We start from the raw sequence: 57671 nt of genomic DNA, 5'->3' as shown, positions 1-57671 counted from the left end.
GAACCAGAAGCCGGTTTCCGAGGCTGTTTAGGGCAATACCTAAAAAAATGATAAGCGGGATAAACAGGCGTGTCACTGGTTTGATTCTTTCACGTTTCATGTGCAGCTTTACAGAAAGTATTTTGGTCAAAAAGTCATCAGATCCTCTCATTTTGCACCAATTGCTCGGTTTCTTTCAGAAGATCGGAAATTGTAATTTTATTAAATATATCAACAATTCAGCACGATCCGAAATTTAAGACAGGGCGCCAACTATTTTATAATAGGGATACCGTCCCAGTTTAACGTAATAAAAGCCATTATGGTGCACAATCAATATTCATCATGAACATACGCGAAAATGTAGATGAAGGACTTCGCTCCATCCAGTCTAATCTGCTGAGGACTGTGCTCACAGCCATGATCATCGCCATTGGCATTACTTCTCTGGTCGGCATTCTTACAGCCATTGAAGGCATACAGAATTCGGTGAACAGCAGCTTTGCGGATCTGGGGGCCAATACTTTTACAGTACGGAACCGCTCCAATGATAATTTCCGGCGCGGAGGCCGCAGAAGCAAACAGTACCCTCCGGTCTCTTATCGCCAGGCTGTAAATTTTGCAGGCCAGTTTCGGGAAAAATATAACGCCACCGCGTCGCTTTCCGCCGATATCGGAGGTGCTGTGCAGGTTAATTATCAATCAAAAAAAACGAATCCGAACAGCAATGTTGTCGGTTCCGACGAGCAGTACCTCGGCATTAACGGGTACAAAGTTGGCTTGGGACGCAATCTGGATAAAAATGATACCGAGAATTCGCTGAATGTTGCAGTGCTCGGCCAGGAAATTGCCCGCAAGCTCTTCGAAAGGGTTGATCCGATCAACAGGGAAATCACTTTCATGGGGAGCAGATACAAGGTTGTAGGTGTTTTGGAAAAGAAAGGTTCTCTCGGCGGAAACAATGATGCCGATCGCCTCATCCTTATCCCGCTTGCAAATGGTCGCGGGCTCGCTGCCAACCGGACATTGACTTACAATATTACCGCCGCCGCTCCCAATGTTACCGACGGCGACTATATTGTGGAAGAGGCCCGCGGCATCATGCGCAGGATCAGGAACGACGAACTCGGGAAAGAAGATTCATTCGAGATAGACCGTGCCGATGCCATGGCCAAGGATTTTGAAAATATCACGGGCTATCTGCGGTTGGGAGGTTTTGGCATCGGGATCATTACGCTTCTTGGGGCATCTATTGCATTGATGAACATTATGCTTGTATCGGTGACCGAACGGACGAGGGAAATTGGCATACGTAAATCGCTGGGTGCAACTCCACAGGTCATACGTTTCCAGTTTCTGATAGAAGCGATCGTCGTCTGCATTATCGGTGGGGTCGGCGGGCTTTTTCTGGGGATTATTATCGGAAATGTGATTTCAAATTCCATCAGTTCTGAAAGTTCTTTTGTCGTTCCGTGGCTCTGGATGGCGCTGGGTATTGCAGTTTGTATTGTTGTTGGCGTACTTTCGGGCATTTACCCTGCGATCAAAGCTTCCCGGCTCGATCCTATCGAAGCGTTACGATATGAATGACAGCCAAAAACACACCCGAATGCCGCAATAACTATTTTGCTATATTTTTTCAGTCTTAGGCTTGCTTAATATATTTTTCTGTCTACTTTTGCACTCCCAACAAGAGAGATCAATGCCCAGATGGCGGAATTGGTAGACGCGTTGGTCTCAAACACCAATGAGGTTACACTCGTGCCGGTTCGACTCCGGCTCTGGGTACAAAAGCCCCTCGGCGCAAGCTGAGGGGCTTTTTTTGTGTTTAGGAGTAAAAAAATACAATTTCAACTCGATTTCGCATTATTCTATCGACATTTTGGTTCGACTCCGGTGGTGGGGACTAAATTGAACTTTTTATGCGACCCTTAAAACAATAAGTCGTGGTCGTCGATGTAGTCGTCGATAAGTTACAAGTAGTGATTTTTCCCATGAAGCACTTTTTAAAAAAGCATTTCGGAAGCATCAATGGAACCCATCAATTCATTGGCGCCGTCTGTCGGCCTTCTTATAAAATGCTCGAATGTGAAACACTCATTTCGTGACTTTGGGGTAGCCCTGCAACTAACCGGTGAGTAATTAGCAGGATATGAGGCGTAAAGGTTGGTTTCAGAAGTACCGCACCGGATATTTTTGCTTCTGAACCAATACCAGCAGTATAATCCCAAAGATTAACGCTTGACTTTAATACCATCCCATCACAAGGATGTATTAACTTCATTTCATTTAAACTAATCAAACAGTTATGGTAAAATTGGCAATTCTGGCAAGGCTTGAAGCTAAGCCAGGTAAAGAACAAGACGTCGCGGACTTTCTCAAAGGTGCCTTGCCTTTGGCGATGGAGGAAGCAGGTACCATCAACTGGTTTGCCCTGCAAATAGGCCCTTCCACATTCGGAATTTTCGATACATTCGAAACTCAGGAAGGCAGGGCGGCACATTTGGGAGGCGAGATCGCCAAAGCATTGATGGCAAATGCGCCGGACCTGCTTGCAGTTGATCCGGTCCTTGAAATGGTCGACTTACTGGCAGTCAAGTAAACATTGAGTACTACTACCCTTCATAATAATTGTGTTTAGCCTCTTCATAGAAAATTCAGATGCGGCAGTGATCCTATTTTCAAAAAAATAATTTATAAGCATGGCCACTTTCAAGAATCTGTTAATCCTTGCTACACTCCTCTCTGGCGGTCTCGTTCACGCACAATCCAATTTTACAAGTAAATCCATCGGAGTCGGCGTAGTGGTAGCAGACATGCAACGCTCGTTGGATTTCTATATAAAAGGGGAGCTGATTGGGCCCATGTAATCGTGAAGTTTTTTTGCCTCCAAATTGTGCATTGATTAGCCCGAAGACCGTCATTAAGAAGCTATATACTAAACCACTTTCAAATCAAGATTTAAAGGAAATTCTTATTTCTAATGAAATGCCTTAATTTATGACATCGTTAACATGATTGGAAAATAACGTGTCGTCGACCACCTACCTTTAATACGTCGATCGAAAAATTCCTTATCTGAAAACGTGCCTTCGGCTCTCAAACATCACTAGCAATGGGAAAGTAGCTATAGTTCGTTTCAACGACTGTCTTAGCTTGCTCTCATCAATTGCCGTCACAAGTATATTATTCTCATTTTCAAATAGTTAGTTTCGATATTGATTTTAAATCATCAAGCAACCGGTTGGACATTTGTTCGGTTGCGGGTACAAAAGCCCTTCAACGCAAGTTGATGGGCTTTTTTCGTTAAAATTCCTAGAAAAACTAAAATGCAGTCGTATTTTGGGATAATCAGCGACACATTTGGTTGTTCTACTCCTGTTGCGTTCGACAGAACGGAACTTATGAAAAAATATGCAGAAGCTTAAATATTTTAGAGCACTGGCCGAAATTTCCAACCAGCTGAAATCATCTTCTATTGTCGCCGAATTTGACCGTTTGTCTTCTCTTCCCCTCACCGGTTCGTCTACCAGCAAATCGATTGCCGTCACACGTTTCGATTATAAGTCCACTTACGTGGCAGTTGCACAAATGTAAGCTGAGGCACACAAAAGATAACGTAGTAGGCTATTTCCCAAAAGACAATATCATGTCTGGAGATTGCCTAATAAAATACTTGGATGCAGGAAAGTGATATTTGGGAGATGCTAATATTACAGAATGGTCGCCGACAGTTGAAAAAGTCAAAAAATGGTAACCTAATGTAAAATCGTGGTTCCAGGTCACGGCGACCTGGGCAATAGCAAATTGCTTGATTATACAATCAAATTATTCGGCACTCATTGAAAAGGCCAGCGCTTATATGTATGTTGCCCTATTTCAACGTTACTTCTCCGTCTTTGGTAATTGCAGAATCTGAATTGATCCTCCCGCGCTGTATCCTGAGAGTTGAATAAATAGATGATCACCTTCTTTTCTACGAACGGCATAAACTTTCACCACATTGTTGGTATAATCGATCGAACCTTCTTCACCGAAATAGGTAGCTTCGTCTTTGATACGGTCGAGTTCCTTCTGCGGTACTTTTGCCTGATATAACAGAATGCCTCCCGCCGCTGTGATCACGTCTTTGTAGCTCTTTTCAAAATACGGCAAAGACCACTCTTTACCGGTGACACTCGTTAAAAACGCTTTGTAAACCTTTCCTTCCAAAGGAATCATCCCCTCTCGCGTTGGGAAAAACAACCGGTCGAAATCGCGGGTAAGGGGCTTATTCAGAGGGACTATATCAGACGGAGGGCTAAAAACGGGAAATGCGGCCAGCTCCTTTTCGCTGAACGGAAGTTTGCTCAGATCAATAGAGTCTGGAACGAGATTTCTGACTGTTTCCTGTGCAGTTGAAGCAGTATCAGCTTGAAAAATAGGCTTTTCATGAATGGTATCTGCTTTACCGGACTTATTAAATGCAAAAAACAAACTGGTCAGAATTATGGAAATTAAAACTGTTTTACTTTTCATTTAGATTAGCTGTTTTGTAGTGGGCAAGTTGGTAAATTACACCCGCCTGTGCAAAGAATTCCTGTTAAAATAGTGCAAAACAAGTCTAAAATTCAAATGTTTCGGAAGGTCTATGCTGTAAATTAATAACACGACCGTTCTCTGCCACCAACGTCTGAACACCATTTCATCTGCCATCAGTATAGTGGCTATTGCGGTAATTACCAGCAGCCCGGAATTTGTGCAGAATGACGGTTACTGATGTATAGTATAAAATGGGAAGCAAGTAAAAAAGAACATTTTAAAGCTCTAACTTCTGTTTATCTTTAAAAGCTGCTCTCTCAACTTCTCATAATCCAAATCCTGCTTTGACAAAATCTTCAAAAACCTGCTCCGCCGCGTGCGGTTCAAATATCCACATCGTACGTTCAGTCCCATCCATTGCAGGTGTCCCCTGACCTTTGTTGCCATACTCCTCCTTTTTCTGCCATTTCCATGCTCCGGGTTTGTCGTAATGCAGGTATAAGCGGTGGTAAAGCTCCCTGGCCAGACCGCCGATCACTGATTTGTCACCTGTATCCGTAAAACCCAGCCCACTTGCGGACAACCCGCCCAGGTGCTTGTCAGGGGAAACGACGAGCACGGTTTTTCCAGACTTGCTAACCTGGACCGCAGCAGTTATCGCCGCAGAAGTTCCTCCGTAAATAATCACGTCCGCGGATTGTGTTTTTTGTTTTTGGGAAAAGCTTGCATTGCTGCACATCAAAATCAGCGCAGCTATATACATTAACTGTTTTTTCATTTCTATCAATAATGGGTTCAATCTCTACTCCTGGATTTTCCTGAAAATAATCGCATCAACCAGCACCTGCCCTTCCGAACCTTCGCTGACAATATCCACATACCCGTCCATTCCTTCCAGGAACTCAAATTTCCCAATGGAGAGGGACGCAGTTGGCTTTACCCAGATTTCCTGTTCGCCTCTTTTGGAATAAACCTTCACTTTAAACCTCGGTACCGCATTCAGTTTACCATCAACCGGGTATTTTTTCCCATTTGCAGTTGCGCGGAGTTGCGGGTCAAAAGGGGTTTGCTCTGAGAACAAAAGCTCGTAAGTACCTGCCGCCAGATCCGGCCTGAACCTCACAAATTCGCCTTCCGCAGCCCTGCCGCCATTGGTCAGGTATAGATCACCGACCCCTTTTTCCTTCCATCTTTTAAACTGCGGCGCAACCCAAAAGTAAGGCGTACTGTAAAACCGGTTTTCACGCACATCCGCATTGTCGACGATCTCGCGTTTGAGGTTTCCGGTTTCATTGTGCGCTGGAGGATAAGTCGGGATCGTCAGGTTTACCATAATATATTGCACTGCATTCACGCTGCCCGGAACCTCCACGCGTATACGAGCGCTGTAAACGCCGGCACCCAGACCAGTCGCATTGACGAAAACCTTCAATTTCTGCTCATTCCCCTGCCCTTCCGCTTCCAGATTTAGCCAGCCTTTTCCGCTCAGGTACTCAATCTTTGGCGCATTGACTTTCTCAAATACACCTTTGCCAATATTCACCAGCGCGACCGTTTTTGCATTAGGCTGCGGCCTCGTTGGCCGGGCTAGAAAGTGAAGTGAATTTGGGATAAATTTTCTATCCAATGCATACACATCCATGACATGCGCCGGGCGGATTCTGAACGAAGGCTCTTCCCCGCAGGCCCATGCCAATGCAGGGGTTACTTTTGACGCAGAATTTCCATTCGGGCCATCAATCGTGATATGCTGCGTAAAGCTGCTGCGGGCAACGCCGTCGTCTACCAAAAGCGTCACCGGATAAATGCCAGGATTTACGAAAACGTGCTTTGGATTCTTTTCGATTGCCGTGCCGCCATCGCCGAATGTCCAGTAGTACAACAGCTCCCGGCCAGCAGTTTTGTATTCATTGCGCGATTTTTCACCAATAAACGAAACCCCTGCCCCTGTCTTCCCCGGACGTAGCGGACCGATGATCGCTTTGGTTTCACCGGCCCGCTCGCGGTTATCTTCAAAAGTCTGCCAGAACAAAATCCACGGATCGAGCAAAATCTCCGACTCATTTTCTGTTGTTTTGACCCGAAATACAAAGTGCGAATGGTTGTTATTACCTACATGCACCCCCGCCCCGTCCGAATAATACACGCCTGCGCCAATGGGCGTATGCTCCGGGATGCGAAGGTTGAGCATGTGGTGATTCTGAATGCTCCACTGATCACCGTTTTCCCAGGTATGAATGCCTCGCCACCGGTTGTTGTTATCGCCCTTTTCCAGACTGAAAACAAAGAAATGGTCATCGATCGGAAACGGCGTAAAGTGTGGGGTACCCGAAGGATTGTTCAGATCCAGGCCGCCGTGCAGCTCAAACCCGTTGTAAGCACCCATCCAGCAATCGTCGCCGTTGTAGCTGTTTGAGATACGCAGGAAATTTTCGCTGCTGGGAAACATCGGGTAAAGTTTCGATGGCGCAATGCGGCTGGTCATGTCAGTCACCGCAAAACGCGCGTGTTTGTGCGGCACGGATTCGCTGCTTTTTCCGCCGTGCTCGTCCTTGATAATCTGCCCGATCGTGTTCACCCCGTCGAACCAGATCCGCATTCCATTGATCACATAAGGCTCATAAAAGCTTTCCTGCGAACCTACATAACGCTCCATTTTCATCAGATGCCCGTCGATCAGAACCTGACAGGTAAAATGGTAAAGCGTGGCGCCGCCCGGCTGGTCTTCCCTGAGTTTGCCGAGGTTGGTAATGATGACGTCCGACGAAATTTCCTTCAATACCATCGTCCGGGTTTCGCCATTGCGGAGGGTAAATTTCAGCGTATCCTCCTTGTTCATTTCCACCGGCGTCAGCGTAGCTTTGGCCTTGCGGATTATGGTTTCGCCGCTAGCCGGGCTTCCGCAAATCGACAAGAAAAGAATGGCTGCTAAATAAAACCGGAAGTTTGGCATCAAAGGATATCGTCGTTGTTTATGCATCATTATTTGGTCTTTACTACTCGCTATCAATGGATTGATTCACTTATTTGTTGACCGCCGTAGGCTCGAAAAGGTTTGGCAAAGGATTGGGGGTACTTGCATTGGAGTTGATCTCATTTTGCCCGTAGAAGAACCTTTCAGGCAAACGGTTGCCTGTGGAAGGCGTGAGTTTGATACCAATTCCTTCTTTACGCGTTCTTCTGATATCATTGAAACCGATCAGCCTAACAAAGAAAGTGACATACCGTTCTTCCAAAACCTCTTCCAAAAGTGCCCGCGTTTTGTCAAGACTGGCCGGATTCGCAATCCCGCCGGCAGTGAAATCTGCCTCTGCATAAGCGTCATATTTAAGGCTGTACCTCGACCGGTACGTAGCGTCAATGTATCCGCCCGAGCTCATAAACTCGCGGAAATTATTCAGGTGCGTTAATGCCAGAGTAAAGTCAGGCTTTCTGGCCGCAGCCTCTGCCAGGGTCAGCAGGTTTTCTTCGTAGGTAACCATCGGCGAAGATGCATTCATTGCAATAGCCCCATTCAATGAATCGCCGCGGCCTACGGAAAGGTAATTGGGCTCTATTTCGCCGGTAATGCCTTTAGTACCCAGATTGACATAGTAAAAATTAAACCGCGCCGTCTCATCCGTTTTCGCGTTACCCCGGTATGTCTTTGCAGCTGGATCAAGAATGGTTGTCAGATAGGCATTTCTGGCGCTCACATCGCCCGCGCGTTCTTCCACATTATGCAGATAATAGCGGTTGCGCGTTCCTGCAGTTGCCGTGTGCGGACTCAGCAAAGAACCGGCCGGACTTACAATGCCTTTTAATGCTTCACTATAAGCCTTATCGTACTCCCTTGTTTCCATATAAAGCCTCGCTTTCAATGAATGCGCTACTGCAATCCATTTGGCAGCATCGCCATTAAAGAAAATGTCGGCCTTGTTTGTCACCGCACCTTTTCCCGATTCCAGCGCCACAATTCCTTCATCGAGCAGCTTTTGAACACCCGCATACACACTCGCCTGCGGATCGAAAACAGGATTGGGAAATTGCTGCGGATTACCAAACTGAGAGAATGGAATATCGCCATAAAGCGCTGCTCCCGAACCCATTACATAAGCCTGAACCACTCTTGCAATGCCGATACCGCGCTGATTATCCGCCTCCCTGTATTTGCCGATTGCTTTTTCGAGCTGAATGTAGGTTTGATTATAAATGTAAGTCCAGGCATCTTCGGTTTCCACCGCCGTGTACTGGTAGTTCTGATAATTCAGGTACTGCCTTTGAATCCCTGTCATGTAACCCGACCACATATTGGAAATGATCGCGATCCGTGACCCATTGAAGTTAATGGACGCCACCTGCGCACCTGTGAGCATCATATCCGCCGGCGCATCGGTTACATTATTCGGGTCCACATTCATGTCCTTTACAAAATTGGAACACGAGGTTGTAAAAACAAAAACGGTCGTTATAGCAAAATGAAACAGTCTTTTCATGAGGTAACTAATTAATAGTTAATGAGTAAAGAAAACAGGTAGGATCTCGTGCCGGGGTTATCAAAGTAATCCAGACCTCTTCCCAGAGAAACCTGCGTATGATTGGAATCAGGATCTATCCCGCGCACGCCAGTCCACAGAAAAAGGTTGCGGCCCGACAGTCTGAACTCGACAGACCGCAGCTTGGTCGCCTTTCTGAAAGCTTCGGATTGCAAAGTATAACCCAGCGAAAGCTCCCGCAGCCTGGTCCAGCTTCCGTCGACGACGAACTGTTCTTTCAAGCCGCTGAAACCGCCGCCCAAAGTCGTGTAATACGATTCGTCCAGCAGCACTTCCCCTGCTCCCAGGTCGGATATGTTGCCCCTTACCGTAGTCCCGGCTGGGATCAATGTGCCTTTGAAATTTTTCAGGTCTTTGTTCAGAGTCACCTCTTTTCCTACGTCTTCATGCGTTCCGTGCGAGTACATGACGCCTCGGGTTCCTTCGAAAAAGTCGCCGCCCTGGAAAGTTTCAAACAACAATCCGAGTGAGAAAGACTTGTAGGAAAGATTGGCTCCAAACCCGCCTCGCCAGTCGGGGTTCGGATCGCCGATCTTGGCATTGGCTGCATTGACAGTAGGAAAACCGTTTGCATCAAAAATCTTGTTACCCTGGTCGTCGCGGGCATAATGTCCGCCCATTAATACGCCCACCGGCTGACCTTCCAGCGCATTGATCGTCATATAACCGCTGATACCACCCACCTGCACGGCCGTCGCTCCGGCAAGATCATTTACCAGACTGCGGTTTCTGTTGAGGTTAAAATTGAGCGAAAGTGTCAGGTCTTTCTTTCTGAAAACATCATAGTTCAGATCAAAATCCACGCCCTTGTTCTGCATCGTTCCGGCATTCTGATATGCGCTTGAAAAACCAGTTGAATTAGGTGTTGGCACAGACAGCAGCAGGTCGGTTGTTTTGTTTTGATAGTAGGTAATCTCGGTTCTCAGCCTGTTCCCTAAAAACCTCAGATCCGCACCCGCTTCGTATTCCGTTTTCCTTTCGGGCCGCAGTTGGTCATTTCCAAAATTGGCGCTTTGCAGGTAAGATCCGTTTCCGTAAAGTGAGTTACCGGGTACGAACAAAGTCCTCGTCCGGTAAGGCGCAGGCTGCACACCCACCACCCCGTAAGATGCTCTCAGCTTTCCGAAATTCAGCCAATTGGCCTTTTGGAACAGTTTCAACTTCGAAAATTGCCAGGCAACATCGCCGGAAGGATAGTAAAAAGTATTGTCAGAAGCTTCTCCGAAAGTTGACGCGGCTTCACCGGCGAAAGAAAAATTAAAGAACAAAGCATCGTAAACCGACAAGCCAAGTACCGAATAGGCCCGGGCGCTGCGGATATAGGTTTTGCTGTTATTGGGATTCTTGTTGACCGTCAGTGCATTTGAAAAATTCCAGGGCCCGTCGGCAATCAAAAAATCGGACATTTCTCCGCCCAGCTCAGCATATTTCCGATCGTTTAAATTAAAACCCGCGATCAGGTTTGCCGAGAAATTGCGGTTGAACTGGTGACTATACCTTCCGATCAGATCGTAATTGAGCTGATTTTCAAGGATATTCACTTCACCATACCGTCCATTCAAATTCACCGCATCTGCCTGCGCGGAATTGACAGGAAAATACGTTTGGCGAACGTCCGAAGAGTTATCAATACCAAACCGGTTGATGATATCCAATCCTTTTATTGGCGTAATGGTCAGCTCTGCGCTACCGATAAACCGGTTCACAGAATTTGGGTTTTTCTGCTCGATCATCGTCCACAACGGGTTGTTATACACCGGGTTGGAGCTGTTTCCCAGATAATTCCGGTACGAGCGCTGCCTGTTTACAACCGGCGCTGCATTGGGGCCGCTGTAATAGTTGCCTTTGTAATCGGTGATGTCAAAATCGGGCGTCATCCGGTAATAACCCAGCAGCATACCGGCCGTATTGTTAGACCGCTGAACGCGCTCGGACCGGATCATCGCATAAGATGCGTGCGTGGAAAGTTTGATGATCTCGCTGAGCTTGCTTTCGATATTCAGCCTGATGGTGCTCCTCCTGTAATCACTGTTTTGTCTGAAAACGCCCTTTTGATACACGTCGCTCAGGCTGAACAGGTAGTTGGAGTTAGTCCCGCCACCACTCAAACTGAGGCTGTTATCGACCGCATATCCGTTTCTGAAAATCGAATTAAACTGATCATCGGCAAAAACATCGCGCGAATTCTTCTTGATAATGGGATAGTATCGTTTTCCAGTCTGGTAACCTTCAAAAAACTCACCCGCAGTATTCACCTCATCGGGACCGCCTGCCCTGGCTTCGATCTTGTCGCCCCAGGCATTTCCCGAAGCAGGATTGAATTTCCCCTGGTCGCCCTGGCCAAATGCAGTTTGCCTCTGGTGGTAGCGGTTGATTTCATCCATTGAATAGCTGGATTTGAATGAAATGCGCATTTTGTCATTGAATGAGCCATTTTTGGTAGTAATCACGATCACACCGTTAGCAGCCCGCGATCCCCATAGTGCGGCAGCCGAAGCGCCTTTCAATACCTGAATGGAAGCGATATCGTCGGGATTAATGTCATTGACGCGCGATTGCTGCACGACGCCACGAATGTTGGTGCCGCCATGAACCGAGCTGTTAATAGGCACACCGTCAACAATATACAGCGGCTGCGACGAACCCGACAAGGTACTCGCACCCCTGATCTGCACAAAGGAGCCGCCGCCCGGGTCGCTGCCGGAAGACCTGCCGATGAAGACGCCGGAGGCCTTTCCAGCCATTTTATTCAGCAGACTCGTTTCGCCGGAAGCCGCGATGCTCTTATCGGTAATTTTCGAGCTTGTAGATCCAAGCTTATCAGCAGATTCTTTAAATCCGAGCGCAGTAACCACTACCGCGTCCAGCATTTTAACATCCGATTCCAAAACAATGTTAAAAGTAGTCTGGTCTCCGACGAGGATTTCCTTGTTGACGTAGCCAACGTAAGAGAGAATTAGCGTCGCATTTTCGTCGGGAACGCTAATTTCGAAGGCGCCGTCCGTGTTGGTAAGTGTACCGCGTTGCGAGCCTTTCAGCATCACGCTTACGCCCGGAAGCACCTCGCCTCGATCATCTTTGACAGTTCCCCGGATATTTCTATCCTGACGGGCATCGCTTTCCGGCAGGTTGGTCTGCTCGTCGCTTTCACGTCTGGATTGATTGACAGCCTTTTGCAGGATAATCTGCTTTCCCTGCAACTTGTACCGGATCCCGGCTTTAAGCAGCATCTCGTCGAGCACGCTGGACAATGCTTGCTGGTGCGCACGCACGGTCACCTTCTGATCGGGTGAAATCAGGTTTGAGGTATAGGTAAAATGCACATCGGCCAGCTTCTGTATCTGGTTCAGAACGCTGCGTAATCCTTCATTTTCTGCGTGAATGGATATTTTCTGGTTCAATGCATTCTGGGCATCGGCCGGTCGGGCGAGGCTCACTCCTGCGAACAGAAAAACCAACAAAAGCTGATGTATTGATATTTTCATAATTGTACGTGCCAGCCAAAGCGCTTGTCTTTGTTTTTTCATAAATTTGATCGTTTTGTCATAGACTTGATTAGGGTTGAAGGCAAAAGAATCCCGTTCATCTTCCTGGAAGATTGGCATACGTACGAGGGTACAATGTTGACGGGAGCAGGCTGGTGGTGGCTCAAACACCATCAGCCTTTTTTCTGGAAAAGGTTTAGGTCATAGGCAGGTTTTTTAGATGTATGCTGTCCCTCAACGGCATCCCTCTCCCAGAATCACAATCCCGCCATTCTCAGGCTCATAATGTGCTTCTATGGCTTCGCAAATGCTGTTTATTCTTTCGGTGAGTGTTTCTCCGCGGAACGAGGTAATGATCCGGCAGCTGGCAAAAGTGTGTTTGTCGAATGCAATTTCAATTCCATACAGATTTTCCAGTTCTTTAAATACCTCAGCCACAGGCGTATCGACAAAAACCTGCTCGCGCAAATCGGTATCCTGCGTAATGATTTCCAGGTTTTTGAGTTGGGATTTTTCCAATAGCAGGTCATTTCTGTCAAATACGGCCTGCTGATGCATGGTAAGCATGATACCGGGCGCGGGCTTACTCGCTGCACTGGCCGGAAGTTCAAATTCGCTTGACTTGTGGACAGATACCTTCCCGCTTTTCACGCTGACCTTAACAAGATCGTCTTTCGGAAATGCAGTGACCCGGAAACGCGTTCCCCATACCTGAGTGATGGTTTCGCCCGCATACACCAGGAATGGCTTGGCACCGTGGGATACCTCAAAAAAAGCATCGCCACTCAGCGTAACCTTCCGACTTTCGCCGGCGAATGTTCCCGGAAATTGCAGCGTACTTCCCGGAAAGAGGGTAACAATGCTACTGTCACTGAGAATGAGCGTCTGATTATGGTGTGTATCATTTTTCCGGGCAACAAGTGCATTCGACACCTGAGTAGCTTGTTCTGGAACAGTTTGGCTGACTTGTGGTTTTAACGAATCCTGAAGATTCCATAAAAGAAAACCCAAGGAAGCAACGAAAACCGCCGCCACCCGCCACCAGTAATGAAAAAGGAAAGGCTTTTGGGTAGGAGGTACCGAGTCGATTTCGTCCAGCCTGCCGATGATCTGTCCGACCCTATTCGCCACTTCCTCCGTTGGAAGCCGGGCATTATAACGTTGGTCGAGAGTAAAGACAATGATGCGCGCCTTTTGGTAGCGGTCGCGATGGTCGGGACGGGCTGCGGTCCACGCTTGCCAGAATGCGGTTGATTCCCTGTCGGGATGGAGCATGGAAGTCCGGAAATAATCATCCCGGGCTAAATCTTCAATGGTGTAATCGTTGTAATTGTGCATGGGTGCAGCAGCCTGTGAACTGCTTTAATGGACATTTTTAAGTGACCCAATGCGTCCGTACGATCAGAGTCAACCTATAGTCCCATTTGCTGCATTACATACCCACAACGATTCAATTATTTTTTGAAATAATTACACTAACAAATAAAGACCTGGTTTACAAGATATTATCTATTAAAAAAATATAAGAAAACAGGAATAAACAGAGCGACTACCCAACTATCCTTGATTTTTTTGAGTGTACGGTGAAGCAGATTGGCCACGCTCTGTCGCGTCAATCCCATGATCCGGGCGATTTCGTCGAATTCAAGATTTTGGTAGAAACGCAGATAAACGATTTCCTGCTGACGCTTGGGGAGCGTATCCAAAACCGCATTCAAATGCCTGATCTGAGCTGTTTCTTCTTCTTTTAAAACAATGTAAGATTCTATTGAAACATCCGATTCTACAGCAAAAGGCACGTCCAGCGGCTCCTTGAAGCGTTTCAGCCGAATGCTTTCCTTGAAGATTTTATTGCGCAGCGCCCGGAGCAAGTAAGTTTTTACAAAATCAGTTTTTGACAGGAAAGAGCGGCGCTCCCAAAGTTCGAGAAACAACTCCTGAATGCAGTCGGAAATGAAATCCTCATCACTGTTCAGCCTGAGTCCGTAGTTGTATAATAATTGGTAGTAATGGAGTGCGAGTTGTCCAAAGGCCTGCTTGTCGCCAGCCCGGAACCTGTCCCACAATACCTCGTGCGAAACCTGATAAGATATGTTCGTAGTATCGTTCAAAGGTTTCTGAATAAGGTTTGTTTTACGCCGTCACATTTCCCACCATTTCCAGCTTGGTCTTCACCAGTTCCGTGATTTTGCAGGTCGCCCTTGGAAACACTTTCCGAAGGTCAATATCCTCATTGTAAGCCAGTTCAAATTTGAGCGACTCCATGAAAATGTTCTTAATCTCGGTCGCAAGGTTCACTTTACAGATTCCATTTGAAATCGCCTGCTGCACCTGCGAGTGGGGTACGCCTGAGCTGCCGTGCAACACCAGTGTGGCAGCGGTTTTGTCAGCGATTTTGCGGAGCAGATCGATATCCAGCTTAGGTTCTTCTTTATAAAATCCGTGGGCTGTGCCAATGGCTACCGCAAGTGCATCCACGCCTGTTTCCCCTACAAAAGCAGCGGCTTCGTCTGGCTGGGTAAAGCCTGTGGTATGATGCGACTGGCCTAGTTTGGCCACGTAACCCAGTTCTGCTTCCACGTGTGCGCCGTAGCTCTTGGCGCGTTCCACAACCTCGCGGGTCAGCTTTACATTCTCTTCAAAAGGCAGCTCGCTCCCGTCGATCATTACCGAATCAAAACCCGCGTCCAGGCAGCGTTGTACCAAATCCAGCGACCCGCCATGATCCAAATGGATCCAGCCTTCCACGCCAAATTCTTCCAGTCCGTTTCGCCCGAGGTTCACCGCCGTTTTCAGGCCCATGTAGTCAATGGAGCTTTGGGTAAGTTGCAGGATAACAGGCTGTTTGGTTTCGGCGGCAGCTTGCAGCACCCCGTGAAGCGTTTCCAGATCGTAGTAATTGGTAGCCAGTAAGCCTTTTTTCAGCTGTGTTAATTCGCGTAGTTTTTCCTTTAATTTCATGACAGGCTTAATTCGATTCCCCAGAAGTCTTTTATGTTTTCGCTGATCTTGTTCAGGTTGCAGAATGCACCTGTGCCGCCCGCAGCAGTGGTATTGAGTGCGCCCATCAGGTTACCTTCCCGCAGGCAGTCTTCCAGAGATGCCCCGGAAATGTATTTTTGAATAAATCCTGCGTTAAAGGAATCTCCCGCGCCGATCGCATCCACAAAATGCTCCACTTCGAAAGCGGGCACTGCCACTTGCTGGTCGCCGGAAATGCCCACACTGCCGTTTCTGCCCATTTTCAAAGCCAGGGTATTCAGGTGCGGACGGATCTTTTCGATACCGCCCTCTACGGAATCCGCTTTGGTAAGCGCCAGCAATTCCGACGCATTGGGCATGAAAACATCCACATAAGGCAGGCAGCGCACATAGTCGAATGCCCATTGCTCGGTCGGGTCCCATTGCAGGTCCAGCGAGGTGGTCATGCCTGCGGTTTTTGCATTTTTGAAAATGTGCTCAATGTCATGCTGGATTCCTTTTTGCAGAAATAAACTCGACACGTGCAAATGCTGATAAAGGGAGGGTTCACTAAAAGGTATATTATGGATCGTCAGCGCATCCATCGCACCAGGATAGGTTACGTTCGCACGATCCTGCCCGAAATTCAAGATCATCGTACAGCCCGTCTTATGTTCCCGAAGCCTTGTAACATGCAGGCAGCTGACAGACTTACGTTCTAATGCATTCAAAATAAAATCACCGAAGTAATCCTCTCCCACCACGCCACAGAAAGTAGTATCTACGCCCATTGCAGCACTATTTGCCGCCATAATGGCCGCAGAACTGCCCAGGCACATGTTCATTTCATCGGCGATCATCTCCTTGCCTACCTGAGGAAATGAATGGATTTTATTCAAAATCAGGTCGACATTCAGCTCGCCCACAACCAATAATTTCGGAGTCAACATACGCGGTTCACCTTTTTATTCTGTATAAATATTCACTCCCTGCACCACTCTGCTGATAGATCCGGATGATGATGGACTATCGGGGTTAATACCCGAATGCACCGCGCTGTAATAGCCCAACAACTGTCCAACCAGCGTCACAGGGATCATTTGGTATTGGTTTTCCGTATCAATACTCCATGCTATGTTACTGCTATTTGACAAAACAAGTCCATCGCCCCCACCTACTTGCAGCGAATAAATTGACCGCGCATCACGGGAAATATCTTCGGCCAGATCCCGCTCGTAGCGCATGATGTGCGGATTTCTTGAAAACAGGTAAACGACGAGCGTACTCGCATTCACAAAAGCCCTCGGGCCATGGCGGAAAGCCAGAAATGAATCTGACATTACCACCTGCTTTCCGTCCGTGAGTTCGAGTAATTTCAAGTGACATTCTTTTGCGATACCCAGGTTTTCGCCAGAGCCCAGAAACACCACCCGCTCAAAGCAGGTCATGGCCAGGTTTTCGAGCAGTATTTGTTTATCCAGGATCGCATTTCCCTGCTCCACAATGCGTTGAATTTTCGGAAATTCCTCTTCAATCGAATCCACGCGGGCAACCAGCAGCACACTAAGCAGCATGCAGGTAAAACTGCTTGTCATCGCCAGACTCTTATCGTTCGTCCGCTCCGGCAAAACGAGGCAGAATACATTTTCAGAAGCTGCTGCATGCATATTCGCCAGCGCACCTTCACCATTGCAGGTGATAATGAAATGGTAAATTTCATCACAACAATGGTTGGCTAACCTGGCAGCTTCCACACTTTCGGGGCTATTTCCCGAACGTGCAAATGAGATCAAAAGCGTGGGAACCGCCCGAAGAAAAATGGAATCCGGCTGGATTACTATTTCAGTTGTCGGTACCGCCTGAACTGGTCTGCGCCACAACTTTTGTAACGTCCCTTGCGCGGCATCGCCGATGTAGCCCGAGGTACCGGCACCCGTAAGCAGTATTCTCAGATTTTCCTTTTGCAAAACCGGCGTCAAAAAGTTGCTGATTTCGGCATTTTGCTTTTTTATTAAATGATATACCTCTTGCCAAAGCTCCGGTTGCGATAGGATTTCCCGTTGCGTGTGTGCTTCCGCACCGCTTTCAAGCTCCGTTATTTCATTTTTCTGCATTATTCTCGCGGTCGATTAGAAGACGGTTGTTGGTGACATTTGGATAACCCTGTCACCACAATTCAAATTAAACATCATAAAACGAAAGTAAAAAATATTATTAAACCTTTCTTTTAATTTATTTATGCTTACTCATATATTGCGGATAAATATTAGTGAATTGTAGCAGGCAACTTGTCATTTCAAGACATATCTTGCAAAAATAATCACTGTCTGAACCCACTTTTATGATTTCAAAGGATGTAAAAGCCTCACCGCGGGGACTTTTGATAGATGATTTACGCAGGATCAGAAAAGTCGGCTCGCCTCTGCTTTCTCCTGTCAGCTACGACCTCGCTTATCAGGTTTCGGCCGCAGATATAGAAGAGAATGAACGTGATGATTTGATTGTACTTCTTACTACTGAAACAGCCGGGAAAACAATTTTAGGAAGAGGTACCGCGCATGCATGGTCGCCCGATGGCAGTAGACTTCTTTATGAAAATGAGTATGGAGAGCTGCATATCTATATAATAGCGAGTGCGGCAAGCCAATTTTTGGTCCAGCGCCACGAGTCTTCGTACTTCATCAATCATCTCGCAGAAAATAACTGTATCTGGTCGCCGGATGGAAAGCACATTGCCTATCTCAGCGCCGACATGCCTGGTCCGAAAGAAGAACAACACCACGGAATACGCGTTTTTGACGATCTGCTTTACAAAACTAAAGGTGGGCGCGACAGGCCAGTCTACTCCGACCGAGCCTATACGCACATTTACCTGATCGCGGCTGAAGGAGGATCGCCGACACTGCTTACCCCGGGCAATTTCAACGAGCACTCCATTACCTGGTCGCCGGACAGTCGCCACATCGCATTCATCAGCAACAGAACCGCCAGGCCTGACGATATTCAGCAAAGTGATGTTTGGAAGGTGGATATCCAAACACTGGAAATCACGAGATTAACTGAACATACGGGTCTGGCATACCAGCCGAAATGGTCGCCGGATGGTGCGCATATTGCATTTTTGGCAACTTCCGGGAGCATCGGGACGAATGACAGCCCTGCCGAGGATACGCATATTGCATTGATTTCTTCCAGTGGAGGCAGTTTTCAGTATCTGACCAAATCCCTCGACAGGCGGATCGAGCACATTCGCTGGCACCCGTCGGGGAATTATATTTACTTTACCGCAGGTGACCGCGGGGATACTTCTATTTATGGGGTGAGTGTTGAGAATAAAAAGGTCGAAATGGTCCTGGGTGGTTCGGGCTGCATTTCGGAATTTTGTCTTGATGGTTACCGAGGTGATTTTGTGTTTGTAAAATCTGACACAAATCGGCCTTCGGAGCTCTTTAAAAGCAAAAATCAAGGCGCTGTCATTGAGCAGATCACGCAGGAAAATTCTGAGTTGTTCCAAGACAAAACACTTCAAGAAGCTGAAACATTCTGGTTCGAAAGTTTCGATCATACAAATGTCCAAGGCTGGTTAATGCCCCCGGTTGATTTTGTACAAACGCAAAAATATCCACTCATTCTGCTGATCCACGGCGGGCCGCACAATATGTTCGGTCATGATTTTGACGAGCGCATGCATCTGCTTTCCGCGGCGGGTTATGCGGTGGTTTACGTCAATCCGAGAGGCAGCCACGGCTACGGACAAGCATTTTCGAACGGCACGCTCATGAACTGGGGCGGCGGTGATTATCAGGATTTAATGGCGGGTGTCGACTTTATTTTGGATAAAAATTCCTGGCTGGATCCCGAAAAATTAGGCGTAACTGGTCAGAGCTACGGCGGCTACATGACCAACTGGATCGTTTCGCAAACTTCCCGTTTCAAAGCGGCTGTAAGCGACGGCGGATTGAGCAATCTGGTAAGTTTTGCTGGCACTTCATTATATCATTCTTTAATGGAATCGGAATTCGGCGGTCGGGCGTTTGGTCGCTTTGACGAGCTTTGGAAATGGTCACCGCTGCGTAATGTGGCACAAGCGACTACGCCGACGCTTATCTTGCATGGCGAAACCGACAACGAAGTTCCTTTCTCGCAAGCAGAAGAAATGTACGTTGCGCTTAAAAAACTGGGGGTACAAACCAGACTCGTGCAGTACAAAGGCGAAGGCCACGGCTGGCGACCCGAACTAAGTCCGAGCAACAAAGCCGACCTGAATGCGAGGATGATCCAATGGTTTGACACCTATGTAAAAACAACATCTAATGAGCAGTAAAACAAACAGTTGGCTGATATATGTGATCATTCATGTTCTATTCATCGGAGTATGGGGCGCAGTCATTGAAATACCCGAAAAGAACGGTTTTCCCGCGACATTAGGGTACGTTGTCTGGGCGCTTACGATGGTGCCAGCCGCATTGGCCGCACTGAAAATCAAAGGCTGGAAACTGGATTTCAACAAACGCGCCATGCTCTGGGGCGGTGCAGCGGGGTTGCTGGGTGCTGGAGGTCAGCTCGTTCTATTTTTTGTACTGCGTATTGCACCGGCTTATTTGGTCTTTCCGTTGCTTTCATTAACTCCCGTAGTCACTATCTTGATGGCGGTTTTTCTGCTTCATGAGAAAACGGGCAAATTGGGCTGGATTGGCGTTGGGATCGCGCTCGCTTCCATTTTTATGCTTTCCTACCAGCCGGCTGGCGGCACGCAGGTCAGCGGCTACACGTGGTTGTTACTTACCGCCATTCCCCTACTGGCTTGGGGCACGCAAGGGTACATTATGAGATTTGCCAATGAGATCATGTCTGCCGAGAGCCTGTATTTTTATATGATGGCCACGTCGGTGATGCTCATTCCGTTTGCATTGTATCTCACTGATTTTAGCCAGCCGATCGAATGGAGTTTTAAGGGTCCGTACCTGTCAGCAATTATCCAATCGCTCAATGCATTTGGTGCTTTGTGTCTGGTATATGCATTCCGCTACGGAAAAGCGATCATCATTGCACCTATTACTACGGCACTTTCGCCGGTCCTTACGGTCGCATTGTCACTGGCTTTGTACCAGACCATACCGCATCCCGTCATCATTGCCGGCATTGCACTAGCGATTGTCTCGGCGATATTGATGGGTTTCGAGGAAGTTAAAAGTTAAAATGAAATTTAAAAGAAAGATTTCGAAAGAAATTATACTTCATAATACATAAAATCGATTCTATTTTTTACATTAGCGTAAATAAATATTTACCTAAACCTTTAACCTTTGACACGTATAATACAACTCTGGCTGTGTTTGATGTGCGCAGCCACCGCCTTCGCCCAGAAAACGGACAAAAACGTCGCCTTTATTGAATACCCTGATTTCCCCGAAGCGCATTCCACCTGGGGTTCGATCGGCTACAATGCAGCTTCCAACACGGTGCATATCGGCGTTACCAACCATGCAAACAACATTGGTTTGTACACGTTTGACGCCACGACCAATGCAATGAAACTCAACGGATTCATCAAGGATCTAGCGCATTTGCGGCCTTATCAGTGGCAGGGCAAAGTACATTCCAAGATCGTAGCCGCACCCGACGGTTCTATCTTTTTTTCCACCGACGGCGGTGAGTCGCGGGAGGAGTATCTCATGGAACATCCACAGGGTTATGCAGGTGGTTTTTTCATGAAATGGAATCCAAAAACCGGACTGCAAAACCTGGGAATTGGGATGCAGTATGAGAGTATCAAGGACGTCGATATCGATCCAAAAACCGGGACGATTTACGGAATAACTTATCCGCAAGCCCACTTTCTGGTCTATAATCCCGAAAAAAATCAAGTGCGCGACCTCGGTCGTCTGGCCAGCTCGCACGTGCCGCGTGTATTGTTTACCGACTGGTGGGGAAACTGCTACTATGTTGACTGGCGGCAGCGACTGGTCAAGTATGAAAAAGACAGCGATTCATTGGTTTTTGCACGTGAAAGTCTGCCTGCATTCCCTGGGACGCCCGGCTCCAAAATCATCACAGGCATAACTGCTTACGCCAAAGACGAAGCCAAAGGAATCATCTACCTGATCACGTACGGCGCAAAACTCATCGCATTTCATCCTGAAAAGAACGGAATCGGCAAAGTCGAAGACCTGGGAGGCGTGATCGAGACAGACAAAGCGAACGCCTGGGGACCTTATGTGCCTAATCTGAACATTGGTAAAAATGGAAAGCTGTATTACATCATTGGTGGTCATGGTAATTATGTATTGAAAGACAAGACCGTGCTGGTGGAATACAATCCCGCAACCCACAAAAAGACCATTTTGCGCGAATATCCGATCACAGAGATCACCGAAGCGACCGGCTGCGACATCCGGGATAAGGACGGAAATCTGTATTTCGCCGCCCGCCGCAATCCTTCGGGCCTAGGGGATTCTACCCGCCCTTTTATGATCCAGTTCAATCCTGAAAAAGAACTCCGGAAATGAGAAATCTGACTAAAAAAATACTTTTCCCAGCCTTATACCTCGCCTGCTCTGCCCCGTTGCTGGCTCAATACACATTTTTTACGCCCAAGGATGCATTTGTAATAGAAGTTTCCCTGCCTAACAGCGCCGAGAAACGTCTGCCCATGTACCGCAATGCAATTACTTCTCTTACGGTGCAGGGCGATCGGATTTTGGGTGGCACCACAGCAAAAGAAGGTTTGTCCCCCTACCTTTTTGTAGCATCGATTTCGGGCCGGAAAGTGACGGCTTTGAAAGACTTGCAGGATATTATTCCCGGACAAAAAAGCATTGCGACCGGCTTTTGCAAAGGTGCGGGTAACCATCTGTTCGCGGGAACAATGGGACAGAAAAACCAGCCAGCGGGCCATTTGTTGCAGGTAAGTATCGGAAACGAAAATGCCATTGAAGTAAAAGATTTGGGCGTTCCTGTCGCCGGAGAAGGCATTTTCACATTGCTCAGCAACAAACAAGGCACCGAGCTGTACGGGATCAGTTACCCGGGCGGGCGGTTTTTCACCTACAACATTGCGACTAAAAAGACACAGGTATTTGACCAGGTCGCACCCAAAGAAAAGCACCTGAAAGACGCGCATGATTTTGCGATCGGGCCGGAGGTTTATCTCTGCAAAGCGCTCGTTCAGGACAATGCAGGATTGGTTTACGGCAGTACGGCGGGCAACCGGGTATTTGCATTTGATCCGGCAAAAAAGAGCTTCCAATTCCTCGAAACGCCGCTGCCGGCCGTTTGGGGACGCGAGGTTCTGGGACAGGTAGAAGCCTGGGCCAAAGCGCCGGACGGAAAACTGTACGGCGGCAATGCGGGTGACGGTCAGCTGTTTGTACTAAATTCTGTTACTAAAAAGATCAAAAACCTGGGTAAACCTATGATGATGGGCCGGTTACAGGCGCTGGCTTTTGCCCGCGATGGCAAGTTGTACGGACTCGCTGGTGGCGCTCCGGGTTACTCGCATTTGTTTTCATATGATGAAAATGCTGGTTTTGTCGATCTGGGTAACCCTGAATTTAAAATGGTGGAACCGGGTATTGAACAGGGCATTTTGTGGCGTGGCTTTCAGCTGAGTACGCTGGCTGCTTCGGCGGATGGAAAATATGTGGTTATGGGCGAAGATGAGGCATTGAGCCAGTTGATGATTTTTCCCGTCGGCCAATAGCCGAACACCCACATTGTTGAACTACCTTCACTATGATCAGATTTACAAAATTCATCCTCTGTCTTCTCGCGCTGAATGCATTCAGCTTTGGAACGAAAATGTACGCGGCAGACCCTTGGCGGCTGCGGGCATTACCTTCCTCCGTCCGGCTCGATCCGGTTACAAATGAAATTATAGAGCACCGGTTTAAAGGTGTTCCTGCCAATCAAGCCGGAAAAGGAAATCTTTTGGACAAAAACTGGCTGTTCGACGGCAAACAGGTTTCGCTGCATGGCGCGCGGGGCGAATATGTATCGTTTCAACTCGTGCTTTCCAATGAATCAGACGCGGAACTGACCGGTATCAAGCTGGATATGACGCCTTTCAAAAACGGCAGCGCCGAGCTAAACGTCAAGCCTGAGCTTTTTCTGGAATGGTCTGTCAATGTGCAGAGTACGAGTACGGGTTACCCCAAATCCACCCTCGGCAAAGGCTGGTATCCGGATGCATTGATCCCATTTAAATACATCCAAACCGACTCTGCCAAAATACGCGGCCGCTGGGTGTACCCGTTCACATTGCCCGATTTCAACAACCGGATCAGCGGCCAGCGTTCACAAGTCATTTGGGTAGATCAGTTTATCCCGCTCGACGTGCAAAAGGCAAAACCCGGCACATACCAAAGTGTAATTACGGTTACCATTGGCGGGCAAAGCAAACAAATGCCGGTCAGCCTGACTATCTGGGACTTTGAACTGCCGAATGAAAACGCTTTCAAAGCCAGCCTGCAGCACGAGGGTTTTTTGAGCAGAATGGACGAAAAGCAGGAACTAGCTGTTTACCAGCTTTTTAAACGCAACCGCATTTCGTTAATGGACCCGACTTACGATCCGGAGATTGAAGTTAAAATCGGTAAAGTTGAAATTCAGTGGGACAAGTTCGACAAGCGATTGAAAAAATACCTGACCGGGCAAGCTTTCACCAAAGAACACGGTTATGCCGACGGTCCCGGCTACGGCGAGCCGCTGGAAACTTTCGCGCTCCCATTCGATGTGTACGGAAAGCATGGTACTGCCGGCTGGCCGGATATTGGCAAACCCGAAGTGGAACGCAATGCGGCCAATCAGGCGATTTACACGAGCAGCATCCGGCAGGTCCGACAGCATTTGCTACCGATGGTGAATCCTAAAAAGACGCTTTTGACGGTCTATCTGAATGGTCTGGATGAATCGTATTTCCCGGAAGCCTGGTCACGGATGGTGTTTTATGGTAACCTTTTCAAAAAAGAATATCCGGAAGCCAAGTTCCGCGTGGACGGGGCTTATACCAAACAAGCAATGGACGTGATCGGCAAATCCATCACCGATTGGGCCTCACACACAATCAATTACAATATTGATACCGTAAAGTACTACCAAAAAATGGGCATTAAAGACTGGCTTTACGGGCCGACGCTATACGAACAAAAGCTGAACAGCTGGGTAGGAAGCTCTACGTTTATCGACTTGCCGCTCGTCAATGACCGTGCGATCAGCTGGTCTTGCTGGAAATACAAAACCTACTCCTGGATCAGCTGGGGCGTGGGCGCGGGCTGGGAAAGAGGCTGGTACGATCCAGAATCGTGGAAAGACTTTTACAAAGAAGCCTCCGAAGCTGACGCGGAATTCACTTACCGGCAATTCAATGGAAACGGCTCGGTCATTTACAAGCCCGGAATGGTACCTAATGTGTCGGAACCTTGTCCGTCTATCCGCCTGAAAACGATGCGAGACGGAGTGCAGGATTACGAGTATCTGCGCCTGCTCGCAAAACTTGATGGAAATTCGAAACGTGCGGATGCGCTTGTTAATCAGCTCATTAAAGAACCATTCGGCGATAAATCCATTGGTAACCTCGATGTTTGGAGCTACGATCAGGAGCAATGGCACAAAGTACGCATGGAACTTGCGGAGGTTATTTTAAAAAGCAAAAAATAGGAATTTTATGTCGCCATTGTTCGCGAGAATATTTACGCCAATGCTGCCAATGGTGGTGGTGTCACCAGCATTGCTGATGCTGATGTTGTCACCAGCAGCCCAAGCCCAAAAAGCCAGCATTACAGAGAAAGCACAACCCTTCAAAACTTATCCTTATTCCGACCCAAACCCAATTCCCGTGATGGGCGTCGGCAAAAAAGTCTCGCCGTTTTATCCGTATTACGTTTTCGACGGCTATACCAACAAAAGCACGACGAAAAACTGGAAAGTGGTAGAGCTGGAAAATCCTTACATTAAGGTACAAGTGCTGCCCGAGGTAGGCGGAAAAGTGATGGGCGCTACCGAAAAATCGACCGGTGAGGAATTCGTGTACACCAACCACGTAATGAAATTTCGCGCGATCGGTATCCGCGGCCCTTGGACGAGCGGCGGCATTGAGCACAACTTCGGGCTAGATCTCGGCCACGCACCCTGGGCAGCCGCGCCGGTGGATTATGTGCTGCAAAACAACCCGGACGGAAGTGTTACCTGCGTGGTAGGCGGCCTCGATCTGGCTTCCCGAACGCAATGGCGCGTCAAAATCGTACTCCCGAAAGACAAGGCGTATTTCGAAACGCAAAGCCTTTGGTACAATCCCCTACCCTTGCATGACGCCTATCTTTCGTGGGAAAATGCGGCGTTCCGGGCGTCGGAGGATATGCAGTTCTTTTTCCCGGGCACGCACCATGTCGGTCACGATGGAAACGCCAGCCCCTGGCCGATTGACGAGCATGGTGTCGATTTATCTTATTACAAAAATGTGAATTCCGGTGGGGATAAGTCCTACCACGTAATGGGCACGCATACGAATTGGTTTGGCGGGTATTGGCATAACAAAAAATTTGGGTTCGGTCACTGGGCTCCGTACTCGGATGCCCCGGGTAAGAAACTATGGATCTGGTCGCGGGCGAGAGAAGGTGCAATTTGGGAGGATTTACTCACCGACAATGACGGACAATACATTGAAGCACAGTCTGGTGTGACATTCAACCAGGCGGCTGAACGGAGCGGATTTCACAGTCCGTTTAATCAAAAGTCGTTGGGACCATTTTATTCCGAAACGAAAACGGAATACTGGTTTCCGGTAAAGGCGGCTGGTGGAATGGTGGACGCTTCGCCTTATGGCACACTCAATGTAGCGGCGCAAGGCGATAGTTTGAAGATCATTTTCAATCCGATTTCTCCAATTCAGGATACGCTGAAGGTGACTTTGGCCGGGAAAACGATTTATCAATCGCCGCTTCAACTGAAACCCATGGAGGTTTATACCAAAACAGTTTTCTTAACAGCGGCTGATCAAAAATCTGTTCGGGTGAGCATTGGTAAGGATCTGCTCGTGTATGCTTCTCAGCCTGAAAAAATTCTCGACCGTCCTGTTCTTTCCGCCGAAAAACAGGATCCTCATTCCGCAGAGCGCCTTTTTGAGTTGGGAGAAGATGAAAATGCCATGCGCAATTGGGAAGGCGCGCGGCTTCGTTACCTGGAATGTCTTAAAAAGGAAGCGACTCACTGCGGCGCATTGATCCGGCTTGCCGAATATCATTACCGGAATGGTGAATATGCAAAAGGGCTGGATTTTGCCCGAAAAGTATTGGCGGAAAATACCTATCACGGCGGCGCCAATTATCTGTACGGCGCGCTTTACCGTAAGCTTGGCGACTTGACCAAAGCAGAAGAAGCTTTGTCGGTAGCAACCTGGACGATGGAATACAAATCCGGCGCGTACACGCAGCTGGCGGGCATAGCATTGCAAAAACAGGACTTCGAAAAGGCCGAAAGTGATGCAGGAAAAGCACTCGGTTACAACCGTAATAATCTGGTAGCATACCAATTACTGGGCACTGCACTTCGAAAATTAAACAAACCTGATGAGGCGGCGCAGGTTTGGAAAGAGCTGCTGAATGTGGACCCGCTTAATCATTATGCGCATTTCGAGCAGTATTTGCTCCAAGCAAATGCAGCGAACAAAGCCATTTTCCAGCAGGCAATCCGCAACGAGCTGCCGCATGAAACCTACCTGGAACTGGCGATCGATTTTGTGAATCAGGGACAAAATCAGGAGGCAAAGCAAGTACTCGCATTGGCTCACGCCTACCCTACCGTTTCCTATTGGCTGGCCTATCTTAACCGGGATTCAGCACCGGCGGAAAGTAGAAAGCAACTGCAAAACGCCCTTGAAATGTCTCCTGAGCTGGTTTTCCCTTTTCGACTCGAAACAATTCCTGTTTTAAAGTGGGCTGTAAAACAAAGTTCATCCTGGAAAAACTGCTACTATCTGGGATTGATCTATTGGCACATTGGCGACAAAGAAAACGCCAGAATGCAATTCGCAGCCTGTAAGGACGAGCCGGATTATGCCCCATTTTACATCGCAAGAGGTATTCTTTTCCAAAACGAGGCTGGCAGCACAGCACAGGCTGATGTTGCAAAAGCCAATCAGCTCAACCCAAAGGACTGGCGTAGCTGGCATTATCTGACGGCATATTTCAATGACCAAAAGTTGCAGGATAAAGGACTTGACAATGCCCAAACAGCTTTCAAGCAGTTTGCTGACAACCCCGTTATCGGCATTGATTATGCCAAGTCGCTGCTAAATGCGGGTAGCTTTGCAGCTTGCTTAAAAGTGTTGGAGAAAATACAAGTTCTACCACAGGAAGGAGCGCGGGAAGGTCACACTCTATATGTGGTAGCGAATCTCGGAACTGCGCTCGCTTTGGCAGAAAACAAGAAATACCGCGAGGCATTAAAAGCACTTGAAAAAGCACGATTATGGCCGGAAAATCTGGGCACAGGCAAACCGCACGAACCAGATACGCGGCTGATGGATTACCTTGCAGCCTATTGTGAAGCCCAGCTCGGCAATGCGCAGAAAGCCACTCGGTATGCTGAGAATATTTCGGAATATACCCTCAACGCGAGCAAGGAAAGCAACCGGAATGCGCTCAATAATTACCTCGGTGTGCATTTGCTTGAAAGAGCAGGCAAGCAGGAAAAGGCCGCCGGGTTTCTGAACAATTGGAAAGCAGAACAGGATTCACTGCGAAATTGGGAAATTACAAGTGGCTCCGATGCGCCGGAAGTGCAATGGGTTTTGGCCACGTCGCAAAATGATCAGGCGCTTTCCGTAAAGCTGAAACAAAAGTTGATAGCGACTAAAAATTACAGCCTTACCACCCTGTTTTTCAAGATACTTGACCTGGTAGAAGCGCGTAAAAAGGAAGATTAATAGTACATCATGAAGCAGCAAAAAAAATTGACCGGTTTTTATAAAAACAAGGAACGTTGCCTGACAAGGCTGCTGGCTGCGCTGATGTTGTTCGCGGCAGCATCAAACGTTTATGCCCAGCCGTCTCGGCCGAAAGGCATCATTGAAGACGGGCAGCATTTTAGCGAAGTATTCAGGGAAAACCGACATTTCCGACTGATCCTGCCAGCCGATTACCACCGGCATCCCGAGCGGCGGTACCCTGTGATCTACTATTTTCATGGCAATGCGGGGCGGTATAATGGTCCAGCCGAGGGTGAAGTTTCCCGATCGGGTGAGGCGCGTTATTATGATGAGTTTAATGGAAATTACGAACGTACAGGCCCGGATTCGCTGGATAATTTTGTTAGCTATGTAGCTGACAATGACCTGATCATCGCCAAATGGGATGGCTATGTGCCCGCCCAATACCCGCGCCCGTACGACATTGCGCCGGTGAAGGAAGACAGGCAGTTTGCCGACTACTTTCCGGAATTTGTAAAGTACATTGACGCGCATTACCGCACCAAACCTACCCGCGAATCCCGCGCGGTTTCCGGCCTGAGTATGGGTGGATTTATGTCCATGCTCATCGCTTCTAAATACCCGCATTTGCTGTCGAGCGCCTCGTTTTTTTGTCCGTCGGCTTCCTTCACGGTTGGACCTAAAGCTTTGCAGATTTTTATGCCATTTAAAGAGATGGGGCGGAATTTTGTTGGGTTGCCTATTCGAATGCATTTGGGTAGCAAGGATTTTTTGCGGCAGCACGATCAGGAGATTGACGACGCTTACAAAACATTGGAATTGAACTACGAAAGCTGGCATTATGGCATCGGCTATTTCAGAGGGTTCCACAATGCGGTGAATATTAAAGGGCAATTTGATTTCCACATGAAGTACTTCCGGATGCCGCTGCCGAGACCTGAGAAATGGCATCACATTGATGTATATCCTAATTTTTCAGTCTGGAATTATGACATTCGTACCGACCGGAAAATGCCAGGATTTACTGTGCTTGACAATGTGCGGCAGGAAGGATTTAGTATACAAACCAAACAATGGCTACCCGACGGCCCGGCCGTTCCGAACCTTAATGTACAGATTTCAACAGATAGCAGTTACACGCCAAATACCGGATTTGAGCTGATTAACTTGGATGTACAAACCCGCAAAATTGAGCGTAAAAGAGTTATCAGCGACTCAAAAGGCCGCATTCAATATCAGGGGACGGGCCAGCACAGCAACATTGGCTTGTACCGGGCCGGCGATCCCGGTCACATTACGATGGCCTCCTACTCACTCGATAAAAGGATGCCAGGCGTGGGAGATATAGTTTTGCTGAGTCCTTTGTTATTCAACAAAGGCGGCGCTGCCGTGGACTCTGTTCGCATCGAGCTGATTGCCCAGGATGAAGAAGTAGAAGTACTGGATCCAGCAATCACGATTGGGAAGATGGCTCAGGCAGGTTTGTTTGAAAAAACTGGTTTCCGGATTCGCTCGCGACACGCAGAGCTGGACCAGGCGAAGCTTAAATTGATGGTAAGTTACAATGGTAAAAAAGACCAATTTTTACTGGAAGTGCCTTTTTATTCCCCCGAAAAAACCCTGACAAAATTCGAAATTGCTGACGGCCGGAATGTAAATCTGGAAGTAGAAAATCAGACACGTGTGGGAGAAGGTAATGGAAACGGAATCGCCAATCCGGGTGAATGGATCAGTATTTTTACGAAATCTGACCTTGATTCGCTGCATGATTTTGGTCTGCAACTTTTTACCGAAGATCCGTATGTGGATATGGATAGTCGAAAAATGCTTTTTCTTGCACGGGCAGACTGGTCGGGGGCGCAGCGGCTGACTTCGCAGGTGAAAATAAAACCTGATTGTCCGGACGGGCATGAGATCTCTTTTTATGGCATTTATGAGTATCCTAAAACAGGCAACACCCGGCGTGACAGCCACGGGGCGCATTCATTTATCCATGAAACGAAGCGGGTCTCGTTCAAAGTGAAAGTCAAAAAATAGTGGAAATGGAAAATGGATTGGCCGATTCGAGCCGGATATCGGTCTACGTCAGCGACACAAATAATGTGTTGAGCAGGCTTTTGCAGGTGTTTGGGAAGAGCCGGTTTGAGGTTACTTACATGCAGGTTTTTGACACAGAAGATGAAAACCTGAAACTGATTGTACTGGAAGCTTCTTTCCCAAAAGAAATGCTGAATCTGATCCTCGAACGCATTGAAAAGATAGTCGAGGTGCACCGCGCTTTCCCGCAGCAGGACGAAGCCCAGAATCTCGCGGCTGTGCGAAACGCTTAGTTCTGATTTTTACAAAAGCATTTCCCCGGATGTTGCTACCTTTACGGCCTGGCGTGAGCGCCCGGGGCCCACGTTCAAAAGACTTTAATTTAATAAGAATAATAGCATAAAAGGTTTGATATCATGAAAAAGACCGCGCAGCGTCGTTCGCTGATATTGCAAAAACTCGATGAGTTGGGCGAAGTGAATGTGAATGATTTGAGTGAGATGCTGGAAGTGAGTGAGGTGACGATCCGCAACGATCTGGACAAGCTCGAAAACAGCAATCTGCTCGTGAGGGCTCACGGTGGCGCTTTTAAAACCAATAACATTGCCCTGACTGTCACTGAAAAGCGGAAGATCAACCATGATATCAAGCGGCTGATCGGGAAAAAGGCAGTATCGCTTATCAACGAAGACGACAGCATTATCCTCGATTCGGGCACGACAACTTTTGAAATATCGAACAACCTCGAAAAATTCAAAAACCTGACCGTGATCAGTAACGCGCTGGACATTGTCAATAACCTCGCGCAATACGAAAATCTGCAGGTGTACATGCCTGGCGGATACCTCAAAGAATTCTCCATGTCATTGGTGGGGCCCATGGCGGAGCGGAATTTCAAACAGCTTTACTGCAACAAACTTTTCCTGGGAATCGACGGAATGAAGGCCAATGCAGGCTTTTTCACGCACTACATGGAGGAAGCGCATCTGAACCAAATTATGATCGATATCGCCGAAGAAGTGATCGTAGTTACCGACTCGTCAAAGTTCAAAAAATCCGGTCTGGCGTTTATTTGTGGTTTTGACAAGATTAATAAAGTGGTGACCGATGACAAGATTGAGGAGGCTGATCTGAAGATGCTGAAACAGCATAATATTGAGGTGATTATTGCAGAGGGATAGGATTGTAACCAATTCGCGAAAAGGTTCGAAATGCATTTGTAAACCATAAAATTTACCTAACAATGTACAGCGAGCATAACTTAGAAATTAGCTCGCATCCGCATTCAATTCGTAAATATTCTTTTTGGTCAATAAATAGAGCGCCATAACGAAAAACGTCCAGATAGTTACAAGCTTTGGTGAGCCCAAAACCCAATATTCAGCGAGAATTCTTTTCTCAACCAATGTGTTCATTATTCCTAAAACAACCAGAACATCAATTAGAATTGGTATCAGGAGAAACAAAACGAACCACGCAATTTTTCTTCTGTTTTCGATTAATTTGAAAGCCTTCCACAAGGGATAAATTGAAAGCAGCAATACCAACGAAAAGTCAAATGCCCAGGATAGTGATTTGTTGTTCAGAATGCTATTTAGGCCCCAAACTTCATCTCCGCTTCCCAACGCGGTACCCAGAATACGGGCGAATGGTAAGTTGGCGAAAATGAGCGAAAACCCCATTGCTTTCTGCTGAGCTGGTTTGTCTGGATTTATCAAAAATGCACCAAGCCAAATGACAAGGAATGTGAATAATGGTCCGGCGAAAGTTGCGAGTACAATAATTGGTTTTTGATCAGCACAGCCCTCGCAGACACCCCAAACATTAAAATCCCTTCGTCCCCAGCAGCCGCAAACCAAGCGACCGACGCCGGTATGGGCTATTTCGTGCGCCTCATGCAACACAAAAACCAATGCTAAAAAAGTAACTGCAAACCGCGGGGTTATTCTCAACTTCATTGTTGTAATACAAAAAATGGCATAATATGATGGAAAAAATAATCAAATGTCGGGGATTAACAAACGACTCTACTGCCAACTGACGGATTTTCCAAATTCGGAATGGTATGACGAGAAAGTCCGAAATTTCAGGCAGGATCTGAGCAGGCAGTATGAGATCAGAACGAACCAGCATTGGCTTAGCAGCTATTGCGCTCTCAGCGGATCTGTTGCAGATGGTGAATTCCAGTTCCTATGCGAACTTGACCGAAGGGGAATTTGAAAGCAAGTGGCTGGCCGGATAACCCTAACGATTTTGACCCATATAACTATGTGGATATTTCCCATACTCCCTTTGAAATTGCTTAAAAACCTCCGTTACCTTTCTTTTTAATCTTACAACATTATTTTTTTCTTACGAAAAGATTTAATTTTCAATAAAAACATTATATTTGTTTCGATACCTTTCGATTACTTTATTTCTAGACCACTAACCTTCCATTTGTATGGGAAACAAAATGTTTACTGTAAGTTATAGTCGTTTCCGCACGACTTCCGGAGTGCCGCTGCGAATGCTCTTTGCGGCATTATTTCTGTTCTTTTGTTGCATTGCCAGCCAAGCCCAGACTTCCGGCCGGGCGAATCAAGTCACTGTACGTGGCCAGGTTACCGAAAAAGCAACCGGGCAGCCGCTTGTCGGTGTATCTGTGCGCGTGAAGAATAGCAGCGACGGTGTCGTTTCGGACGCGGATGGAAATTACCAGATCCAGGTGCCTGCTACCAGCACGTTATTGTTTACGTATATTGGTTACAGTGAATTGGAGGAAGTGGTAGGAAACCGCTCCACCATTTCCCCCCAACTCGAAAACAGCGACCGGGCATTGAACGAAGTTGTGGTCGTAGGTTACGGAAGCCAGTCGAGGCGGGAAATTACCGGTTCGGTGGCATCTGTTGGCGCAAAACAGATACAGGATCGTCCCGTTGTTTCCTTTGGTGAAGCGTTGGCCGGACAGGTGGCCGGGGTGCAGGTACAGCAAACCTCCGCTGCGCCCGGCGGTGGTATTTCGCTGAAAATCAGAGGAACAGGCTCCATAACAGCGGGTAACCAGCCTTTATATGTGATCGACGGCGTGCCGCTGGACAATTCCGTTGCAAATGCATCGGCACAGGGCGGCGGCATCGGCAGCCAGTCTCCGGTGAACCCGCTGGCAAGCATTAACCCCGGTGATATTCAATCAATTGATGTGTTGAAAGATGCGGCTGCAACTTCTATCTACGGATCTCGCGGAGCGAATGGTGTGGTTTTAATCACGACCAAAACCGGCGCGGCAGGCAAGTCGCAGATCAGCATTAACGCAAGCTATGGTTTTCAGAAAATTGTGAAAAGAGTGGGATTGATGACCAACGAGGAATATGCGCGTCGCCAAATCGATATCAGGAATAACGACTGGGTTCGTGCAGGCGGAAAAGCAACTGACCCTAACTCAGTGCGCAGCGGCCCTGCATTTAAAATTCCTGATGAATTCAAAAATCCATCAGCATATCCGTACACGGACTGGCAGGACGAACTTTATCGCAGCGCTCCGATGCAAAACTATCAGATCGCAGCCTCGGGCGGAACGGAAAATGCGCGGTATTACGTAAGTGGCAACTACCAGAATCAGGAGGGGATCATTATCAATTCGGGCTTCAAGAAATATGCATTTCGTCTGAATGTGGATGCAAAAGTTACCGACAGGATCAGGGTTGGCGCGCGCGTGGCACCTTCTTATACCAACAACCGCATTGCCACATCCGGCGGGATCCAGGATTACGGCGCGGTGCCCGTTACGTTGATGTCGACACCCGGTTTTTATCCCGTGAGAAACGCAGACGGCTCGTATTCGAGGTCATTTACCCTGAATTTCGACGATGGTACCACGCAGAATATCATTTACAACAACGCGCTGGCTTTTGGTGAGGGTATTCAGAATACCATGAACCAGTTCAGCACGGTCGGAAGTTTGTTTACGACGATTGACATTGCAAAAAACCTGCAATTCAAAACAAGTATCAATGCAGATGTAAACACGTTCAGCAATAACCGGTTTTCACCTTCTTATATTAGTGTAAGTCCATCGAATGGTCGCTCGTTTTCGTCGGCTAACATCAGCTGGATCAATGAAAATACGCTCACCTATGACAAATCGTTTGCCGAAAAGCACAATGTGAATGTGCTGGTGGGTTTGACGGAACAAAAATCGTCTTTCAACTCAACCACCGTCAGCGCCAACTCTTTTCCGAACGACCTGGTACCTACTTTGAATGCAGGTATTGTTACCGGCGGAAGTTCCAGCCGCTCCCAATGGACACTCGTTTCGTTGCTAAGCCGGGCGACTTATAATTTTGACGAAAAATACTTTTTAACAGCCACTTTCCGCCGAGACGGTTCGTCCCGTTTTGGCTCTGATAATAAATGGGGAAACTTCCCGTCAGCCTCGGCCGGATGGAGGATCAGTCAGGAGAAATTTATGGCTGATGCACGCGCTGTGAGCGAGTTGAAACTGCGCGCGAGTTATGGTTTTATTGGAAACAACCAGATCCCTGACTATGCTTCGGTAGGATTGATCAACAGCGCTAACTATATCCTGGGTACCGGCGACGGCGCAATCATTAACGGTCTGGCGCAAGGTTCTCTGGGCAATCCGATTTTGGGTTGGGAAAAAGCGAAGGAATTTGATTTAGGAATTGACCTCGGGCTTTTCCAGAACCGCCTTTTTCTGAATTTTGACTACTATAATAAGCTGACCTCCGACCTACTTCTCAACGTTCCTGTGCCGCTTTCGACGGGCTACGAAACTGCATTGCGAAACCTGGGAAGTCTGCGTAACAAAGGAGTTGAAATCGCTTTGGAAAGCAGAAATTTCGCACGGAAAAATTTCACTTGGGCTACCAACGCGAACATTTCGTTTAACACCAATACCGTAGAATCCCTGGGAGCAGGCGGCGCGCCGATTATCGTAGCAAACCGTGCGCAAGAAAACTCCTTAACCCACATTACGCAGATCGGCAAACCGCTGGGAAGTTATTATGGCCTAATTTTCGATGGTATTTACAACACCCAGGCGGAAATAGACGGTTCTGCGCATTTGGCAAACACCTTTCCGGGTGATGTCCGGTTCAGGGACCTGAACGGCGACGGACTGATTAATGATTCCGACAGGACCATTATCGGCAATAACCTGCCGAAGTTCACCTACGGCATCACGAACAGCTTCAACCTGGGCAATTTCGACTTCGGTGTTTCGCTACAAGGCGTGCAGGATGTGGATGTGCTTAACCTGACCAAGCGCAGCGTTTATCGCAACAATGCGTCCATATCCAACAACTACTGGCGCTCGCCGGAGGAGCCTGGCGATGGCAAAACGTGGGGAGCAAACAACTCAGCCAACAACCGGAACATTTCATCGTATTACGTGGAAGACGCGTCTTTCCTTCGCATCAGAAACGTAACAATCGGCTATCGTTTTGACAAAATATTTGGTGGAAAAATCCTCAAAAACGCAAGGGCCTACGTGAACATCCAGAACTTGCACACCTTTACCAACTACACCGGCTATAACCCCGAAGTGAACACCACCGAGGGCGATCCATGGATTTCCTCTGCGCTCACGCCTGGTATCGACTATGGTACTTACCCCGTGGCAAGAACAATCATTCTTGGCCTTAACCTTGGTTTCTAACTAAACCCGGCTCAACCTTTAACATTGATTGATTATGATCTCAAAAAATATCAAAATAGCTGTCGCACTGGTTATCCTGGCATTTTCAGGAACATCCTGTGAAGATTTCCTCGCCTCAAAACCAATTTCCCAGATCGGCGAAACCGACTTTTTCAAAACGGAATCCGATTTCCGCCAGGCCGTAGTGGGCGCTTATAATGCGCTTGGACAAGTGTATTCCGGAAATGGATATTACTCGTTGCTGGTAGATTTACGTTCCGATAATACCACCGAACTTGGCCCCGGCGGAGGTGGTAATGATGCGAAAAGGAATATCGACGAATTCAGGGAAACAACAGATAATGAACATCTTACAGCATTCTGGCAAACGAGTTATGTCCTGATCGCAAGAACAAACAGTATTCTGGCACGCATTGATGCTTCCCCGGTTGCCGACAATCTGAAAAAGCAGTTTACCGGCGAGGCGCTTTCGCTGAGGGCATTGGCTTATTTTAATCTGGTAAGGTTGTGGGGCGGCGTTCCGTTGGTGACTGAGCCGGTTTCGGACATAGATGCCAGCTACCAAGTGGGCCGTGCGTCTGTTGCCGAAGTGTACGCGCAAATCGAGGCTGATCTGGTGAAAGCAGGTGGCATGCTTCCTGCTACGTACCCTGCGGCAGAAGCTGGAAAAATCACCAAAGGTGCTGCGGAAAGTCTGCTGGGACAGGTTTATCTAACCCAGAAAAAATACGCGGAAGCAGTTGCCGAATTTAAGAAAGTAGTAACGGCGGGTACTTTCAGTTTGCTACCTGCGTATGCAAACCTTTACAAAGCCAGCCAGCAGGGAAATGCGGAGGCAGTTTTGCAGGTGCAGTACAGAACAATGTCAAACGGTCTGGGTTCAAACCTTCCGAACCACTTTGCGCCAACCGGTTCGCAGGGGATCGTCGTTCCTACCGGCGGTGCTTTTGGATTTAACCAACCGACCGAAGATATCGCCGCTGCCTACACGACTGGTGACGTTCGCCGGACCAATATCGCCGACGGCTTTACGCAGGCGGGAAATTTTGTCGCGGCCAAATACATCCGCGGCTATGTGGAGCGCGAAACCGGCGGCGGTAATGCCGACTCGGGCGCGGACTGGTACGTGATCCGTTACGCGGACGTGCTTCTGAACTACGCTGAGGCAATTAATGAAGCCAACAAAGCGCCAAATGCGGATGCTTATGCGGCGATTAACCTGGTACGCAAACGTGCAGGACTGGCTGATCTGAGCGGGCTTAATTATGAAACGTTCAAAACGGCGGTCTACAACGAAGAGCGACTTGAATCACCATTTGAAGGACACCGCTGGTTTGATTTGCTGCGTACCGGCAGGGCGATGGAAGTGATGAATGCAAAACTATCCGGCCCGGGTAAACCGACCGTGGGTGTTTCCACGCCGATTAAGGAATACCAGCTTTTGTACCCGATTCCCGCTATTGCGGTGATTACCAGCAGCCCGGCAATTGTTCAGAATCAGGGGTATTGATGATTAGAAGCTGGATTGCGTCACTTTAATACTATTGTGGACTTTGTACAGATATTGAGAGTAATCGGCTCGCGCCGATTACTCTTTTAGTTAACCTAAAAATCTTTTCCCTTGAAGACGACTACCATTTACCGGAAAGCCTTTTTAACCATTTTCTGCTGCTTTTTCATTGGATTTGCGACTTATGCACAGGTCACGGCTTCACAAAAATCACCGTCGGGAAACAGTCCCGCCGGTTCTGGCTTGCTGCCGGTTCCGCAGGAAATGAAATTGACTGAGCAAAAGTTTCCGATCGGTAAAAACTGGAAAATCGTCGCCGCCCCTGCCCTTGCCAAAGGACAGGCGGTGATCAGTTTGCAGCAGGGAATGAAGGAAGTCAATCTTTCACTGAATGTAGTTGGTAATAAAGCTGCTAAGTCTCCCGCTATTCAATTAATCGTCAAAAAAGGCGCTGTCGAAATTGGTGCGAGTGTTGATACAAACCGCGTGGCGCTCGCAAACCAGGCATACCGGCTGACTTTAAAACCCGCGCTCATCACCATCACAGCCAATGCGCCGCAGGGATTGTATTACGGCGTCCAGACTTTTTTACAGTTACTTAAAGAGCAGGCGCAGCTTCCCCAGGGCGAAATCACTGACTGGCCGAATGTAGATCTCCGGATGATTTACTGGGACGATGCCCATCATCTGGAAAAACTGGATGCATTAAAAAGAATTATCAAGCAGGCTTCGACTTACAAGATCAATGCATTTTCAATCAAACTGGAGGGGCATTTTCAATACAAATCCGCATCTGCGATTGTAGAACCTTACGCATTGACGCCGCAGGAATACCAGGAGCTGGCGGATGTTGCAAAAGCGCATTACATCGACCTCGTACCTTTTCTGGACGCCCCGGCACACGTTTCCTTTATCCTCAAACATCCCGAATACCGCAAGCTTCGACTCATTGACGACATCAATTACCAGTTTTCTGTTACCAACCCCGAGACTTTCAAACTGCTGGACAATATGTTCGGCGAGCTGATCAATGCGAGCAAAGGCAGCAGGTACATTTTGCTTTCCAATGACGAGGCGTACTATACCGGCAAGGCACCGTCGGAAAAGGCGATGGCGGATAGTCTGGGCGGAAACGGGCGGTTACTGGCGTGGTTTATCAAAAAGCTGGCCGACAGGCTGCACGAGCAGGGACGTACCGTTTTTTTCTGGGGTGAATTTCCGTTGAGACGCGAAGATATCACTGCATTGCCATCGCATTTGGTCAACGGGGTGTATAACAAATCAATTGCGGCCGATTACAAAAAACACGGGATCAGGCAAACGGTGTACACGGCCACACAAGGCGCGGAGCCTATTTTCCCAAACTATTATCCATTGCACACCAAAACGGCCGTGATGGCAGATGGAAGCGACCGCTCGTCGGGGCGCGTCGGGGGTATGATGAGGGAAATAAAGACAGCATTCGACGCAAATCTGTCGTCTTTCATGGGCGTGATCATTGCAGGCTGGGCGGACGCCGGTCTACATCCTGAAACATTCTGGCTGGGTTATGCCACAGGCACGGCGGCTGGCTGGAACAACAAAAACGTTGCGCCGGCGGATGCTTCTGCCCGGTTTATGACCTCATTTTATGGCCCGAAACAAAAGGATGTAGACAGCATTTACCATGTCCTCAGCGAGCAGGCCGAATTTCATACCAACAGCTGGGACTGGATCCCGTCGACCTGGCGACCTATGATCAAGGGAAATTCCGACAGCCTTTTTGTTCACCCGGAAAGAGACCAGACCCTACCCCTGTTGCCTGTGCCACAATCTGGTACACTGGCTATTTCAGACAAAACTTATCCCGTAAATGCCGCGCGCTTTGAAGCAGCACAATCCATGCTCACGCGCAATCAATACGCGGTTCACCTTCTTCAAAAGAATAAATCACTTGCCGGAAAGCAGCTTTATAACCTCGAAGTGCTCGAATCAGTAGCAGCGATCTGCGGGCAAAATCTGCGCATGCTGGTTACACTAAATCAGGTAACCGATCTTCTGCAAAAAGCGTCGGCGGCTGCTGCGAATCATCCTTTATCTGCTGTCAAGCAACTGGACGCTGCCATGGAAATGGTCAGCAAGCTGAAAACCCAGCGCGACAGTACATTTGCGTTCGTTGAAAACATTTGGTTTAAAGAATGGCACCCGCTCGTTAAAGAAGCGAATGGACGCAAGTTTTTGCAGCAAGTGGACGATATCAAAGATCACCAGCCCGTCCGCACCATTGACCTCAGCTACCTGATTTACCGGGAACTGCATTATCCACTCGACCAATGGTGGAGCGATGTGCTGAAAGTGCGGAATGATTTTGCGCAGAAGCATCAGTTGCCCTTAAAAGACAAAACACTTGATTGGCAACGGTATAAGTAGCGCACTTTTTTCCTTAATCAGCAACGGCAGACCGCTTACATTGTCCTGATTTTTAGATAACTAATCCTGATATCAATTTTAAATCATCCAGCAACCGGTTCGATATTTGTTCGTTGCGGGTACGGAAGCCCTTCAACGCAAGTTGAGGGGCTTTTTAGCGACCGGTAATTTTTCCAGGCTGTCCTTTCTGACATCCTGCCTGGTGATAAGCTGACGGTCATAAAACCGCATGCAATTCGGGATGGAACAGCAGGGTAATTGAATGCCAACCACGTCTGTAAATCCGAATCTGTAAAAATGGTAGGTAAACCTGTAAATTGTATAAGTGCAGATTATCAGCGATGTATGACCTTTGTGCAGAGATAATTTTAGCAGACCATCCTAAAAATTATGGGTACATTCATCAAAAACATTTTTATTTTTCTGTCAGCCTCAATCCTGATCTGGATGACCGGCTGCAGTGTCAAAAACCAACAGAGAACCATGTCAGAGCAAACAAATTCTTCTATTTTTCCCAAGGGCAACCCGCTGCCGACCTCCTATTTCACTGGCGGTGCATTTTTGTATACCCTGGCTTCCAGAGACAAAAACAATGAGTTCGCGCTCGGTAGTGTGACCTTCGAACCGGGTGCCCGCACGCACTGGCATACACACCCAAAGGGGCAGGTGCTGATCGTTACGGATGGAAATGGGTTTTATCAAGAAAAAGGTAAACCTGCACAAGCCCTGAAAAAAGGAGACGTGGTGAATATCCCGGAAGATACCGAGCACTGGCATGGGGCGTCTGCGACCAGCGAATTTGTCCACATCGCCATCACTAATTTCAAGAATGAACAGAATGTGATCTGGCTTGGGCCAGTGACAGAACAGGAATATACCCAAGTCAATCAAAAATAATAGGAACTATAATCCATCCCGGATTTTCGAAATGGATTGTAACAGGAATAATTCTGCTCATTGCAATGGATGTAAACGCGCAAAATAATGATGGCCTGTCGTTGGACGCCCGGCAGCAAAGTTTAGTGGCGATTTCCGCCGCCACAGCGACCGGGGATCGTCGATCAATGCGCAGCCGAGCCGGAAATCAAGGCGGATACAACCGACAAATACGAGAAAGGCCGAAAGGTTCTTGAATTACTGACAAAAGTGCCTCAGGCAAAGCCTGCGCCGGGTTTTGGCGAGTTTGCCCCACTCTAAAAACTACCATCCGAATTCGCTTTTACTTACTGACTTTCAAATAATGTTACAACGAACATCGCGTCAAGCCTGAATGTAGCTCCCAATCACGTTCTTAGCGATTAAATTCGCCAAGCCGCCAACAGTTCCGGCGGCGAAAAAGGAGCTTACTTCTTCAAAATCTTCAACTAGTTGAACTTTTTTATAGCTGAGGCGGGTGACCTTTGGGCTATGTAAAATATTAAAAACAGAGAAGAAATCATGACAGACGAACAAAACCGTATCACCCGTTTTATAGGCTTTTTTTAAACATGAGAATGGTAACAATCCCGGACACCGTGCCAGGCACAGGACCGATTCTGATGCTGAATATGCTTAAATTTGCAGACCGCCGCCTGTACATCGAAGAATACCTGCCCGCATTTAACAGTGTAATGGCACTTTTGGGGATGGAAGCCAAAGTCAATCTGCTGAGTGATGTTTTAGCCAGCATAGTGGCTGACGAAGGAGAGGCCTGGGACGCGATTCTAATTGTGGAATATCCTAGCGCGGAAGCATTTTTAACCGTAGCGCAAAGCGATGCATACCGCAACATAGCTGAACCTTTGCGCCTCTCCGCTTTGGCCGATCTGAAACTGTACATGACGCGCCAGTTTGCTTTGTGATACTTATCTTAGTAAATGCACCAGCTGATCCTCAATAATTTTGCCATGCATATAGCGCTTGCCCCACTTGAACAGGAGCAGGCGCTTGCTTTCTTTCGTCTCAAAGAAATCAAGAAGCGAATCTGGCTGCTTCATGCGGGAGAAACCGACCGTCACATTTATTTTGTGAAGCGTGGCTGCCTGCGCATGTTTTATACCGATAAGACTGGCGAAGACCACATCATCGGCTTTTACCCGGAAAACTGGTGGGCCTGCGATATTGTGAGCTTTTTTAATGCAAAACCTGCGGTAAATTCCATTCAGGCACTGGAAGACAGCGAAGTATATTATATTTCGTTACAACAGCTTGAGAAACTGTTTGAAATCATCCCGAAGTTTGAACGTTTTTTCCGCATCCTTAACCAAAATGGCTTTGAGCTTGACCAGCGTCGCATAACTTCGCAACTTTACAAAACCGCCGAAGAACGCTACTTAGAATTCCGTAAACGCCATCCCGGGCTGGAACAGCGCATTGCCCAAAAACATATCGCCAGTTATCTGGGCATTACCCCGGCGTTCTTAAGCATGATGCGAAAGGAAAGCGGCTTGTGAGTTCGACAAAGGAACCATGATCATGCACGGTTACCTGCTCGTCTTTTAATCCAATCCATAAGATCGCCGCTCACTTCGGAATTTATCTTGCAGCTCTGCAATCGCTTTCTTTTTGTTCTGCCTGATCTGGGTTAGCAATGGTTTGGGGCCACCGTCCGGGTTGTACCTGGATCCCCGGTCCAGTACCTCCACCATGACCGGCACCAGCTTGTTAATTTCCAACCACCCCCATTGAGCTTTCTCTTTCTTTTGTATTCAAAAATAGTGATATTGCTTTTCCTTGTGGCTGACCAATAGTCTGGCAAACCGTTTGATCAATGATTAAGCCGGGGACGTTTGGCGGTTGTCGCTGCAAAGATGGCACGATGTCTATTTTTCGCTATTCCCAAACACTTTCTTGTGGAGTTGAGCAAGCCTTCATTCCTCGGAAAACGCCAGCAGCATCTATTCTTGAACAACCTAAACACAACTTGATTTGTCGCCGAAATCCGAAAAAGAAAAGACGTCCGGTCTGTTCTCCAGGATGAGTTGCATATATCTTTTTTGAGTAAATCAATAAAACGGAAAGCTTATGTTGTCGCTGGTCAAAATCTGAAACATGGAAGAAATGTGGCGTTGCTATCCGAAATATCCGTGCCTGACGCTTCCAGGTCGATCAACTGTAAATATTCCTGCTTCATTTAACTCCCTGAAAGACAGCGGTAGTGATCTAATTTTAAAATAAATAATTTATAAGCATGTCCACTTTCAAGAATCTGTTAATCATTACTGCGCTCCTCTTTGGCGGTCTCGTTCACGCACAATCCAATTTTACAAGTAAATCCATCGGCGTCGGCGTCGTGGTAGCTGACATGCAGCGCTCATTGGATTTTTATGTAAAAGGAATCGGTATGGTCAAAACCGGCAATTTCACGATCAATGCAGAATTCGGTAAACGAGGCGGTTTAACAGGTGGTGAAGCGGTCGAAGTAAACATTCTTAAACTGGAAAACAGCCCCGAAGGCACCGATTGGAAACTGATGAGCTTTGGCAAAAAGGCAGATCATCCAAAGTCAAAATTCATTCAGGACGATACAGGTCCGCAGTACATCACCATTCAGGTCAAATCCTTACAGCCCATCCTTGACAGGCTGAAAGAGCAGAACGTGACTTTCCTCGGCAGCACACCCACCCCTCTGACAAAAGATTCACACTTCGTGCTGGTCCAGGATCCGGACGGAACATTTGTGGAGCTCATCGGGCCCATGTAATTGTGAAGTTTTCTTTCGATATTAGCAGACGGTCAGTCGCCGGCCCGGTATCCATCCTGCAACATATCTCGACATCGTGATCCGATCGAAAATGTCCAGGATACCCTTCTAGCAATTGACGGCCTCCCTGGAAAAAATGTCAGAAAATTCGGGCCTGACCTGTAATCCGCAAAACACAAGCAACTCAGATGATATCATTTAAGCGTAAATAAATGTATTGCACTGGTTCCAATTTCGATTGAGTGACATTCCGGCTTTTTGAGAAAGATGTAATTAGTGGCAGTGAAAGGTAATCGACAACAAACTGCTTTGTGGGATTTGGGCAGAATATTGAGCTCTTTGGTTTGAAATCTTCACCATCTTAAAGCCGGAGATTGTTATGTACGAGTTTGAAGAGCATGGCGAAAACAATCGAAATATGAAAGAAGATAAACAAGACTTCAATCATGTGTTTTTCCAACAGGCCTCAAGACTGGCTAAAATCGGAAGTTGGGAAATTGATGTGGTGAATGACAAAATTTACTGGTCAGCTATGGTACACGAACTGCACGAAACGAACCCAAAAACTTTCATCCCTGATTTAAAAACAGCCCTTGGTTTTTACCGGAATGATTATCAATCAATGGTAAATGAGGTTATAGTAAAAAGTATTGAGACGGGTGCTGAATTTGACTTTGAAGCTGTAATCATCACTAAAAAAAAGAAAGAACGATGGATTCGGGCCATTGGAAATGTTGAAATGGTTCAAGGCGAATGCCGGCGAGTATATGGCAGTTTTCAGGATATTCACAGTTCCAAGTTGCTGGAACTTCAGATGCGTGAGATATTGGAAAGTATATCTGACGCTTTTTATGCAGTGGATAAAAACTGGAAATTTACTTATTTTAATAAAGAAGCTGAGAACCTGCTCTTAAAGAAGGCTGAAGATGTTTTGGGCAAAAACATTTGGGAACTATTCCCGGCAAGTGCATTTACCGTTATTCGGAAAATTTACAAGAGAGTTGCCCGGTCAAAAAAGAAGGAATCCTTTGATTACTATTATCCGGGGAATGGGAAATGGTATGAAATAAATGCATATCCATCACATGGTGGCATATCAGCATACTTCAAGAATATAGATGAACGTAAGCAGGCCGTAGAAAAACTTGATAAAGCCTATCAGGAAAAAATTAATATACTGGAAAGTATCGGAGATGCTTTCTTCACTGTAAACAAAGACTGGGTACTAACCTATTTAAACAAGGAAACCGAAAAGGTTTTACACAGGAAGAGGGAAACCCTTATTGGCAAAAACCTGTGGGACGAATATCCTGATGCAATAGACACCGACTTTTATCGCCAATATCACAAAGCTGCGGATACCCAGGAAAATTTGACTTTTGAAGAGTTTTATCCAGCATTGAAGGTGTGGCTCGAAGTGTCGGTATATCCTTCAAGTGCCGGACTGTCCGTGTATTTTAAAGACATTACACTGAGGAAAGAGTCCGACATACGCTTGCTTCACTCCAATGAACGCTTTGAAAAAGTCGCCGAAGCTACCCATGATGCGATATGGGATTGGAATATTTTAGAGGATACACTTTATTGGGGTGCTGGTTTCAATAATCTGTTTGGATACCAAGTTGAAAAGATCACTCCGACATTGGAGTCCTGGACAGATCACATCCATCCTGAGGATCGGGATCGGGTATTGCAAAGCATTTATGAAACACTTGAGAATCCCAGCCAATCCAACTGGATCTCCGAGTACCGTTATCAGAAAAATGACGACACTTTTGCCAATGTGATCGATAGGGGTATTGTGATCAGAGATGTCAAAGGGAATCCGGTTCGGATGGTAGGAGCTATGAATGATATCTCGGAACGAAAAAAATTTGAAATAAGCAGAATAGAATATGTCAGACAAATTGAAGCACAGAATGAAAAACTGAAAAGTATTGCCTGGACACAGTCACATATCGTAAGGGCACCCCTTGCGAGAATGCTAACAATTATGAATGCTATTGATGATAACAATAAAAATCTGGATGATACTTTAATGTGGTTAAAACATTTAAGAGATTCGGCTGACGAATTGGACGAAATAATAAAGGACCTGGTTGAAAAGGCGCAACATTTAACTTAAAAAAAATGAATAAAACTGTTGTTATCGTAGATGATGATTTAATTGTTAGATTAGTCACCCAAAGAATGGTGCATAACATTGATAGCTCAATTAATTGCCATCAATGCGATAATGGAGAGGTTGGTTTATCGACAATAGAAAATCTACAGAACGGAACCGATTATGTTGTCGTGCTTTTAGACATCAATATGCCCGTTTTAAACGGATGGCAATTTTTAGACAGATTGCAGCAAATGAATATCGTTGCCAGTGATAAATTCCACCTGTACATGATCACATCCTCCACAGATGCAAGCGATAGGATCAAAGCTCGATCTTATCCGGTGATTAAGAAGCTCTATCATAAACCGCTTTCAAACCAAGATTTAAAGGAGATTTTATTTTCCAATGAAATGCCTTAAATGGTTGGACTCCGGTTTGGCGACTAAACCGGAGTCCAACCAATAACCTGAACCTGTCGGTCCCGATGCACCCTTTGATGGATAGCCGGGTTTGCAAGCAGACCATCCCCAATTTTCCGACCCAAAGCACTGAAATTCAGACTAACACCTTTATGTAAGAAGTACTCGGGACTCCCTGCAATATTTCCAGGTAAATAAAATCAATAGCATTGTGAGAGCTGTGAAGATCAGATCCAGATGATCATTTGCCAGTAGAAATCCTCCGGCCAATGCTCCGAAAGCCGAACCCGCGTCCCGGAAAGTAGCATTAATTGAGACTGCACGGGTTACATCGGTTTTTCCGGAAGATGCCGCTCCCGCGGCCAGCGAAGCATTGATGTTATAAAACGTAAAAACAAGTATCAATCCCGTCAGCACCCAACCGTTTGCTGCGAGTATCAGGCCCAGGCAAATTAGCAGAATAGAGCCCGAATAAATGTTGGCCAAACCGTACCGATCTGCCGACCATCCCGCGAAAGGAGAAATCAAAAGGGAGCATATCCTTCGAAAACTGAGGAAGCCCGCGGCTGCGGCCGTAATTTCCACCGCTGTCCAAGTTGGCTGTGCATCTACCAAGAGCGAGCCGATCAGTACGACGAGCATTCCCTCGACCGCAAAAGCACTTAAAAATGCTAACCGGTTAAAGATCGAAGGAAACGACATTTTGAAACTGAGTGGCCTGGCTGAAGTGCGACCCCTCTCTTCAAGCTTTAAGGCAAAATAAATTCCCGGGGTCGAAAGGAGCGCGATTATGAAAAATGTCAATCTGGGACTGACTACGTCGAAAAGTACCGGGCCGACCAATAGCGCCAGCAATGGTCCTGACTCAATAATACTTTGACTTACCCCGAGGGCAAGGCCTTTTTTGGGATAATCCATTGCATAAGTGATTGCCCCGACACGAAGAACCGAATACGATATGCCCCATAATATCCTGAGCAACACCATTACTGCTATGCCAAAACCTGCACCGTAACCAGCTGTGGCAACTACGGAAACAACTGCGGCAACGATCACGGGAAGACGAAACCCTACACGACTAAAAACACGCAGAATCAGTGGATTTAGCAAAATGCGTGTAAAGCGGTTGATCGATAAAATAGTTCCTATCCAAATGATTGGGACATGGATACTCAATGCATTTACCGGAAGAAAAGAATATAAAAAGGCATCACCCATCAAAGCAAACGTCAGGCTAAAAGACGCGTACATGGGCAATTTCATTTCAGTGACGTGCTTTCGCATTCTTGATATCTTATAGAAGCGCTATTTTCATTTTCCCAGGCGCAATGATTCTGCATAGGCATTTGGTAAGATACAATCTTCCACGGCATGCGCCGCTTTTTCAACATCATATTCGAAGCGTATAAATTCTACCGTAATGCTTTCCTTGCTTGATGTGGATGCATCCGCATCGATATGCAGGATCACATAGCCTCCCCTTGGGTCCCCATCCTTTGGTTTTCCTACCGATCCGATATTGATCGCATGCCGGAAATGATCTGCACCGTCTTGGCGGGCTTCGCCCAGGATGCGGTGGTAAGGTTTGTGGGTATGCCCGAAAAGCATGACATCTGCACCGGCCTGCTCCATAATCCGTAGCATGCTTTTTTCATCGCGATCTTCAAACAGGTATTCGTTGATCCTGCGGGGGCTGCCATGCACCAGAAGAACCGAAAGCGGTTTATCATCCAACTGGAAATCCAGACGGATGTGTGCCGGCAGCGTTCTTAGATAGGCCCGCTGATCGTCCTTTATGATTTCATTTGTAAAGGCAATCGACACTTTGCCATTTTCTTTTTCATCGTCCGTTTTATAAGCGCAGCCGCAATCGTCGCTGTTTCTTCCGATCCCAAAGTCATAATTGCCAGCGATGGTCGGGATACCACGCTTTCGGATTTGGTCAATTACCTCATTGGGCCAGATGTTATAACCTACCAGATCTCCCAAACAATAAATCGCGTCGGTGTCCCTGGATTCCACATCATTAAAAAATGCCTCCAACGCCGGAAGATTAGCGTGAATGTCTGAAAAAAAGGCAATTCTCATTTTAATAAATAGTTAATTGGAAAATTTGTGTTGCTGTTTGAGTGCGAAATTGACCATCAGGATCAATACGGGGACTTCAATCAGCGGGCCGATCACCGCAGCGAACGCCGCACCCGAATCAATCCCGAAAACGGCGATGGCAACCGCAATCCCTAACTCAAAATTATTACCCGCGGCTGTAAACGCCAGAGATGTAGATTTGGCATAATCCGCCCCGGCCCGTTTGGACAGGTAAAAAGCGGAGAAAAACATAATTGCAAAATAAATCGTCAGCGGCAGCGCAATGCGAAGCACGTCAAATGGTATGCTTACAATCAATTGCCCTTTCAAACTGAACATGACCACAATCGTAAAGAGCAGTGCGATCAGCGTAATCGGACTGATGAACGGGAGGAATTTTTTCTCGTACCACTCACTGCTGAACAATCTTGTCAATACGACCCTGGAAATAATTCCGGCTAAAAACGGAATGCCCAGATAGATAAAAACGCTTTGCGCGACCTGACCTATTGTGATGTTAACTATAAACCCCTTCAAGCCGAAAACAGGAGGCAAAATTGTTATAAATACATACGCATACACCGAATAAAATAATACCTGAAAAATGCTGTTGAATGCCACCAGACCGGCTGCATACAGGCGGTCGCCATTAGCAAGATCATTCCAGACGATGACCATCGCAATGCAGCGGGCAATGCCGATCATGATCAGACCGGTCATGTACCCGGGTTTATCGGGAAGGAAAATAACGGCCAGGCCAAACATGAGCAGCGGACCGATGATCCAGTTTTGAAGCAGGGAAAGCCCCAGTATCCTGGTATTGTTGAAAACCTTTGGCAGCTCACCATAACGAACCTTGGCCAATGGCGGATACATCATCAGCACCAAGCCAATGGCCAGCGGAACGTTTAAGGCCGATTCGGGCGAACCAGCATTAAATTGGTTTATGAAATCAGGGGCTCCTGGCAAAAAATAGCCTATTGACACGCCGGTCAGCATAGCCAGAAAGATCCATAATGTAAGATATCGGTCTAAAAAAGAAAGCCGGGTGCTATTCATGCTGTTTGTTTCATTTAATTTCTTTTTATGACGACGACCGGTGAAGGGCCCGCTACTTGTGCTCATGGCTTACTGCCGCAAAGCCATACTGGTCGAAGTAATGGTCTGTGATCAGATATATTGCGTGCAATGCCTGTTTACCGGCACCTCCCGGAGGCTGATCCACTAACTGACGGGCAATACCATTACCCCGGCAAATAAGAAGGTGTATGTAGTTGACTAGCAGCATCCAGCGCCTGGCTGGCAGCTGTCACCATCAGCGGTAACCAGTTCTGATTCCTCGTTCACAGGGGCGGGCGCGCAGCATGAAACTTCCGCCGATGATGTGCCGCAGCTCTGAGCGCGGGTAAGTGCCTTGCATTGGGTAAAGTCCGGCACCAGGTTGACTGTGAATGTTTCACCATCGACAACAAACTCCCCGGGGTACATCTGGCGTGTGTCGAACTTTGAGTTGCCAAACTCTATCTTAAGGGTTGCATTGGGGTTCAGGGGAAGCGATTTTTCAACCAGTTCAACAATTTTCAGCGCTTTGCCAACTTTCATGGAACGTTCAGCTTCTTTCACCGACGGTTCCCAGAGCTGCACGATTACTTCTGTCCAACTGTTCATCACCCCACCGCAGTCAACTGAAACGATCGGCGCCTGTTTGATCTCGGTAATGTGAAAAGAACTGTCCACAAACCTGCCTTCTTCATATTGAAATTGCAGGTGCAGATCAGGGTTTTGTGTGAGGGTGTTCTTGAAATCACCCCAGGTCATCGGACCGCTGGCCGCGGAATTCAATTGTTCCATGGTTTCTATTGGTTAAATGTAATATTACGATTGATTCGAATAAAAAAAGGTGCTAGTTACAACAGGTCGCGGACACAATAAACGTGTCAAGCATCGCTCCAAATGCGCGCTGTGCTTCTTCCCATACGACCGGGTTGATGCAGTAGCAAACACGTGGCGGGTTGATTTCTCCGTGGATAATCCCGATCCGTTTTAATTCTTTCAGATGCTGGGAAACGGTGGCCTGCGCAAGTTCGAGCTCATCGACCAGATCACCACAGACACAAGCTTTTTTGGCAATCAGCAATTGCAGGATCGCGACTCTGGCAGGATGCGAAAATGCCTTGGCCAGATCCGCAATACGGTTTTGCTGCCCGGTGAATATTTCAGTCTTGGTTACTCCCATGACACAAATATAATCTGTGTTTTATTAATTGCAATATTACGATGAATATTTTTCCTGGCATCATACACTTTGCAGCAGATAAGCGATCAGCAAAATGCTAATCAGTAAAATAACGCCGGTCAGAAGGGTCGTCAACAAAGTTGTCGGTTTATAAGTCCCGGTTTTGAGTTGACTTTCAGTCCGGCGGTATTGTAAAAAAGCAAATAAAATAGCCAGCGTTCCCAAAGCGACCAGAATAATCCCGATAATGGATGAATATCCGTGAGAAGGGGCAGCAACCTTTGTTTGAAGCACAAAACCGATCTGTTTGACAAACAGTGAGAACTTTACAACCACAAAGCCAAAGGCCATGATACCAATTCCGGTCCTGACCCAGGCCAGGTAAGTCCGTTCGTTGGCAAGATGGTCGTTGGGTTTCAAAGGCGATGGATGAATGTCTTTATCTGAGCTCATGCCTTTCTTATCAAAAATTTGTGCCTGCTTAATTCATGGCAACCTGCGCCCCATTTCTCATATCATTCCGGGGGTTGACAATGATCTGGTCGCCATCCCGCAGCGCGCCAAAAACCTCTGTCATCTCCTCGGACTGCATTCCTTTGCGCACTTCAACAAACTCTGCTTTTCCTTGACTGACCCTGATCACATACTGTCCTTCCGTTGACACGACGACCGCCGAGCTCGGCACGGTTAGTGAACCCTGAGTTGCTTCCGGGGCAAAGACGACTTCGGCAAACATGCCCGGCATGATTCCGCCCTTGGTATTGACTACATCAATTTCTACGGTTTCCGAGCGGAACTTCTGGTTCATATTTCCGGAGCGGCGACTGATCCTGCCTTTAAATTGCTTGCCGGGCATTGCATTGACTGTGAATGTTACATCTTTCCCCTGCTTTAACCCAACACTGTAAGTTTCCGGCACGTCCACGACCAGCCTGAGCCGGTTTTGCTGCTGCAACATCAGCATCGGCCCTTGCAAACGCAAGCCGGAGCCGACCAGCGCGCCTGGGTCTATCAGGCTGCCTGCATTGTCCCTGGCAAACTAGTAAGCTGCTTTCGGCCAACCCGTTTAAGACGCAGCCGGTGGTTAAACGATTCTCAGGACTTGAATTAATTCCTCGTTCAATTTAAACTTCTGAATTCATTAGGCGTAACCCCGGTTTTTTGTTTAAAAAGCCTCGTAAAATGCTGCTGGTATTTAAAACCCAATTGGTAGGCAATCTCGCCAATCGACGTGTTGGCTTCAAATATTTTCACTTTCGCTTCCTCAATCAGCCTGGAATGGATGAAATCCAAAGCGGTGTTGCCGGTTTCTTTTTTAATGAGGTCGCCAAAGTAATTGGGGGATAAAAAGAGGCATTCAGCGCAGTAAGCTACGCTTGGCAGACCTAATGTCTGTGCTTTCCCGGATTTGAAGTAATCATTGAGCAACTCTTCGAACCGTACCAGAATGTCTTTGTTCGCATTGCTGCGCGTAATAAACTGCCGGTCATAAAACCGCATGCAGTAGTTGAGAAACAATTCGATGTTGGAAACAATCAACGTCTTACTGTGCTTGTCGATATTTTGACCGATCTCGGCGCGGATCTTTTCAAAACAGTCAACAATGGTCTCCCTTTCCTTTTTTGATAAATGCAGTGCTTCGTTGACCTCATAGGAAAAGAACGAATAGTCCTTGATCATTTTACCTAAATGAGTGCCCGCAAGCAGATCCGGATGAAAAACCAGTGCATAGCCAGAGGGCTTTATGGATTTTCCTTTGCTGTCAATCCCATACACCTGCCCTGGCGCGACAAAAACCAGTGTTCCGTCCTCATAGTCGTAAGGCTGGCAGCCATAGATCATATCCCCGCACCTGATATTTTTGAGGAACACGGCGTAAACGCCCATGTAACGCCGGAAATGCTGCACAGTTGGTATTTCATTGAAATTGACCACACTGACCAAAGGGTTAAGTGTATTGGCGCCCACCCAATTATTGTACTGCTTTACAGTATCTATCCTTTCTACTTGTTCCATATCTCATTGATTTACAGGTCAAATATAATAACGCGATCACGTAGAAATTCTGGTGAAAGGCCAAATCCGTAAAACTGGTAAGTAAACCAGTAACCTGTATAAAAATGGAACGGGTATTGTGACCGACCTTTGTTTTACAAATTGAAGAACAAATCTTAATGCAATGAAACGTATCACCAAATCATGTATTTGCGCATTGCTGATTGGAGCCATGCTACCATTCTCAGTATGCGGCCAAACTAAGAGTTCGCCGCAGGGGCAGATGATGGTCCGCCTTTCTGAAATCGAAATCCTGCCGGAGTTCCTGACTGAATACAACGCGATCCTGAAAGAAGAAGCGGCAGCTTCGGTCGAAAAGGAGCCGGGCGTCATCGCCATTTTTCCCATGAGCATCAGAGAGCAGCCAACCCAGATCAGGATTATAGAAATATATGCTGACAGTGCTGCCTATCAGTCACATTTAAAAACGCCGCATTTCCAGCATTACAAAACAACGACGCTCAAAATGGTGAAAGCATTGAAGCTCGTGGACATGACTGCACTTGACAAACAAACCATGTCAGAAATTTTTAAAAAACTAAAACAATGAAAAAGGCATCAAGAAGACAATTCATTCAGCAAACGGCTATGACAACAACAGGTCTGTTAATGACATACCCTACGCGGCTTTTTTCACAAACCAGCCAGACGAGTATGAGTAACCCTGTTAAATCGAAAGGATATGCAGGGAAGGACAAACTGGGCAAACTACAACTTTGGAGTTTTGAGCGGCGTCCCCTCGGAGATCATGACGTTCTGATCGATATTAAATATTCGGGTATCTGCCATTCGGACATTCACACCATTAATTGTCGTGAAAAGTGCCGATGATCTCAAACCCTGGTTTGGAAAGCTGGACTTCATGATTTCCACTGTTCCCTATGCATATGATATGTCCAATTACATTTCCTGCGTGAAACCATACGGCTATTTTACCCAGGTTGGCCAGCCGGTAAATGGTGAATTGACGATCAATAACTTCAATATGATTTTCAACAGGGTAAATTTCAACGGTTCCCTTATTGGAGGCATTCCCGAAACCCAGGAGGTAATGGACTATTGTGCGAAGAACAAAATCTACCCGCAAATACAAATCATCAAAGCCGAAGAGATCAATGATGCCTGGCAGCAGGTCATGGATAAAAAAGCCCGCTACCGGTTTGTGATCGATACCGCCACCATTTAAACTGATTTTTAATGAAGGAAATGAAAAATTCCCTGATTCTCATCTTTGGACTCGGCATGCTGTTAACTGGAAGTTTGGCCTGCAAAACGGATGACGTTATACTTACCGATACGAATATGGAAACCAACGACAGCACTCATAAGGATACGCTGAGTAATCAGCTTAAAATCAGGATCGGTTCTAAAACATTCACAGCGACGCTGCTTAACAATGTTACGGTGACTGCTTTTAAAGCGAAGTTGCCTATGACCGTTTCGATGAGTGAGTTAAATGGCAATGAAAAGCTGTACCGGTTTCCGGAAAACCTACCAACCAATGCGTCAAATCCCCGAAACATCCACCTGGGTGACCTGATGATCTACGGGTCTAACACGCTGGTGCTTTTTTACCAATCGTTTCCGACACCTTACAGTTACACAAAACTCGGCCGAATCAATGATCCGGCTGGACTTGCGGCCGCAGTTGCAGCATCGGCTGACGGTTCCGGAAGCGTAACAGTCACCTTTGAATTAGAGCAAATTTGATGGATATGAATAGTCAGATAACAGGGAAAGATATTTTTGGCAGAATGAGAGCAGGTGAAGCTATCCGGAAAGATGATCCTGAATACGATCAATTTCAGCAGGCCGTGGCCAGGACGATCCGGTTATCCGCCGCCCTGAATACTTCCGCAGACATCGACCAGGTGCGCCAGCGGCTGAGCGAAATTACCGGTAAAGACATCGACGGATCGACAACCATATTCCCTCCTTTCCATACCAATTTTGGCAGGTTCATAACTTTGGGTAAAAACGTATTTATCAACCACGCCTGCTCTTTTTTGGATATGGGCGGAATTACCATTGAGGACGATGTCATGATCGGCCCCAGGGTTAACTTGACCTCGGAAACGCATCCCCTAGATCCCGCCAATCGCGGGACAGTGATTCCCAAACCGATTGTAATCCGGCGAAACGCCTGGATCGGTGCGGCGGCTACGATCTTACCCGGTGTTACAATTGGTGAAAACGCTATTGTCGCAGCTGGTGCAGTAGTCAGCCGGGATGTTCCCGCTAATGCAATAGTCGCAGGTATCCCTGCAAAAGTTGTAAAAACCGTCTAAGCATTTCATTACTTATAACCTCATTCCGATTATTACGCCTGCAATATATGGCTCATAATTAGCCAATTAATTTCACCAACTTCTTTAAGTCTATCCGTAACCGGTTCGACATTTACTGGCTCTGAGTACAGAAGCACCCTCCATCATTCACTTCAAATAGCAATTTACTTCTCTACGAGATCGCAATCCGTAACCAAGCCGTCGGAGGTCAGATGGACGAGTATATAGGTATCGGGTTGATCGGACTTCAATTGGTACGTTACTATTTCGCTTACGTCGCTTTCATGACGTTTAATTCCACGGCCTGCGACGTTTTCTGAATGAATAAAAGTTAAGGATTTCAATGTTTCCGGCTCCCGCATTCCCCCTGCAAAATCGCGTTTGGCCCCCGAAGTAAGGCCTGATGCTTCTTCCAATGTCTTACCCCCTTTTACTATCGCCTGCAAAGCCGCCATGATTTTGGGCGCGCGCGACGGGTCAGGATCGGCATGGGTTTGATGGGCATGCGCAAGCGGCCCGATACGTGGTACTGTTCGCTCATAGCCTTGGTCTTTGTCTTGAAGTGTGAAGCCAGTCACATTTCCATTGGAGTCGTCAGTGAAGGTCACAGAAACATTGCGGTCAGTCGATGTAAACGTATTATTGCCGACGGGCACAAATTCTTCATCAACAAAACCATCTTCCAGGGTGAAGAGTCGCTGATTCTCAGCCTCAAAAGTGACAATTCGATTATTAAATAATTCATATCGACCTTCGAAAGCCGTTAAAGTGTGGGGATCCACACTCACCGCGGCCGGTTTAATCTTTACAGGAAATCCATCCCAGTGATAATAGTCAGTGATAAAATCAACGATCCTGCCCATCATATGCGAGTTATCATTCGCATTGATCATGATCACAATGCCTTGTCCCTTGTCCGCACTGGCGGTCAGTAACGCATCAAAACCCTCGTCGCGCCCGTTGTGACCGAAGCGGAGCGTAGTACTGTCACCCTGCAAAAATACACCCAGTCCATCCCTGTTTTTCTGATCTGTCAACATCTGGCGGGTCATGGATTGGGATAATACACTTCCTGATTTTCCGGCATAAGCATGCTGAATACTAATCGCGAACCGAGCCAGATCGGAGGGCGTGGTCCACAATCCCGCCGCTGCCATCTCAGGATAAATGTGCCAGCGACCTTCTACTAAACTTCGATCGCTGTAGTGACCGGTTGCCGTCAATTTTGCCAATTCCGGAGGTAAAGGTTGTTGGTATGTACTGTTTTTCATTCCCAATGGCGAAAGCACATTGTTTTTCATGAACTCCGGGAATTCAGCTCCGGTCACATCCTCCATCAGTTGCTGCATAACCGTATAACCGCCACCTGAATACCGCCAACGGGAGCCCGGAACAAAGTCCACGCGGACCGGTGGCGTATTGGCCGGGGCTGTCCCATCCAGAATCTGAACGACCGAAGGGATCTTTGCGCCCACAGCATATCCCGGGAATCCATGCACCGTAAGACCGGTAGTATGACTGAGTATCCCGCGCAGTGTGACCTTTTTATCTTTTGTAAACTCATTATCAGGAACTTTCCAACTTTTCAGTTTTATGTTAACATCCTCATCCAAAAGAAGTTTATTCTGTTCAACCAAATACAGAGCGCCCATAGCCGCAACCGATTTACTCACCGAGCCTGCCTGAAATAAGGTGTTCGCCGTAACAGGTACTTTTCCATCCTTATCAATGAATCCATATGACTGAGCTTTCAGGATTTTCCCATCCTGAATGATAGCCAGGGACAAACCGGGGATACCGCGCTTCCGCATTTGGCTCCGGATAAATTCGTCCAGATCATCCGCCTGGACTTGCAATACAACTAATAAAAAGGAAAGAATCAGAAAAAGGCGTTGGTTTTTCATGGATGGTTCGGTCGGTTTTGTTTTCAAGGATTTTAACCGCCGCAAAGCTAAAAGTTGTTATCCTGGCATCTGTTAATGACCGGTAAAAGAAAGTTAACGAAATGTTAAAGTTGCCGCCTCGGCGGTCCGACGTTTCGGCGCAGGGCGGCCTGTGCCGTCCGACCAAGCGGCAACTTTTACGACTGCTATGGATTTTAGCTCCTAAAAAGCAAATAACTGCCTTCATCCAGTCATTGCAGTTTAAAAATTAAACCCAAAATGAAGGCCCGGCTGTCCGAAGAAGAATCTCGACCATCTATCGTCTACCTGTTTAAAAGAATCAGGCATTGTTGATTGATAGGGACGATGGGTTATTGCAATTGAAGGTTGAAAAAAAAGCCTGTCTTTGAAAAATTTAATGTGATAACCAATGGAATAAGTGTTAAAGATCTGAAAGCCATTGTCAATCTTATTACCGTTATCATTTACAAAAGTTTGAAAAGCAGGCATCACGTCAACTTGGGCAAAAAGTCCTTTCCATAAAAACCTGTAATATGAAAGTGAAACCCCGTATTCACGGATATAACCTGGAAACCCTTCTCCTTCTGCTTCAAACGATTTTCCAAAAGGAATGCCAATTGGCCAGGCATATTTCCAGGTTTTAAATTCCAGTGATATTGCATCCTTTCCTGTAATGCGATAACCTAAGTTCAGATAAACCATTGTAGGCTTATTATTATCAGGTACTAGATTAGCCAGCATAAATAAGGTACTTGACGTGGTTCCGTTTTGGTTTACACTTTTGCGGGTTAGTAAATATTTAACTTCTCAATTCTCACCCAGTTTGCCGATAGTATTCTGCCTCGAAGGCAGCAGGATTCAGATAGTTTAA

Annotated in this window: 51 protein-coding genes, 1 tRNA gene and 2 pseudogenes (1 of these 54 running past the window's edge); 30 read left to right on the top strand and 24 right to left on the bottom strand. The window is 47.1% G+C overall.

Features of this window, described 5'->3' with window-relative positions; all coding sequences use genetic code 11:
- A protein-coding gene (locus FBF61_RS28990) for an asparagine synthetase B (RefSeq protein WP_138484304.1) crosses the window boundary here: on the bottom strand, positions 1 to 76 show its 5' end (the start). 1187 nt of this gene lie to the left of the window's left edge; only the first 76 of its 1263 coding nucleotides appear in the window; it begins with the start codon at positions 74 to 76; the stop codon falls past the left edge of the window.
- Positions 77 to 324: 248 nt separating this feature from the next.
- Here FBF61_RS28990 and FBF61_RS28985 point away from each other — a divergent pair, with 248 nt between their 5' ends.
- The 6 genes and pseudogenes from FBF61_RS28985 to FBF61_RS35430 form a co-directional block, all read left to right on the top strand.
- A complete protein-coding gene (locus tag FBF61_RS28985; RefSeq protein ID WP_138484099.1) occupies positions 325 to 1569 on the top strand; it encodes an ABC transporter permease in 1245 nt (414 codons plus the stop codon).
- A 114-nt stretch (positions 1570 to 1683) separates the two neighbouring features.
- Positions 1684 to 1767: transfer RNA gene (locus FBF61_RS28980), tRNA-Leu, on the top strand.
- Positions 1768 to 2287: 520 nt separating this feature from the next.
- Entirely contained in the window at positions 2288 to 2581 is a 294-nt protein-coding gene (locus tag FBF61_RS28975) for a putative quinol monooxygenase (protein ID WP_138484097.1), read from the top strand.
- A gap of 100 nt (positions 2582 to 2681) precedes the next feature.
- The gene (locus tag FBF61_RS34755) at positions 2682 to 2849 is read left to right on the top strand and encodes a hypothetical protein (protein ID WP_166444631.1); all 168 of its coding nucleotides are present in this window, start codon (positions 2682 to 2684) and stop codon (positions 2847 to 2849) included.
- Positions 2850 to 3393: 544 nt separating this feature from the next.
- Complete coding sequence (locus FBF61_RS28970) at positions 3394 to 3576, top strand: hypothetical protein (protein ID WP_138484095.1); 183 nt, start codon at positions 3394 to 3396, stop codon at positions 3574 to 3576.
- Between the two features lie 7 nt (positions 3577 to 3583).
- Positions 3584 to 3825 (top strand): annotated as a pseudogene (locus tag FBF61_RS35430) (MBL fold metallo-hydrolase); the annotation flags it as partial.
- Positions 3826 to 3864: 39 nt separating this feature from the next.
- Here FBF61_RS35430 and FBF61_RS28960 read toward each other — a convergent pair.
- The 10 genes and pseudogenes from FBF61_RS28960 to FBF61_RS28915 all read right to left on the bottom strand — a co-directional run bounded on the left by FBF61_RS28960 (position 3865) and on the right by FBF61_RS28915 (position 17595).
- On the bottom strand, positions 3865 to 4497 hold the full coding sequence (locus FBF61_RS28960) for a hypothetical protein (RefSeq protein WP_138484093.1): 633 nt from the start codon (positions 4495 to 4497) through the stop codon (positions 3865 to 3867).
- Positions 4498 to 4843: 346 nt separating this feature from the next.
- Positions 4844 to 5239 (bottom strand): annotated as a pseudogene (locus FBF61_RS28955) (FAD-dependent oxidoreductase); the annotation flags it as partial.
- Positions 5240 to 5302: 63 nt separating this feature from the next.
- Positions 5303 to 7483 carry a PKD domain-containing protein gene (locus tag FBF61_RS28950; RefSeq protein ID WP_138484091.1) on the bottom strand — a complete coding sequence of 727 codons (2181 nt, stop codon included), beginning with the start codon at positions 7481 to 7483 and terminating at the stop codon, positions 5303 to 5305.
- 40 nt (positions 7484 to 7523) lie between these two features.
- Positions 7524 to 8975, bottom strand: a complete 1452-nt coding sequence (locus FBF61_RS28945; protein ID WP_138484089.1) for a SusD/RagB family nutrient-binding outer membrane lipoprotein — start codon at positions 8973 to 8975, stop codon at positions 7524 to 7526.
- Between the two features lie 11 nt (positions 8976 to 8986).
- Positions 8987 to 12562, bottom strand: coding sequence for a SusC/RagA family TonB-linked outer membrane protein (locus FBF61_RS28940; RefSeq protein WP_229215275.1), 3576 nt, complete (start codon positions 12560 to 12562; stop codon positions 8987 to 8989).
- A gap of 192 nt (positions 12563 to 12754) precedes the next feature.
- On the bottom strand, positions 12755 to 13858 hold the full coding sequence (locus FBF61_RS28935; RefSeq protein ID WP_138484086.1) for a FecR family protein: 1104 nt from the start codon (positions 13856 to 13858) through the stop codon (positions 12755 to 12757).
- Positions 13859 to 14025: 167 nt separating this feature from the next.
- Positions 14026 to 14631, bottom strand: a complete 606-nt coding sequence (locus FBF61_RS28930; protein WP_138484084.1) for an RNA polymerase sigma factor — start codon at positions 14629 to 14631, stop codon at positions 14026 to 14028.
- A 22-nt stretch (positions 14632 to 14653) separates the two neighbouring features.
- Positions 14654 to 15481 carry a class II fructose-bisphosphate aldolase gene (locus FBF61_RS28925; RefSeq protein WP_138484082.1) on the bottom strand — a complete coding sequence of 276 codons (828 nt, stop codon included), beginning with the start codon at positions 15479 to 15481 and terminating at the stop codon, positions 14654 to 14656.
- Complete coding sequence (locus FBF61_RS28920; RefSeq protein WP_138484080.1) at positions 15478 to 16431, bottom strand: carbohydrate kinase family protein; 954 nt, start codon at positions 16429 to 16431, stop codon at positions 15478 to 15480. The genes FBF61_RS28925 and FBF61_RS28920 overlap by 4 nt, the downstream gene beginning before the upstream one ends.
- A 15-nt stretch (positions 16432 to 16446) precedes the next feature.
- Positions 16447 to 17595: an SIS domain-containing protein gene (locus tag FBF61_RS28915; protein ID WP_138484078.1), complete on the bottom strand. Its 1149-nt coding sequence runs from the start codon at positions 17593 to 17595 to the stop codon at positions 16447 to 16449.
- A gap of 227 nt (positions 17596 to 17822) precedes the next feature.
- On the opposite strand from FBF61_RS28915, the gene FBF61_RS28910 reads away from it, so the two are divergent.
- The 9 genes from FBF61_RS28910 (at position 17823) to agaR (ending at position 31624) form a co-directional block, all read left to right on the top strand.
- Positions 17823 to 19805 (top strand): S9 family peptidase, encoded by a 1983-nt coding sequence (locus FBF61_RS28910; protein ID WP_138484076.1) that lies wholly within the window; start codon positions 17823 to 17825, stop codon positions 19803 to 19805.
- On the top strand, positions 19795 to 20679 hold the full coding sequence (locus tag FBF61_RS28905) for an EamA family transporter (protein WP_138484074.1): 885 nt from the start codon (positions 19795 to 19797) through the stop codon (positions 20677 to 20679). The genes FBF61_RS28910 and FBF61_RS28905 overlap by 11 nt, the downstream gene beginning before the upstream one ends.
- 108 nt (positions 20680 to 20787) lie before the next feature.
- A complete protein-coding gene (locus FBF61_RS28900) occupies positions 20788 to 21990 on the top strand; it encodes a hypothetical protein (RefSeq protein WP_138484072.1) in 1203 nt (400 codons plus the stop codon).
- Complete coding sequence (locus FBF61_RS28895; protein ID WP_138484070.1) at positions 21987 to 23183, top strand: Kelch repeat-containing protein; 1197 nt, start codon at positions 21987 to 21989, stop codon at positions 23181 to 23183. Before FBF61_RS28900 ends, FBF61_RS28895 begins: the two co-directional genes overlap by 4 nt.
- Before the next feature lie 32 nt (positions 23184 to 23215).
- Complete coding sequence (locus FBF61_RS28890; RefSeq protein WP_138484068.1) at positions 23216 to 25138, top strand: glycoside hydrolase domain-containing protein; 1923 nt, start codon at positions 23216 to 23218, stop codon at positions 25136 to 25138.
- Between the two features lie 7 nt (positions 25139 to 25145).
- Positions 25146 to 28403, top strand: a complete 3258-nt coding sequence (locus FBF61_RS28885; RefSeq protein ID WP_138484066.1) for a DUF5107 domain-containing protein — start codon at positions 25146 to 25148, stop codon at positions 28401 to 28403.
- Between the two features lie 9 nt (positions 28404 to 28412).
- The gene (locus FBF61_RS28880; RefSeq protein ID WP_138484064.1) at positions 28413 to 30443 is read left to right on the top strand and encodes an alpha/beta hydrolase; all 2031 of its coding nucleotides are present in this window, start codon (positions 28413 to 28415) and stop codon (positions 30441 to 30443) included.
- A gap of 5 nt (positions 30444 to 30448) precedes the next feature.
- The gene (locus tag FBF61_RS28875; protein ID WP_138484062.1) at positions 30449 to 30736 is read left to right on the top strand and encodes an ACT domain-containing protein; all 288 of its coding nucleotides are present in this window, start codon (positions 30449 to 30451) and stop codon (positions 30734 to 30736) included.
- 123 nt (positions 30737 to 30859) lie between these two features.
- Positions 30860 to 31624 (top strand): transcriptional repressor AgaR, encoded by a 765-nt coding sequence (gene agaR, locus FBF61_RS28870; RefSeq protein WP_138484060.1) that lies wholly within the window; start codon positions 30860 to 30862, stop codon positions 31622 to 31624.
- 87 nt (positions 31625 to 31711) lie between these two features.
- Here the strand turns inward: agaR and FBF61_RS28865 are convergent, their stop codons facing one another.
- Positions 31712 to 32401 carry a hypothetical protein gene (locus FBF61_RS28865; RefSeq protein ID WP_138484058.1) on the bottom strand — a complete coding sequence of 230 codons (690 nt, stop codon included), beginning with the start codon at positions 32399 to 32401 and terminating at the stop codon, positions 31712 to 31714.
- A 152-nt stretch (positions 32402 to 32553) separates the two neighbouring features.
- Between FBF61_RS28865 and FBF61_RS35315 the strand changes: the two genes are divergently transcribed.
- From FBF61_RS35315 to FBF61_RS28835, 7 genes are all read left to right on the top strand, one after another.
- Positions 32554 to 32685, top strand: coding sequence for a hypothetical protein (locus FBF61_RS35315; RefSeq protein WP_262712838.1), 132 nt, complete (start codon positions 32554 to 32556; stop codon positions 32683 to 32685).
- Between the two features lie 201 nt (positions 32686 to 32886).
- On the top strand, positions 32887 to 36102 hold the full coding sequence (locus tag FBF61_RS28860; protein WP_138484055.1) for a SusC/RagA family TonB-linked outer membrane protein: 3216 nt from the start codon (positions 32887 to 32889) through the stop codon (positions 36100 to 36102).
- Positions 36103 to 36136: 34 nt separating this feature from the next.
- Positions 36137 to 37612 (top strand): RagB/SusD family nutrient uptake outer membrane protein, encoded by a 1476-nt coding sequence (locus FBF61_RS28855; protein WP_138484053.1) that lies wholly within the window; start codon positions 36137 to 36139, stop codon positions 37610 to 37612.
- A 111-nt stretch (positions 37613 to 37723) separates the two neighbouring features.
- Positions 37724 to 40021: a beta-N-acetylhexosaminidase gene (locus tag FBF61_RS28850; RefSeq protein ID WP_229215274.1), complete on the top strand. Its 2298-nt coding sequence runs from the start codon at positions 37724 to 37726 to the stop codon at positions 40019 to 40021.
- A gap of 483 nt (positions 40022 to 40504) precedes the next feature.
- The gene (locus FBF61_RS28845) at positions 40505 to 40918 is read left to right on the top strand and encodes a (R)-mandelonitrile lyase (RefSeq protein ID WP_138484051.1); all 414 of its coding nucleotides are present in this window, start codon (positions 40505 to 40507) and stop codon (positions 40916 to 40918) included.
- A gap of 590 nt (positions 40919 to 41508) precedes the next feature.
- Entirely contained in the window at positions 41509 to 41862 is a 354-nt protein-coding gene (locus FBF61_RS28840) for a DUF1330 domain-containing protein (RefSeq protein ID WP_138484049.1), read from the top strand.
- A 15-nt stretch (positions 41863 to 41877) separates the two neighbouring features.
- Complete coding sequence (locus tag FBF61_RS28835; RefSeq protein ID WP_138484047.1) at positions 41878 to 42453, top strand: Crp/Fnr family transcriptional regulator; 576 nt, start codon at positions 41878 to 41880, stop codon at positions 42451 to 42453.
- Positions 42454 to 42498: 45 nt separating this feature from the next.
- Here the strand turns inward: FBF61_RS28835 and FBF61_RS34750 are convergent, their stop codons facing one another.
- The gene (locus tag FBF61_RS34750) at positions 42499 to 42675 is read right to left on the bottom strand and encodes a hypothetical protein (protein WP_166444636.1); all 177 of its coding nucleotides are present in this window, start codon (positions 42673 to 42675) and stop codon (positions 42499 to 42501) included.
- A 515-nt stretch (positions 42676 to 43190) separates the two neighbouring features.
- Here FBF61_RS34750 and FBF61_RS28830 point away from each other — a divergent pair.
- The 3 genes from FBF61_RS28830 to FBF61_RS28820 all read left to right on the top strand — a co-directional run bounded on the left by FBF61_RS28830 (position 43191) and on the right by FBF61_RS28820 (position 46229).
- Positions 43191 to 43703 carry a VOC family protein gene (locus FBF61_RS28830; RefSeq protein ID WP_138484045.1) on the top strand — a complete coding sequence of 171 codons (513 nt, stop codon included), beginning with the start codon at positions 43191 to 43193 and terminating at the stop codon, positions 43701 to 43703.
- 418 nt (positions 43704 to 44121) lie between these two features.
- Positions 44122 to 45828 carry a PAS domain S-box protein gene (locus tag FBF61_RS28825; RefSeq protein ID WP_166444635.1) on the top strand — a complete coding sequence of 569 codons (1707 nt, stop codon included), beginning with the start codon at positions 44122 to 44124 and terminating at the stop codon, positions 45826 to 45828.
- A gap of 5 nt (positions 45829 to 45833) precedes the next feature.
- Entirely contained in the window at positions 45834 to 46229 is a 396-nt protein-coding gene (locus FBF61_RS28820) for a response regulator (RefSeq protein ID WP_138484041.1), read from the top strand.
- Positions 46230 to 46379: 150 nt separating this feature from the next.
- On the opposite strand, the gene FBF61_RS28815 is transcribed toward FBF61_RS28820, so the two are convergent.
- The 9 genes from FBF61_RS28815 to FBF61_RS28780 all read right to left on the bottom strand — a co-directional run bounded on the left by FBF61_RS28815 (position 46380) and on the right by FBF61_RS28780 (position 52569).
- Positions 46380 to 47513 (bottom strand): MFS transporter, encoded by a 1134-nt coding sequence (locus FBF61_RS28815; RefSeq protein ID WP_138484039.1) that lies wholly within the window; start codon positions 47511 to 47513, stop codon positions 46380 to 46382.
- Between the two features lie 27 nt (positions 47514 to 47540).
- Positions 47541 to 48317, bottom strand: coding sequence for a metallophosphoesterase family protein (locus tag FBF61_RS28810; RefSeq protein ID WP_138484037.1), 777 nt, complete (start codon positions 48315 to 48317; stop codon positions 47541 to 47543).
- Between the two features lie 12 nt (positions 48318 to 48329).
- Positions 48330 to 49376 carry an ACR3 family arsenite efflux transporter gene (gene arsB / locus FBF61_RS28805; RefSeq protein ID WP_138484034.1) on the bottom strand — a complete coding sequence of 349 codons (1047 nt, stop codon included), beginning with the start codon at positions 49374 to 49376 and terminating at the stop codon, positions 48330 to 48332.
- Between the two features lie 52 nt (positions 49377 to 49428).
- Positions 49429 to 49605 (bottom strand): hypothetical protein, encoded by a 177-nt coding sequence (locus FBF61_RS34745; RefSeq protein ID WP_166444634.1) that lies wholly within the window; start codon positions 49603 to 49605, stop codon positions 49429 to 49431.
- On the bottom strand, positions 49596 to 50168 hold the full coding sequence (locus tag FBF61_RS28800; protein ID WP_229215273.1) for a DUF6428 family protein: 573 nt from the start codon (positions 50166 to 50168) through the stop codon (positions 49596 to 49598). The genes FBF61_RS34745 and FBF61_RS28800 overlap by 10 nt, the downstream gene beginning before the upstream one ends.
- 52 nt (positions 50169 to 50220) lie before the next feature.
- The gene (locus FBF61_RS28795; RefSeq protein WP_138484032.1) at positions 50221 to 50553 is read right to left on the bottom strand and encodes an ArsR/SmtB family transcription factor; all 333 of its coding nucleotides are present in this window, start codon (positions 50551 to 50553) and stop codon (positions 50221 to 50223) included.
- A 60-nt stretch (positions 50554 to 50613) separates the two neighbouring features.
- Positions 50614 to 51006 carry a YidH family protein gene (locus FBF61_RS28790; protein WP_138484030.1) on the bottom strand — a complete coding sequence of 131 codons (393 nt, stop codon included), beginning with the start codon at positions 51004 to 51006 and terminating at the stop codon, positions 50614 to 50616.
- Positions 51007 to 51034: 28 nt separating this feature from the next.
- Complete coding sequence (locus FBF61_RS28785) at positions 51035 to 51535, bottom strand: efflux RND transporter periplasmic adaptor subunit (RefSeq protein WP_510185894.1); 501 nt, start codon at positions 51533 to 51535, stop codon at positions 51035 to 51037.
- A 137-nt stretch (positions 51536 to 51672) separates the two neighbouring features.
- The gene (locus tag FBF61_RS28780) at positions 51673 to 52569 is read right to left on the bottom strand and encodes a helix-turn-helix domain-containing protein (protein WP_138484026.1); all 897 of its coding nucleotides are present in this window, start codon (positions 52567 to 52569) and stop codon (positions 51673 to 51675) included.
- 163 nt (positions 52570 to 52732) lie between these two features.
- Here FBF61_RS28780 and FBF61_RS28775 point away from each other — a divergent pair, with 163 nt between their 5' ends.
- Genes FBF61_RS28775 through FBF61_RS28760 form a run of 5 tightly spaced genes read left to right on the top strand, consistent with a single transcriptional unit; the run spans position 52733 to position 54896 of the window.
- A complete protein-coding gene (locus FBF61_RS28775; RefSeq protein WP_166444632.1) occupies positions 52733 to 53158 on the top strand; it encodes a putative quinol monooxygenase in 426 nt (141 codons plus the stop codon).
- Entirely contained in the window at positions 53155 to 53439 is a 285-nt protein-coding gene (locus tag FBF61_RS35160) for an alcohol dehydrogenase catalytic domain-containing protein (protein WP_229215272.1), read from the top strand. Before FBF61_RS28775 ends, FBF61_RS35160 begins: the two co-directional genes overlap by 4 nt.
- A complete protein-coding gene (locus tag FBF61_RS35155; RefSeq protein ID WP_229215271.1) occupies positions 53423 to 53794 on the top strand; it encodes an MDR/zinc-dependent alcohol dehydrogenase-like family protein in 372 nt (123 codons plus the stop codon). The genes FBF61_RS35160 and FBF61_RS35155 overlap by 17 nt, the downstream gene beginning before the upstream one ends.
- Before the next feature lie 11 nt (positions 53795 to 53805).
- A complete protein-coding gene (locus FBF61_RS28765) occupies positions 53806 to 54318 on the top strand; it encodes a cyclophilin-like fold protein (RefSeq protein ID WP_229215270.1) in 513 nt (170 codons plus the stop codon).
- Positions 54319 to 54323: 5 nt separating this feature from the next.
- Positions 54324 to 54896: a sugar O-acetyltransferase gene (locus FBF61_RS28760; RefSeq protein WP_138484024.1), complete on the top strand. Its 573-nt coding sequence runs from the start codon at positions 54324 to 54326 to the stop codon at positions 54894 to 54896.
- 164 nt (positions 54897 to 55060) lie between these two features.
- Here FBF61_RS28760 and FBF61_RS28755 read toward each other — a convergent pair whose 3' ends face one another.
- Positions 55061 to 56800 carry a serine hydrolase gene (locus FBF61_RS28755; protein WP_138484021.1) on the bottom strand — a complete coding sequence of 580 codons (1740 nt, stop codon included), beginning with the start codon at positions 56798 to 56800 and terminating at the stop codon, positions 55061 to 55063.
- 240 nt (positions 56801 to 57040) lie between these two features.
- Positions 57041 to 57541 (bottom strand): hypothetical protein, encoded by a 501-nt coding sequence (locus tag FBF61_RS28750; protein WP_310590293.1) that lies wholly within the window; start codon positions 57539 to 57541, stop codon positions 57041 to 57043.
- Between the last annotated feature and the right edge of the window lie 130 nt (positions 57542 to 57671).

This window comes from Dyadobacter bucti (genome assembly GCF_005869225.1).
Lineage (GTDB): Bacteria > Bacteroidota > Bacteroidia > Cytophagales > Spirosomataceae > Dyadobacter > Dyadobacter bucti.
This window is presented reverse-complemented; position numbering and strand designations above follow the sequence as displayed.

What these genes read in the sequence shown, in the direction of transcription:
- FBF61_RS28985 (WP_138484099.1), top strand. Translation starts at nt 325, where the DNA reads ATGAACATACGCGAAAATGTAGATGAAGGACTTCGCTCCATCCAGTCT.
- FBF61_RS28975 (WP_138484097.1), top strand. Translation starts at nt 2,288, where the DNA reads ATGGTAAAATTGGCAATTCTGGCAAGGCTTGAAGCTAAGCCAGGTAAA.
- FBF61_RS34755 (WP_166444631.1), top strand. Translation starts at nt 2,682, where the DNA reads ATGGCCACTTTCAAGAATCTGTTAATCCTTGCTACACTCCTCTCTGGC.
- FBF61_RS28970 (WP_138484095.1), top strand. Translation starts at nt 3,394, where the DNA reads ATGCAGAAGCTTAAATATTTTAGAGCACTGGCCGAAATTTCCAACCAG.
- FBF61_RS28960 (WP_138484093.1), bottom strand. Translation starts at nt 4,497, where the DNA reads ATGAAAAGTAAAACAGTTTTAATTTCCATAATTCTGACCAGTTTGTTT.
- FBF61_RS28950 (WP_138484091.1), bottom strand. Translation starts at nt 7,483, where the DNA reads ATGATGCATAAACAACGACGATATCCTTTGATGCCAAACTTCCGGTTT.
- FBF61_RS28945 (WP_138484089.1), bottom strand. Translation starts at nt 8,975, where the DNA reads ATGAAAAGACTGTTTCATTTTGCTATAACGACCGTTTTTGTTTTTACA.
- FBF61_RS28940 (WP_229215275.1), bottom strand. Translation starts at nt 12,562, where the DNA reads ATGAAAAAACAAAGACAAGCGCTTTGGCTGGCACGTACAATTATGAAA.
- FBF61_RS28935 (WP_138484086.1), bottom strand. Translation starts at nt 13,858, where the DNA reads ATGCACAATTACAACGATTACACCATTGAAGATTTAGCCCGGGATGAT.
- FBF61_RS28925 (WP_138484082.1), bottom strand. Translation starts at nt 15,481, where the DNA reads ATGAAATTAAAGGAAAAACTACGCGAATTAACACAGCTGAAAAAAGGC.
- FBF61_RS28920 (WP_138484080.1), bottom strand. Translation starts at nt 16,431, where the DNA reads ATGTTGACTCCGAAATTATTGGTTGTGGGCGAGCTGAATGTCGACCTG.
- FBF61_RS28915 (WP_138484078.1), bottom strand. Translation starts at nt 17,595, where the DNA reads ATGCAGAAAAATGAAATAACGGAGCTTGAAAGCGGTGCGGAAGCACAC.
- FBF61_RS28910 (WP_138484076.1), top strand. Translation starts at nt 17,823, where the DNA reads ATGATTTCAAAGGATGTAAAAGCCTCACCGCGGGGACTTTTGATAGAT.
- FBF61_RS28905 (WP_138484074.1), top strand. Translation starts at nt 19,795, where the DNA reads ATGAGCAGTAAAACAAACAGTTGGCTGATATATGTGATCATTCATGTT.
- FBF61_RS28895 (WP_138484070.1), top strand. Translation starts at nt 21,987, where the DNA reads ATGAGAAATCTGACTAAAAAAATACTTTTCCCAGCCTTATACCTCGCC.
- FBF61_RS28890 (WP_138484068.1), top strand. Translation starts at nt 23,216, where the DNA reads ATGATCAGATTTACAAAATTCATCCTCTGTCTTCTCGCGCTGAATGCA.
- FBF61_RS28885 (WP_138484066.1), top strand. Translation starts at nt 25,146, where the DNA reads ATGTCGCCATTGTTCGCGAGAATATTTACGCCAATGCTGCCAATGGTG.
- FBF61_RS28880 (WP_138484064.1), top strand. Translation starts at nt 28,413, where the DNA reads ATGAAGCAGCAAAAAAAATTGACCGGTTTTTATAAAAACAAGGAACGT.
- FBF61_RS28875 (WP_138484062.1), top strand. Translation starts at nt 30,449, where the DNA reads ATGGAAAATGGATTGGCCGATTCGAGCCGGATATCGGTCTACGTCAGC.
- agaR (WP_138484060.1), top strand. Translation starts at nt 30,860, where the DNA reads ATGAAAAAGACCGCGCAGCGTCGTTCGCTGATATTGCAAAAACTCGAT.
- FBF61_RS28865 (WP_138484058.1), bottom strand. Translation starts at nt 32,401, where the DNA reads ATGAAGTTGAGAATAACCCCGCGGTTTGCAGTTACTTTTTTAGCATTG.
- FBF61_RS35315 (WP_262712838.1), top strand. Translation starts at nt 32,554, where the DNA reads ATGAGATCAGAACGAACCAGCATTGGCTTAGCAGCTATTGCGCTCTCA.
- FBF61_RS28860 (WP_138484055.1), top strand. Translation starts at nt 32,887, where the DNA reads ATGGGAAACAAAATGTTTACTGTAAGTTATAGTCGTTTCCGCACGACT.
- FBF61_RS28855 (WP_138484053.1), top strand. Translation starts at nt 36,137, where the DNA reads ATGATCTCAAAAAATATCAAAATAGCTGTCGCACTGGTTATCCTGGCA.
- FBF61_RS28845 (WP_138484051.1), top strand. Translation starts at nt 40,505, where the DNA reads ATGTCAGAGCAAACAAATTCTTCTATTTTTCCCAAGGGCAACCCGCTG.
- FBF61_RS28840 (WP_138484049.1), top strand. Translation starts at nt 41,509, where the DNA reads ATGAGAATGGTAACAATCCCGGACACCGTGCCAGGCACAGGACCGATT.
- FBF61_RS28835 (WP_138484047.1), top strand. Translation starts at nt 41,878, where the DNA reads ATGCACCAGCTGATCCTCAATAATTTTGCCATGCATATAGCGCTTGCC.
- FBF61_RS28830 (WP_138484045.1), top strand. Translation starts at nt 43,191, where the DNA reads ATGTCCACTTTCAAGAATCTGTTAATCATTACTGCGCTCCTCTTTGGC.
- FBF61_RS28825 (WP_166444635.1), top strand. Translation starts at nt 44,122, where the DNA reads ATGAAAGAAGATAAACAAGACTTCAATCATGTGTTTTTCCAACAGGCC.
- FBF61_RS28820 (WP_138484041.1), top strand. Translation starts at nt 45,834, where the DNA reads ATGAATAAAACTGTTGTTATCGTAGATGATGATTTAATTGTTAGATTA.
- FBF61_RS28815 (WP_138484039.1), bottom strand. Translation starts at nt 47,513, where the DNA reads ATGCGAAAGCACGTCACTGAAATGAAATTGCCCATGTACGCGTCTTTT.
- FBF61_RS28810 (WP_138484037.1), bottom strand. Translation starts at nt 48,317, where the DNA reads ATGAGAATTGCCTTTTTTTCAGACATTCACGCTAATCTTCCGGCGTTG.
- arsB (WP_138484034.1), bottom strand. Translation starts at nt 49,376, where the DNA reads ATGAATAGCACCCGGCTTTCTTTTTTAGACCGATATCTTACATTATGG.
- FBF61_RS34745 (WP_166444634.1), bottom strand. Translation starts at nt 49,605, where the DNA reads ATGCTGCTAGTCAACTACATACACCTTCTTATTTGCCGGGGTAATGGT.
- FBF61_RS28800 (WP_229215273.1), bottom strand. Translation starts at nt 50,168, where the DNA reads ATGGAACAATTGAATTCCGCGGCCAGCGGTCCGATGACCTGGGGTGAT.
- FBF61_RS28795 (WP_138484032.1), bottom strand. Translation starts at nt 50,553, where the DNA reads ATGGGAGTAACCAAGACTGAAATATTCACCGGGCAGCAAAACCGTATT.
- FBF61_RS28790 (WP_138484030.1), bottom strand. Translation starts at nt 51,006, where the DNA reads ATGAGCTCAGATAAAGACATTCATCCATCGCCTTTGAAACCCAACGAC.
- FBF61_RS28780 (WP_138484026.1), bottom strand. Translation starts at nt 52,569, where the DNA reads ATGGAACAAGTAGAAAGGATAGATACTGTAAAGCAGTACAATAATTGG.
- FBF61_RS28775 (WP_166444632.1), top strand. Translation starts at nt 52,733, where the DNA reads ATGAAACGTATCACCAAATCATGTATTTGCGCATTGCTGATTGGAGCC.
- FBF61_RS35160 (WP_229215272.1), top strand. Translation starts at nt 53,155, where the DNA reads ATGAAAAAGGCATCAAGAAGACAATTCATTCAGCAAACGGCTATGACA.
- FBF61_RS28765 (WP_229215270.1), top strand. Translation starts at nt 53,806, where the DNA reads ATGAAGGAAATGAAAAATTCCCTGATTCTCATCTTTGGACTCGGCATG.
- FBF61_RS28760 (WP_138484024.1), top strand. Translation starts at nt 54,324, where the DNA reads ATGAATAGTCAGATAACAGGGAAAGATATTTTTGGCAGAATGAGAGCA.
- FBF61_RS28755 (WP_138484021.1), bottom strand. Translation starts at nt 56,800, where the DNA reads ATGAAAAACCAACGCCTTTTTCTGATTCTTTCCTTTTTATTAGTTGTA.
- FBF61_RS28750 (WP_310590293.1), bottom strand. Translation starts at nt 57,541, where the DNA reads ATGCTGGCTAATCTAGTACCTGATAATAATAAGCCTACAATGGTTTAT.